The 57671-nt window shown below is 37.1% G+C and carries 57 protein-coding genes, 5 pseudogenes, 1 riboswitch and 1 other annotated feature (2 of these 64 cut by a window edge); of the genes and pseudogenes, 32 read left to right on the top strand and 30 right to left on the bottom strand.

Annotated features, from left to right (window positions below; translation table 11 throughout):
* On the bottom strand, nucleotides 1-581 hold the 5' portion of the coding sequence (locus C564_RS0104755; protein WP_018764595.1) for an ABC transporter substrate-binding protein. It extends 424 nt beyond the left edge of the window; the window shows 581 of its 1005 coding nt (coding positions 1-581); its start codon is at nucleotides 579-581; the stop codon falls past the left edge of the window.
* A 120-nt stretch (nucleotides 582-701) separates the two neighbouring features.
* On the opposite strand from C564_RS0104755, the gene C564_RS0104750 reads away from it, so the two are divergent.
* The 7 genes and pseudogenes from C564_RS0104750 to C564_RS0104725 all read left to right on the top strand — a co-directional run bounded on the left by C564_RS0104750 (nucleotide 702) and on the right by C564_RS0104725 (nucleotide 7827).
* The gene (locus C564_RS0104750) at nucleotides 702-998 is read left to right on the top strand and encodes a DUF3986 family protein (protein WP_018764594.1); all 297 of its coding nucleotides are present in this window, start codon (nucleotides 702-704) and stop codon (nucleotides 996-998) included.
* A gap of 1 nt (nucleotide 999) precedes the next feature.
* Nucleotides 1000-1233: a hypothetical protein gene (locus C564_RS37290; protein WP_018764593.1), complete on the top strand. Its 234-nt coding sequence runs from the start codon at nucleotides 1000-1002 to the stop codon at nucleotides 1231-1233.
* 222 nt (nucleotides 1234-1455) lie between these two features.
* The gene (locus C564_RS0104740; RefSeq protein ID WP_018764592.1) at nucleotides 1456-2418 is read left to right on the top strand and encodes a metallophosphoesterase; all 963 of its coding nucleotides are present in this window, start codon (nucleotides 1456-1458) and stop codon (nucleotides 2416-2418) included.
* Between the two features lie 116 nt (nucleotides 2419-2534).
* Nucleotides 2535-2621: pseudogene (locus C564_RS36090) on the top strand (DUF2196 domain-containing protein); the annotation flags it as partial.
* Nucleotides 2622-2887: 266 nt separating this feature from the next.
* Nucleotides 2888-4705 (top strand): acyltransferase family protein, encoded by a 1818-nt coding sequence (locus C564_RS0104735; protein ID WP_026008466.1) that lies wholly within the window; start codon nucleotides 2888-2890, stop codon nucleotides 4703-4705.
* A 363-nt stretch (nucleotides 4706-5068) separates the two neighbouring features.
* On the top strand, nucleotides 5069-6268 hold the full coding sequence (locus C564_RS0104730; protein ID WP_018764590.1) for an ATP-binding protein: 1200 nt from the start codon (nucleotides 5069-5071) through the stop codon (nucleotides 6266-6268).
* 338 nt (nucleotides 6269-6606) lie between these two features.
* Complete coding sequence (locus C564_RS0104725) at nucleotides 6607-7827, top strand: ATP-binding protein (protein ID WP_018764589.1); 1221 nt, start codon at nucleotides 6607-6609, stop codon at nucleotides 7825-7827.
* Nucleotides 7828-7949: 122 nt separating this feature from the next.
* Here C564_RS0104725 and C564_RS0104720 read toward each other — a convergent pair whose 3' ends face one another.
* Both C564_RS0104720 and C564_RS0104715 read right to left on the bottom strand, forming a co-directional pair.
* Entirely contained in the window at nucleotides 7950-8282 is a 333-nt protein-coding gene (locus C564_RS0104720) for a hypothetical protein (protein ID WP_006096286.1), read from the bottom strand.
* Nucleotides 8283-9200 (bottom strand): Nif3-like dinuclear metal center hexameric protein, encoded by a 918-nt coding sequence (locus tag C564_RS0104715; RefSeq protein WP_018764588.1) that lies wholly within the window; start codon nucleotides 9198-9200, stop codon nucleotides 8283-8285.
* Nucleotides 9201-9326: 126 nt separating this feature from the next.
* Between C564_RS0104715 and C564_RS0104710 the strand changes: the two genes are divergently transcribed.
* Entirely contained in the window at nucleotides 9327-9650 is a 324-nt protein-coding gene (locus C564_RS0104710) for an iron-sulfur cluster biosynthesis family protein (protein ID WP_018764587.1), read from the top strand.
* A 114-nt stretch (nucleotides 9651-9764) separates the two neighbouring features.
* Entirely contained in the window at nucleotides 9765-10670 is a 906-nt protein-coding gene (locus C564_RS0104705) for a DMT family transporter (protein WP_018764586.1), read from the top strand.
* A 28-nt stretch (nucleotides 10671-10698) separates the two neighbouring features.
* On the opposite strand, the gene C564_RS0104700 is transcribed toward C564_RS0104705, so the two are convergent.
* Nucleotides 10699-10920, bottom strand: a complete 222-nt coding sequence (locus tag C564_RS0104700; RefSeq protein WP_018764585.1) for a hypothetical protein — start codon at nucleotides 10918-10920, stop codon at nucleotides 10699-10701.
* Nucleotides 10921-11422: 502 nt separating this feature from the next.
* On the opposite strand from C564_RS0104700, the gene C564_RS0104695 reads away from it, so the two are divergent.
* Nucleotides 11423-11794 (top strand): ATP synthase subunit I, encoded by a 372-nt coding sequence (locus C564_RS0104695; protein WP_017153754.1) that lies wholly within the window; start codon nucleotides 11423-11425, stop codon nucleotides 11792-11794.
* Nucleotides 11795-12119: 325 nt separating this feature from the next.
* Here the strand turns inward: C564_RS0104695 and pckA are convergent, their stop codons facing one another.
* Nucleotides 12120-13706 (bottom strand): phosphoenolpyruvate carboxykinase (ATP), encoded by a 1587-nt coding sequence (gene pckA, locus C564_RS0104690; protein WP_018764584.1) that lies wholly within the window; start codon nucleotides 13704-13706, stop codon nucleotides 12120-12122.
* Nucleotides 13707-13935: 229 nt separating this feature from the next.
* Nucleotides 13936-14058: riboswitch (SAM riboswitch) on the top strand.
* Nucleotides 14059-14222: 164 nt separating this feature from the next.
* Between pckA and metK the strand changes: the two genes are divergently transcribed.
* The gene (gene metK, locus C564_RS0104685; RefSeq protein WP_003201301.1) at nucleotides 14223-15422 is read left to right on the top strand and encodes a methionine adenosyltransferase; all 1200 of its coding nucleotides are present in this window, start codon (nucleotides 14223-14225) and stop codon (nucleotides 15420-15422) included.
* A 495-nt stretch (nucleotides 15423-15917) separates the two neighbouring features.
* Here the strand turns inward: metK and C564_RS0104680 are convergent, their stop codons facing one another.
* From C564_RS0104680 to C564_RS0104670, 3 genes are read right to left on the bottom strand one after another with little or no spacing between them, the layout of a single operon-like run.
* Nucleotides 15918-16442 (bottom strand): GNAT family N-acetyltransferase, encoded by a 525-nt coding sequence (locus tag C564_RS0104680; protein WP_018764583.1) that lies wholly within the window; start codon nucleotides 16440-16442, stop codon nucleotides 15918-15920.
* Between the two features lie 13 nt (nucleotides 16443-16455).
* The gene (locus C564_RS0104675; protein WP_018764582.1) at nucleotides 16456-16647 is read right to left on the bottom strand and encodes a hypothetical protein; all 192 of its coding nucleotides are present in this window, start codon (nucleotides 16645-16647) and stop codon (nucleotides 16456-16458) included.
* Nucleotides 16648-16653: 6 nt separating this feature from the next.
* Nucleotides 16654-16833 carry a hypothetical protein gene (locus C564_RS0104670; RefSeq protein WP_003208786.1) on the bottom strand — a complete coding sequence of 60 codons (180 nt, stop codon included), beginning with the start codon at nucleotides 16831-16833 and terminating at the stop codon, nucleotides 16654-16656.
* A gap of 408 nt (nucleotides 16834-17241) precedes the next feature.
* On the opposite strand from C564_RS0104670, the gene C564_RS0104665 reads away from it, so the two are divergent.
* Together C564_RS0104665 and C564_RS0104660 are read left to right on the top strand one after the other, a co-directional pair.
* Nucleotides 17242-17751, top strand: a complete 510-nt coding sequence (locus C564_RS0104665) for a MogA/MoaB family molybdenum cofactor biosynthesis protein (protein ID WP_003201309.1) — start codon at nucleotides 17242-17244, stop codon at nucleotides 17749-17751.
* Entirely contained in the window at nucleotides 17748-18356 is a 609-nt protein-coding gene (locus tag C564_RS0104660; RefSeq protein WP_018764581.1) for a molybdenum cofactor guanylyltransferase, read from the top strand. Before C564_RS0104665 ends, C564_RS0104660 begins: the two co-directional genes overlap by 4 nt.
* 82 nt (nucleotides 18357-18438) lie before the next feature.
* Here the strand turns inward: C564_RS0104660 and C564_RS0104655 are convergent, their stop codons facing one another.
* From C564_RS0104655 to C564_RS0104645, 3 genes are all read right to left on the bottom strand, one after another.
* Nucleotides 18439-19581, bottom strand: coding sequence for a glycosyltransferase family 4 protein (locus C564_RS0104655; protein WP_018764580.1), 1143 nt, complete (start codon nucleotides 19579-19581; stop codon nucleotides 18439-18441).
* A gap of 12 nt (nucleotides 19582-19593) precedes the next feature.
* Nucleotides 19594-20136: a phosphatase PAP2 family protein gene (locus C564_RS0104650; RefSeq protein WP_018764579.1), complete on the bottom strand. Its 543-nt coding sequence runs from the start codon at nucleotides 20134-20136 to the stop codon at nucleotides 19594-19596.
* A 145-nt stretch (nucleotides 20137-20281) separates the two neighbouring features.
* Nucleotides 20282-20794: a gamma carbonic anhydrase gene (locus tag C564_RS0104645; protein ID WP_018764578.1), complete on the bottom strand. Its 513-nt coding sequence runs from the start codon at nucleotides 20792-20794 to the stop codon at nucleotides 20282-20284.
* Nucleotides 20795-20868: 74 nt separating this feature from the next.
* On the opposite strand from C564_RS0104645, the gene C564_RS0104640 reads away from it, so the two are divergent.
* The gene (locus C564_RS0104640) at nucleotides 20869-21672 is read left to right on the top strand and encodes an alpha/beta hydrolase (RefSeq protein WP_018764577.1); all 804 of its coding nucleotides are present in this window, start codon (nucleotides 20869-20871) and stop codon (nucleotides 21670-21672) included.
* A 36-nt stretch (nucleotides 21673-21708) separates the two neighbouring features.
* Nucleotides 21709-22770 carry a tetraprenyl-beta-curcumene synthase family protein gene (locus tag C564_RS0104635; protein ID WP_018764576.1) on the top strand — a complete coding sequence of 354 codons (1062 nt, stop codon included), beginning with the start codon at nucleotides 21709-21711 and terminating at the stop codon, nucleotides 22768-22770.
* Between the two features lie 145 nt (nucleotides 22771-22915).
* Here the strand turns inward: C564_RS0104635 and C564_RS0104630 are convergent, their stop codons facing one another.
* From C564_RS0104630 to C564_RS0104605, 7 genes and pseudogenes are all read right to left on the bottom strand, one after another.
* Nucleotides 22916-24226 (bottom strand): PepSY-associated TM helix domain-containing protein, encoded by a 1311-nt coding sequence (locus C564_RS0104630; protein WP_018764575.1) that lies wholly within the window; start codon nucleotides 24224-24226, stop codon nucleotides 22916-22918.
* Nucleotides 24227-24400: 174 nt separating this feature from the next.
* Nucleotides 24401-24942 (bottom strand): annotated as a pseudogene (locus C564_RS33295) (hypothetical protein).
* Between the two features lie 12 nt (nucleotides 24943-24954).
* On the bottom strand, nucleotides 24955-25638 hold the full coding sequence (locus tag C564_RS0104620; RefSeq protein ID WP_018764573.1) for an aspartate/glutamate racemase family protein: 684 nt from the start codon (nucleotides 25636-25638) through the stop codon (nucleotides 24955-24957).
* 53 nt (nucleotides 25639-25691) lie between these two features.
* A pseudogene (locus C564_RS38170) lies at nucleotides 25692-25901 on the bottom strand (ATP-binding cassette domain-containing protein); the annotation flags it as partial.
* Nucleotides 25884-26030 (bottom strand): annotated as a pseudogene (locus tag C564_RS37285) (ATP-binding cassette domain-containing protein); the annotation flags it as partial. The pseudogenes C564_RS38170 and C564_RS37285, both read right to left, overlap by 18 nt.
* Before the next feature lie 127 nt (nucleotides 26031-26157).
* Nucleotides 26158-26730, bottom strand: a complete 573-nt coding sequence (locus C564_RS0104610) for a class I SAM-dependent methyltransferase (RefSeq protein WP_018764571.1) — start codon at nucleotides 26728-26730, stop codon at nucleotides 26158-26160.
* Complete coding sequence (locus C564_RS0104605; RefSeq protein ID WP_018764570.1) at nucleotides 26727-27686, bottom strand: TIGR01212 family radical SAM protein; 960 nt, start codon at nucleotides 27684-27686, stop codon at nucleotides 26727-26729. The genes C564_RS0104610 and C564_RS0104605 overlap by 4 nt, the downstream gene beginning before the upstream one ends.
* Nucleotides 27687-27796: 110 nt before the next feature.
* Between C564_RS0104605 and C564_RS0104600 the strand changes: the two genes are divergently transcribed.
* From C564_RS0104600 to C564_RS0104565, 9 genes and pseudogenes are all read left to right on the top strand, one after another.
* Entirely contained in the window at nucleotides 27797-28060 is a 264-nt protein-coding gene (locus C564_RS0104600) for a YtzC family protein (RefSeq protein ID WP_003208776.1), read from the top strand.
* Nucleotides 28061-28075: 15 nt separating this feature from the next.
* Nucleotides 28076-28225 (top strand): hypothetical protein, encoded by a 150-nt coding sequence (locus tag C564_RS0104595; protein WP_003208774.1) that lies wholly within the window; start codon nucleotides 28076-28078, stop codon nucleotides 28223-28225.
* A gap of 4 nt (nucleotides 28226-28229) precedes the next feature.
* Nucleotides 28230-28361 (top strand): annotated as a pseudogene (locus tag C564_RS36085) (DUF418 domain-containing protein); the annotation flags it as partial.
* 138 nt (nucleotides 28362-28499) lie between these two features.
* Nucleotides 28500-28862, top strand: a complete 363-nt coding sequence (locus tag C564_RS0104590) for a VOC family protein (protein WP_003201337.1) — start codon at nucleotides 28500-28502, stop codon at nucleotides 28860-28862.
* Between the two features lie 449 nt (nucleotides 28863-29311).
* The gene (locus C564_RS0104585) at nucleotides 29312-30073 is read left to right on the top strand and encodes an ABC transporter ATP-binding protein (protein ID WP_018764569.1); all 762 of its coding nucleotides are present in this window, start codon (nucleotides 29312-29314) and stop codon (nucleotides 30071-30073) included.
* A gap of 16 nt (nucleotides 30074-30089) precedes the next feature.
* On the top strand, nucleotides 30090-31943 hold the full coding sequence (locus C564_RS0104580; protein WP_018764568.1) for an FtsX-like permease family protein: 1854 nt from the start codon (nucleotides 30090-30092) through the stop codon (nucleotides 31941-31943).
* A gap of 163 nt (nucleotides 31944-32106) precedes the next feature.
* A complete protein-coding gene (locus tag C564_RS0104575) occupies nucleotides 32107-33300 on the top strand; it encodes an MDR family MFS transporter (RefSeq protein ID WP_018764567.1) in 1194 nt (397 codons plus the stop codon).
* A gap of 52 nt (nucleotides 33301-33352) precedes the next feature.
* Nucleotides 33353-33640, top strand: a binding site (T-box leader).
* A 66-nt stretch (nucleotides 33641-33706) separates the two neighbouring features.
* Nucleotides 33707-36115, top strand: coding sequence for a leucine--tRNA ligase (gene leuS / locus C564_RS0104570; RefSeq protein WP_018764566.1), 2409 nt, complete (start codon nucleotides 33707-33709; stop codon nucleotides 36113-36115).
* 146 nt (nucleotides 36116-36261) lie between these two features.
* On the top strand, nucleotides 36262-37119 hold the full coding sequence (locus tag C564_RS0104565; protein WP_018764565.1) for a hypothetical protein: 858 nt from the start codon (nucleotides 36262-36264) through the stop codon (nucleotides 37117-37119).
* Nucleotides 37120-37450: 331 nt separating this feature from the next.
* Here the strand turns inward: C564_RS0104565 and C564_RS0104555 are convergent, their stop codons facing one another.
* The 5 genes from C564_RS0104555 to C564_RS0104535 all read right to left on the bottom strand — a co-directional run bounded on the left by C564_RS0104555 (nucleotide 37451) and on the right by C564_RS0104535 (nucleotide 42414).
* Nucleotides 37451-37879: a haloacid dehalogenase gene (locus tag C564_RS0104555; RefSeq protein WP_003201351.1), complete on the bottom strand. Its 429-nt coding sequence runs from the start codon at nucleotides 37877-37879 to the stop codon at nucleotides 37451-37453.
* Nucleotides 37880-37975: 96 nt separating this feature from the next.
* Nucleotides 37976-38161 (bottom strand): hypothetical protein, encoded by a 186-nt coding sequence (locus C564_RS0104550; RefSeq protein ID WP_003201353.1) that lies wholly within the window; start codon nucleotides 38159-38161, stop codon nucleotides 37976-37978.
* Nucleotides 38162-38286: 125 nt separating this feature from the next.
* Entirely contained in the window at nucleotides 38287-39366 is a 1080-nt protein-coding gene (locus C564_RS0104545; protein WP_018764564.1) for a Ger(x)C family spore germination protein, read from the bottom strand.
* The gene (locus C564_RS0104540) at nucleotides 39342-40436 is read right to left on the bottom strand and encodes a spore germination protein (protein WP_003201357.1); all 1095 of its coding nucleotides are present in this window, start codon (nucleotides 40434-40436) and stop codon (nucleotides 39342-39344) included. The genes C564_RS0104545 and C564_RS0104540 overlap by 25 nt, the downstream gene beginning before the upstream one ends.
* A gap of 16 nt (nucleotides 40437-40452) precedes the next feature.
* The gene (locus tag C564_RS0104535) at nucleotides 40453-42414 is read right to left on the bottom strand and encodes a spore germination protein (protein ID WP_018764563.1); all 1962 of its coding nucleotides are present in this window, start codon (nucleotides 42412-42414) and stop codon (nucleotides 40453-40455) included.
* Between the two features lie 202 nt (nucleotides 42415-42616).
* Here C564_RS0104535 and C564_RS0104530 point away from each other — a divergent pair, with 202 nt between their 5' ends.
* The 5 genes from C564_RS0104530 (at nucleotide 42617) to C564_RS0104505 (ending at nucleotide 46640) form a co-directional block, all read left to right on the top strand.
* Nucleotides 42617-43735, top strand: a complete 1119-nt coding sequence (locus C564_RS0104530) for an alpha/beta fold hydrolase (RefSeq protein ID WP_018764562.1) — start codon at nucleotides 42617-42619, stop codon at nucleotides 43733-43735.
* A 708-nt stretch (nucleotides 43736-44443) separates the two neighbouring features.
* Nucleotides 44444-44749 (top strand): rhodanese-like domain-containing protein, encoded by a 306-nt coding sequence (locus tag C564_RS0104520; RefSeq protein WP_003201171.1) that lies wholly within the window; start codon nucleotides 44444-44446, stop codon nucleotides 44747-44749.
* A 135-nt stretch (nucleotides 44750-44884) separates the two neighbouring features.
* Nucleotides 44885-45112 carry a spore germination protein gene (locus C564_RS0104515; RefSeq protein WP_033794772.1) on the top strand — a complete coding sequence of 76 codons (228 nt, stop codon included), beginning with the start codon at nucleotides 44885-44887 and terminating at the stop codon, nucleotides 45110-45112.
* Nucleotides 45113-45130: 18 nt separating this feature from the next.
* Nucleotides 45131-45451 (top strand): hypothetical protein, encoded by a 321-nt coding sequence (locus C564_RS0104510; protein WP_003201175.1) that lies wholly within the window; start codon nucleotides 45131-45133, stop codon nucleotides 45449-45451.
* A 403-nt stretch (nucleotides 45452-45854) separates the two neighbouring features.
* Nucleotides 45855-46640, top strand: a complete 786-nt coding sequence (locus C564_RS0104505) for a YHYH domain-containing protein (protein WP_018764560.1) — start codon at nucleotides 45855-45857, stop codon at nucleotides 46638-46640.
* 73 nt (nucleotides 46641-46713) lie between these two features.
* Here C564_RS0104505 and narI read toward each other — a convergent pair whose 3' ends face one another.
* From narI to C564_RS0104475, 6 genes are all read right to left on the bottom strand, one after another.
* Nucleotides 46714-47415 carry a respiratory nitrate reductase subunit gamma gene (gene narI, locus C564_RS0104500; protein WP_018764559.1) on the bottom strand — a complete coding sequence of 234 codons (702 nt, stop codon included), beginning with the start codon at nucleotides 47413-47415 and terminating at the stop codon, nucleotides 46714-46716.
* Nucleotides 47416-47432: 17 nt separating this feature from the next.
* On the bottom strand, nucleotides 47433-47963 hold the full coding sequence (gene narJ / locus C564_RS0104495) for a nitrate reductase molybdenum cofactor assembly chaperone (RefSeq protein WP_018764558.1): 531 nt from the start codon (nucleotides 47961-47963) through the stop codon (nucleotides 47433-47435).
* 18 nt (nucleotides 47964-47981) lie between these two features.
* The gene (gene narH / locus C564_RS0104490) at nucleotides 47982-49457 is read right to left on the bottom strand and encodes a nitrate reductase subunit beta (RefSeq protein ID WP_018764557.1); all 1476 of its coding nucleotides are present in this window, start codon (nucleotides 49455-49457) and stop codon (nucleotides 47982-47984) included.
* On the bottom strand, nucleotides 49447-53130 hold the full coding sequence (locus C564_RS0104485) for a nitrate reductase subunit alpha (RefSeq protein WP_018764556.1): 3684 nt from the start codon (nucleotides 53128-53130) through the stop codon (nucleotides 49447-49449). The genes narH and C564_RS0104485 overlap by 11 nt, the downstream gene beginning before the upstream one ends.
* A 216-nt stretch (nucleotides 53131-53346) precedes the next feature.
* A complete protein-coding gene (locus C564_RS0104480; RefSeq protein ID WP_016116713.1) occupies nucleotides 53347-54039 on the bottom strand; it encodes a Crp/Fnr family transcriptional regulator in 693 nt (230 codons plus the stop codon).
* Between the two features lie 172 nt (nucleotides 54040-54211).
* Nucleotides 54212-54883: an NAD(P)H-dependent oxidoreductase gene (locus C564_RS0104475; protein ID WP_018764555.1), complete on the bottom strand. Its 672-nt coding sequence runs from the start codon at nucleotides 54881-54883 to the stop codon at nucleotides 54212-54214.
* A 140-nt stretch (nucleotides 54884-55023) separates the two neighbouring features.
* On the opposite strand from C564_RS0104475, the gene C564_RS0104470 reads away from it, so the two are divergent.
* The 3 genes from C564_RS0104470 (at nucleotide 55024) to C564_RS0104460 (ending at nucleotide 57619) form a co-directional block, all read left to right on the top strand.
* Nucleotides 55024-55350, top strand: a complete 327-nt coding sequence (locus C564_RS0104470; protein ID WP_018764554.1) for a winged helix-turn-helix transcriptional regulator — start codon at nucleotides 55024-55026, stop codon at nucleotides 55348-55350.
* A 225-nt stretch (nucleotides 55351-55575) separates the two neighbouring features.
* Nucleotides 55576-56589 carry a GTP 3',8-cyclase MoaA gene (moaA, locus tag C564_RS0104465; protein ID WP_018764553.1) on the top strand — a complete coding sequence of 338 codons (1014 nt, stop codon included), beginning with the start codon at nucleotides 55576-55578 and terminating at the stop codon, nucleotides 56587-56589.
* A 16-nt stretch (nucleotides 56590-56605) separates the two neighbouring features.
* Complete coding sequence (locus tag C564_RS0104460) at nucleotides 56606-57619, top strand: molybdopterin-synthase adenylyltransferase MoeB (RefSeq protein ID WP_018764552.1); 1014 nt, start codon at nucleotides 56606-56608, stop codon at nucleotides 57617-57619.
* 35 nt (nucleotides 57620-57654) lie between these two features.
* On the opposite strand, the gene moaC is transcribed toward C564_RS0104460, so the two are convergent.
* A protein-coding gene (gene moaC / locus C564_RS0104455) for a cyclic pyranopterin monophosphate synthase MoaC (RefSeq protein WP_018764551.1) crosses the window boundary here: on the bottom strand, nucleotides 57655-57671 show its end. Its footprint extends 475 nt past the window's final position; only the last 17 of its 492 coding nucleotides appear in the window; its start codon lies beyond the right edge, outside the window — the gene reads right to left on this strand; the stop codon is at nucleotides 57655-57657.

Below are 57671 nucleotides of genomic sequence, written 5' to 3'. Positions count from 1 at the left end.
TCAAACAACTGGACAAATTCGCCTGTACCAGACGCGAAGGCATTAGCGATATTAGCAAACTCAACATTTTGAATTAAATTTGTATCTTTGTGTGGATCAATGCCATTTTTCTTCAAAACGTATTCCCCAACCATTTGCGGCATACCACCTTTACGTTGACCAAGGAAAGTAACACCCTTCACATCGTTCCAATTAAAGGAGTCTAATTTTTTGCGAGAAACTAAAAATGTACCATCAGTTTGCGTGAGCTGAGCAAAGTTAATAACCGGGTCTTTTGCTCCTTGCTGGTGAACATAAATGGATGTTTCAGAGCCGACAAGTGCAATGTCAATTCCACCAGATAACAGCGCAGTCATTGTTTTATCGCCACCAGCTGTCGTTTGTAGGTCGATATCTAATCCTTCTTCTTTAAAGAATCCTTTTTCAATCCCAACATATAACGGTGCGTAGAAGAGGGAATGTGTAACTTCACCAATGCGAATCTTTTGCACTTGTTGCTTCGTATCGTCTTTTTTACTACAAGCCACAAACGTAAAAACAGTAAGTACAAGTATACAAAAAACAGCTATAAATTTTTTCAAAATGTGACACCTCCTAGAAATGAATCTACTGCCATAATATGTAGGTAAGTGCCTAGATGTGAGTGGATGTAGAAGGAATTTTTTGGATGATAAAGAAGTACAAATATAAGGGGTGATAAAATGAAATATGAATATGATGATAGCATGCATTTACATCTTGATTATTTTGGAGATGAATTTGATGTGGAATCGATCGCTTATAAAAGAAAACATGAAGATGTGTGGGATGTATTTTTTAACTTTGCTTTTTATGAGATTCCGCTAGTACAGGTACAGGAAGACGAATTTATGGATGACTATTCCGGGTATCGCGTTTTTTCTGTACATGCAAATGACTTAAGCTGGGAATTTGGAAGCGCTAAGTTTGAAGAATGGCTTTTGGAACATCGTATATTAGAGAAATCAGTGCAGAAATAGAGTGATTGACTTTCTCGTTTTGTTACTTATAGTTGTAGCAGAATTTATGATATTGCAGCTTCTTGTTTATCGATTTGCAAAGAAGAATGTCTATAAATATAAGGGAATGAAACTTATGCATATTTGGTTGGATATGCATGTAAAGAAAGGGTCTAAATTAGATTTTGGTGATTATACATTTATATTAATTGTATGCATCATATGGGAAATTTGGCTACTTCCTCTCATAAGGTAAAATCTTATAAAATCATCCAAACTGCTTCTAATAGTAGAAGTAAATATCCTATCATTTTTCCCCTTAATAGAAGGACCACATGCTGCATCAAATCTTAATTTTGGTTTAATTAGTTTGCTCATGTTCACCTCAATTTTCAAAAGACATACGTTTGTAACATAGAAATGCTACAACATTATTTAAATCGTATCTTTTTATGAAGATGAATTTAGAGGTGGACACATGAAAGCGAATTTAGAACACGCCAAAACAAATAGAATGAATTTGAACGAAGAAATACCTTCTTTGGAACAAGCCAAAGAAGGTACTTCCTTATTGCGGTTTAGAAGAATATGTATCATTTCCCTCATACTATTCATTCTTCCAATAACAATTTATGTATATGCTTTTCATTTGGAAACAAAATCATTTTCAGTTACATGGAACGATATTGAAAATCCAAATATTCCAGAAGGTTTTCATGGTGTGAAAATCTTACAATTTTCAGATACACATTTTGGACCAAACTTTCCTCATAAACAGCAGCAAATATTAGTGGATAAAATCAATAAGCTAAAGCCTGACATTGTGGTTTTTACAGGTGATTTAATTGATAAATTTGGAGAATATGTTGTGGAAAGAGAGTACTCACAAACGATTTTGAAACAAATTCGCGCTCCTCTTGGAAAATATGCTGTGTTTGGCAATCATGATCGAGGAGGTGGCGGGGGACACTTATACGAACAGTATATGGAGAAGGCTGGCTTTACTGTTTTGAATAATGAAATGAAGAGGATTAAAGTTGCCAATGGCGATTACATTACCATTTCTGGTCTAGATGATTTTTTACTTGGAAAACCAAAAGTTAAACCTACTCTTCAGCACCTTCGAACAGAGGATTTTAATCTCCTGTTAGTACATGAACCAGATGCTGTTGATCAAATATCTGAATATCCAGTGGACCTTCAACTATCTGGTCATAGTCATGGTGGACAAGTACAGCTTCCATTCATAGGTTCTATCATTACTACTTCACTAGCAAATAAATATGTAGAAGGACTTTATTCATTGGAAGGAAAGAGTAAGCCATTACAGTTGTATGTGAATCGTGGTATTGGTACTACTAGAATGCCGGTACGGTTTTTAAGTAAGCCGGAACTTTCTGTTTTTTCCTTAAAGAGAACAAGCAGTTATGAGAAAAGATAGCGTGTTTATTGTTTGCGAAGTTATTAAAAAACAAACAATTGGATGCGATTGAGTGAAAATTAGATAAATTACAACAAATCTATACCCTTATATCTGTTATCTTAAATAAGTTCGTTATTTTAACAAACACGGAGACGCATACATACGGTATTAAAGTACGATTACAAGATAGGAAAGTTGGTAGAGTTCAGAGTATCGGTTAATAAAAAAGGAGGTTATCCTAAAAATAGAATTTTTAGGATAACCTCCTTTTTTACATGAAAGTTCATAAATGAGACTATTTCATGTTAATACATAACATGGTAAAATTTTAGTTACTGTGCATGCAATCATAAAAATTGAGTGTGTTTGTTAATAGGTTTTGTAATATTTTGATTCGGTTCATATTTTTTAGAGGTAATACATATTGATAGAGTTTTATATTGTAAATATTCACGTAATTTTAGAGAAATACGGGGGTGACTGGCGGATGCCCGAACCATTAAAGAAAAGTAGTCGCTATATGGTTGGATTGGACAGTCTAAGGGGCCTAGCTATACTAGGCGTCATTTTATATCATATTAATTTTAATTGGATGCCTGGAGGATTCCTAGGTGTTACTGTATTTTTTGTACTTTCGGGTTATTTAATTACAGATATTCTAGCTATAGAATGGAAGAGAAATAAGAGGATTGACTTGAAGAAATTCTGGCTCAGTAGGGTAAGGAGATTACTTCCTGGAATGCTTGTCATGCTTGTAATTGTTTTAGCATGGATTACAATTTTTCATAGTTCTTTGCTAGGAAAGATGCGTGGGGATTCGCTAGCAGCTTTATTATATTTCAGTAACTGGTGGTATATTTATCATAAATTATCGTACTTTGATAGTTTTAGCCAACTTTCTCCACTGAATCATTTTTGGTCGTTAGCTGTTGAAGAACAGTTCTATGTAATTTGGCCATTTATTATTAGCCTGGCGTTTCGTTACATAAAAAAGAAATCACATATCATTTTATTCATTGTTTTAGGGGCAGCTGCTTCTGCATTGGCAATGGCGTTTCTGTATGAACCAGGAGCTGATCCAAGCAGAATTTATTACGGTACTGATACAAGGGCCTTTTCCTTATTGATTGGAGCGGCACTTGCCTTAATTTGGCCAAGCAGTAGGCTTGCAAATAAAATTATTCCACAAGCACGTCTCATTCTTGACGTAGTTGGAGGAATTGCTCTTATTATTATCCTCGTTATGTTTTGGAAGACAAATCAATATGATCCGTTTCTATATCGCGGAGGAATGGTCATTTTATCAATTGCTACTGCTTTATTAGTGGCGAACCTTGCTCACCCAGCTAGCCGAATTGCTCAATTTTTAAGGTTTAGACCACTGCGTTGGATGGGAGTACGATCGTATGGGATATATCTTTGGCATTATCCGATTATCACGTTAACGACTCCGAAGGTAAATGCTGGAGAGTTTTCGCTTACAAGAGCAATTCTTCAATTTTTACTTATTATAGTAGCTGCACAAATTTCATGGAAGTTTATTGAAAATCCAATCCGACAAGGGGCATTGAAGAATATTCGCTCTAGGAATTGGGGAATAAAAAACTTAGCATTAAGTGGTAAGCTAGCCTTAGTATGCGCACTATTCGTTTCTACGATCGCTGTTTTTGGATTATCAACAGCTAGTAAAGCGAAGGATAATCCTCAAAAAGATAAGGTGGAAGCAGTACAAACGGAACAAAAAGAAAAACCGAAACATCCAGTGGCAGTTAGGGAAAAACCAGCTGATGAGCCACCTCGAAATAAAGAAAAACAAGAAGCTGCTGCGCAGCCTAAAGGTCCTCAAACAGTTACAGCTGTAGGTGATTCTATTATGATTGACGTCGCCCCGTATTTGAAAAATTCATTTCCTAATATTAGGATTGATGCAAAAATTGGTCGCCAACTGTCTAAAGCAATTCCTGTGGTGGAACAGCTAAAAAATGAGGGGAATTTAGGGAATCATGTCATTATTGGATTAGGTACAAATGGTGCTTTTACAAAGGATCAACTCGTATCATTAATAAAAGTGATTGGGAATGAACGTAAAATTATATTCATCAATACGAGGGTACCACGTCCGTGGGAATCATTAGTGAATGAGAAATTAAAAGAAGTAGCATCTGAGTACCAAAATGTGACGTTAGTCGATTGGTATTCAGCAAGTGCTGATAATAAGGCGTATTTTGAGCCGGATGGCGTACATTTAACGAAAACAGGTGCAGAAGCATATGCTGCGCTTGTAGCAAAAGCGATGAATCAATAATTTGATTTGCATCACACTTTGACATAACTTCAAAGTGTGATGCAATAGATTGATTGAAATCAAAAAAGAACTTGTAGATACGCTACAAGTTCTTTTTGACTTATATTTAATAACGGGGTAGGCTCAAACACAAAGAACGGGGAGTTCTCTTTACAGTTAACCTGACAAGTTCAGTATATAACAAATAATAGCGTTTTTTAGTACATATTATTGAAATTTATGTGACTTATCAAATTGATAAGTCGGGGTAAACTTTTCTACATTATTTGATATTATTTTGTTCAAACACTATTGTCGTTTATTATAATAATGAGTGTTAGTAATAATATAGCGAAAGTATATAGCTTTTGAGGAAGTGTTAAAGTGAAAGAAAATTTTATCTCATTTCAAGAAGAAAAGAAAAATGCTCGACTCTTTTTATGGGTATTGAATATTGTATGGGTTATATATGAAACAGTTTATTCTGTTATGCTAGGAGATTCTGAAACACTAATAAGATTAGAGGTTCAAGTTCCAACGTTTTTGTATGGAGCCTGCTTAATAGCATGTAGTATGTATATAATGAAAAGGGAACAGGCATATCGTGTTAAGTATATATATTTAATAGCTTATATGTGTTCAGAAATTTTAAACTTATATTGGTATGCACTTCACAATAAAGTAGCATTTGATGATGGGCATACAATTGAATTTGTTTTTATTTTATTTGTACCAATTTTTATGAGTAAACGATATTTGTTGTGTTTATTTTTAATTATTATGGGAAAATATAGTATATTTTTGGTCTTAGGAGAAAAAAAGGCATTTATGCCATTGATTATGTATAGTCTTTTATTATTTGTAACGTATCTCCTATTGAATCGATTTTTACAGTACCTTTCTACTGTAAATAATGTAATGATAGAAAAGCGAGAGTCTGAAAAGCTCGTAGTTATTGGAAAAATGGCAGCATCTGTTGGACATGAAATTAAAAATCCACTTTCATCGTTAAGGGGATTTACACAATTGCAGAAAGAGAAATATGTAGATGATAAAGTGTATGAACATATGATTGATGAAATTGAGCATATAAACAATATGATAAGTGAGCTTATGGTAATGGCAACTTGTAAACCTTCTACCTACAGTAGTTATTTAATAGAAGAAATTGTATCAAATGCGTTGAAAGAAATGAGTGCAGAAATCAACAGGAAACAGCTGTATCTCATTTATGATGTTGCACCTGATCAAATAAAAATAGATTGTGATCATCGTAAATTAAAAGGAGTATTTCTATACATAATAAAGAACGCAATTGAAGCGATGGAACATGGCGGAACACTTCAAATATATATAAACAAAAGAAATGAAGATGGTGTAATAGTAAGTATTGTAGATAATGGGTGCGGTGTGCAGGAAGAGAATTTACAGCGTATAACAGAAGCCTTTTATACGACAAAGAAAAATGGCATCGGTTTAGGGCTTACTGTTGCTTGCAAGATTATTGAAGAACATGATGGGAAAATACACATTACGAGTAAAAGAAACGTAGGAACGAAAGTAGACATTATTTTACCTATATAAGAAAATTGAAAAACCGACATAAAACCTTTCTTTTTAGGTGGGAGAGAGCATCCGGCCATGGATAGAAGCGGTCAGATCCTTTTCCAGCCCCATGCCAAGTGAAAACAAAGAGAGAAAACGAGTGCAGGTCACCTTTTATTTTTCATAGCAGCTTATATGTGAAAAATCAAAAAAGGAGTTATCCCGCAAAAGCTCGACGGGTGATGGAAGTTTCACTTTATATAAATACAAATTGAAAAATCGACAGAAAACCTAATTTATGTTGAAAAAATCAAAATGGGTTTATATAGAAGGCAAGATTCGCGAAGTATGTGTATTGTGAATAGAGGAGTTACTACATGGACAGTGTTTATAAATTAACAAGGGAAGAGATTCGAACGTTAAAGCTGTTTTTAAGTTTATTCTTTACAACTTTTTTTATTTATGATGTTGCATATTATTATATTATGCCTAAGCTAGAAGGGGGAGGAGATGGGGGGCCAATTCTAGAAATGGGTTTAGGGATATGGTTGTATATTCTCATGGTTATATTGGTGTTTGTGGGAATATATGTGGCGAAGCGACAGAATCCATATGCTGTGAAATATATTATTTTCATAGGATATAATATATTAGATTTCATTCATAATTTTATCATTTACTATGGAACAGATTTAGAGTTTGATGCAGGGAATATAGTGGAAGGGTTTTTCTTTCTTTTCGCACCATTATTTGTAAATAAACGCTATTTTTGGTTGGTAACGGGAGGGACAATAATAAAGTATGTTTTAATGGGATTCATTGTGAATTCTTTTATTGTTCTCATTCCTATTGTTCTTTGTAGCTTGTTTTCCATTATAGGATGGATTATTTTATTGAGATTCCAATCTTATATACACAAAATTGAAATGACACATAAGGAATTGCAACAATCGGAGAAGATGGCTGTAATTGGAAGGGTGGCAACAGTTATCGGTTTTAAAATGCGTAATCCATTGATGCTGTTGAACGGTTTTGTTAGAGGACAAAAAGAAAAGTATCCTGAGGATAAAGCCTATTGTGATATTATGGAGCAAGAAATCGAAAGAATCGATACAATTGCCACCGAACTGGTGGAGCTTGGAAATTCTAAGCCAATGGAATGCGGGAATCATAATATAAAAGACATTCTTGCATACGTGGTAAGAATTATGGGACAGCCTGCTTCGGAACGAGGAATTAAAATACATACCATTTATAAAGGTGAGTTACCAAGTATAATATGTAATGAAAAACGTTTAAAACAAGTGTTTTTAAATTTAATAAAAAATGCGATTGAATCTATGCAAGATGGTGGAATAATTATCATTGAGGTTACATTAAAAGATGCAATGATAATTCGAATCAAGGATGAGGGATGTGGCATACCGAAAGACAAAATGCCTAAACTGAGCGAAGCTTTTTATACAACGAAGGATGATGGAACTGGTTTAGGATTAATGGTTACATATAAGATTATTGAAGAACATCAAGGCAAGATACAGTTTGAGAGTGAAGTTGGAGTAGGGACTACAGTTGAAATTACGTTGCCAATTCACTGATGAATGGGAAAGAGAGGGAAGCAGATCCTCTCTTTTTATTTAAACTGATCGTTACATATACCTTATTAGATTTATTATCTATTCCTGATAACTAAAAGATCCGCAGTATTAGCGAATCTTTTTTAATCTCGTAGGCCAAATCCAATTACTTTCTTTGTTTTCATATCAACAAATGCATCTACATTTCCAAGTTTGTAAGAACGATCAGATGGGAATGAAATACGATAAACCTCTTTTCCTATATAAGAGGAATCTTTGACCGAAGATATTCCGGCTTGCAATGTTTCAGTTGTAATTGTAGCATGCTTCCAGCCATCACTTAGTTCTTCTTTCGTATGTTCAGATAATTGATCCCACACTGTTTTTCTTAATTCGTCTTCAGGGTTATTTTTACATGCACCTAATAAAAAACAGGTAAGAAAGAGAAATATGAAAAAAATTTTTCGAATGCGCATTTAATACCACCATTTCTTTTGCGGAAGTAAAAAAACATCCACATCAAAGTTTTCTATAAACCAATCACGCATTAATGTTTTCTTCACTAAGTATTCAGAAGCAGAGTGTGACACACCGATAAGTGACATATTCGTTTCTTTCACATAGTCCATAATTAATGAATACTTATGTTTGCCGTATTCGTTATCAATATGGCAATGAATTTCACCTGTAATATACGCCTCAGCGCTCTTTTCTTCTGCTTCTTTAAGAAGATCTATTTTATCACCGCATCCAGCGATAATTGCAATTTTTGTGATAAATTCATGTCGTTTGCCTTCAAAGTCTATATATGGAATGTGAAAGAGTTCTTTTAGTTGGTTTTCGAGTTTTCTTGTTGTTGTTTCAGGAATTTTGCAAATGAGTCCACATGGTATATCTTTACCATCATAAGCAAAACCATCTACTATATCGGCCTCTAGAGCTTTTGCAATCGCAATGCTTGTTCCGTATGTTTGATGATGATCCATTGGAACATGGCATGTATAAATAGAAAGGTCTTTATCTTTGATTCCTTGTAAATAGTGAGCTGGAATCGGTAAAAAGCCTCGTCCGGATTTTCCAAGAGGATCACCGCATTCCATCACAAGAGGATGATGCATAAAAAGTAAATCACCTGGTTTCGATTGTAAGATGAACTTTTCAAGAACATCATCTGTTGGGAAGACTGCTAAAAAGACGCTATTTACAGTTGCAGCCCCTTTTATCATAAGTCCGTTAAAGGTATTTACAAAGTCTGTTTCAAAAAAATGTTGCCAAGGAAAATCAATTGGATCGTATACAGCTGGAATAAAGCGGCTGAAGGCACCGTCTTTTCCGTATTTTTTAATTTGAAATAAATGATCAAGTGCTTGTTGTATTTCTTGTAAAGCTGGCATAATTCACCCTCCTTTATCACATACATTTTATATTAGTCTTAATTTTCTGTATACAATAAATGGATAGAATTCATAAAAAGAATGGTACAATATAAGAATTATGTACTGAGGTAGGAGGGACAATATATGTACGTTACTGTAACAGATGCAGCATATAAAAAGATTATGGATACGATTCCAAGTGAAACGAAGTTTATAAAATTATTTTATGATAATGAAGGATGCGGCTGTGTGATGAGTGGAATTATTGATTTGGTGGCTGTATCAGAGAAAGATGAACGTGATGTAGATATTGATTCAAATAAACTACAGTTTATTGCGGATCGCACAAAGCTTGTTTTTATGGATGATAAATTGGCTGTTGATTTACATGAATCAGGTGGATATTTTCAATTGAAGAGTCCGAATCAGTTTTATAATCCGAATATGAAACTCCATATTCGAGTATAACTTATGAAAAAAGGAGCAAACTGTACGCTCCTTTTTCTTATGAAATTCTTCAGTTCATAAAATGTACATTTAATTAAATTTTCTGTATAATCATCTGTGCGGAGGGGATTACGCATGAGAAGATGGGGGATTGAATTATTACTTTTAAATGTTGTTATCATTTGGGGGATAAATTATACGATCGGGAAATACGGACTTGAGGAGTTTTCAGCAGTTGAGTTTACTGCGCTCCGTATGATTGCAGCAGCACCGTTATTATTACTACTTACATTTTATATTGAAAAGTCATTGTATATGGAGAGAAGGGACATACTAAGGCTCATTGTTGTGAGTATTGTCGGTATCGTATTGTATCAAACGTTATTTATGGAAACTATTAAATATACATCCGCTACGAACGCTTCTTTACTCATTTCTATTTCACCTATTTTTACAACGATGTTTGCAATCTTGTTTAAGCAAGAGAAGTTTTCCCAGCGAAAATTAGTTGGTTCTATCATAGCGTGCAGCGGTGCAGCGCTTGTGTTATTAGCTGGACATTCGCTTGTTGGGTCTTTTTACGGAAATGGAATTGGACTGATTACATCAATGTGCTGGGGGCTATATCCAGTGTTAGCAGGACCACTTATTAAAAAATATTCAGCGCTTCGTGTGACTGCATGGTCAGCAGTTGTTGGAGCGATTCCTCTTGTTATACTAAGCGGATGGCATATTTTTTCGATGCCGTTTCAAATTGAACAAGGAATGACATGGTTTGCACTATTATATTCTATTTTCTTTGTAACGGTATTCGGTTTAGTTATGTGGTATATTGGTGTTCAAAAAATTGGAGCTTCTCATACGATGGTATATATGTATATTACACCGCTTGTTGCGGTTGTATTTGCAGCGGTATGGGCGAAGGAACAGATTTCATTACAACAAATAATTGGCGGGTGTGTTATTTTTCTCGGTTTATGGTTTGTGAAATCCGAAAAACCTGGGACGCAGCCTGTCGCGTCAGAACATATATCAAAATAGGAAAACAGATCAGTCATGATCTGCTTTCCTATTTTTTTATTTTGGGTAGAAATATGAGGAACAAAATGGCAGTAATAAGTGGGATTAAGTTGAGAAAAGGTATGCGGAACAGTGCAATGAGAATAACTCCGGAGAGAAGAACACCGAGGACAGCATAGAAGATACTATGTTTTTTTGTGTACCAATATAATGAGAGTCCTATAAGTGCAGGGATAATGAGGTGAATGAGAGCCATTAAAAAATAAATCATTATACGCCCCCTTTTTTGTGTACTTACTACATGCATGTAAATTGAAAAACTGACGTAAAATCTTTCTTTTTAGGTGGGAGAGAGAATCCGGCTATGCGTAGTAGCGGTCAGAGTCCTTTCCTGCCCCATGTCAAGTTAGAACAGAGCGGAAAAGAGTGCAGGTAACTTTTGGAGCTTCGTGGCAGCGATTTTATATGTTGGAAAATGAAAGCGGATATATATACATCATATCCATATTCTTATAGATTGATATCACTTTTTTATAAATCTATGAAAAAATGTTTGCAAAAACGTCACAAAATGATCCTACTTCCAAGCTAGAAATCTTGTATAATATTATTTCTGAAAAATATTTTAACAACATAAGTGTAGTGGTTATGTTGTTTTTCTTTGAATGTAACAGATAAAGTGAAACTTTAATCAGTGGGGGACTTCCTGCCCGTTAAGGCGGGATAAAGTCTGATGATATGTAAATAAGATGATAATGATAAAGGAGAATTGCATGATTAGTATGTCACTAAGGTCATTTAAAATCCAAATGTATTATTTGCTGGGCGCGATGCTATTAGGTTGGGCGATGACACCTTTTTCTGCTCACTTTTTAGGTGTGGGGATTGGTTTACTCGTTAGTATGTATTGTGTTTGGATTTTAGGAAGACGTATTGAAAAGCTTGGAGATAGTATTGTAAAAAAGAGTAAGGCACCAACACTTGGTATGATTAATCGCTTTGCAGCAGCGATACTTGGTGCGATTATTATGTATGAGATTGAACACCATATGGTCATGTGGGCATTTGCTGTTGGAATTATGGGTGGTTATTTTTTAATCGTTATTAATTTAGGGTATTACAGTATGAAGGATGCGAAGAAATAAATACAAAAACCTTTTCTTTTAGGTAGAAGAGAGGCCCCGTCCATGGATAGAAGCGGTCAGTGCCTTTTTTCACCTCATGCCGCGTGAAAACAAAAGGAGAAAGTGAGTGGGGAATCTGTTTTTGTTTTCGAAGCCGCGATTTATATGTTGGGAAATCAAAATATATATAGAAAGAAGCTTACGTTTTTATCGTAAGCTTCTTTTTTATTGTAAGTATGTGTAACCTATTAAGCCGCATGGGTTTTGTCGGTGAGTACGCGCACTTTTTAGGCTACAACATACTTATTCATATGAGTAAAGGGGTATTCAAACAGTAAAGGTTAAATTAAGCGATTGGACCGCCTAATTTGATCATGTTTTCAGAAACGTTCTCGAACTTCTTGAAGTTTTCTTTGAATTTACCTGCAAGTTCGATTGCTTTTGCTTTGTAAGCAGATTTATCAGCCCATGTTTGTTCAGGCATTAATACTTCATCAGGTACACCTGGTACATGAAGTGGTACTTCAAGACCGAAGATGTCATGTTTCACTGTTTCAGCGTTATCAAGCTCGCCGTTTAATGCGGCTTGCACCATTGCACGAGTGTAACCTAAGTTCATACGTTTTCCAACGCCGTATTCGCCACCAGTCCAGCCAGTGTTTACTAGGAATACTTTTGCATCATGTTTCTCGATCTTCTCACCAAGCATTTCAGCATAGCGAGATGCATCAAGTGGTAAGAATGGAGAACCGAAGCAAGTTGAGAATGTCGCTTGCGGAGATGTTACGCCGCGCTCTGTTCCAGCTAGTTTGCTAGTGTAACCGCTTAAGAAATGGTACATAGCTTGCTCTTTATTTAATTTACTGATTGGAGGTAATACCCCAGATGCATCAGCAGTTAAGAAAATAATTGTATTTGGATGTCCAGCAACACTTGGTACGACGATATTATCAATCGCATCAATTGGGTATGCAGCACGTGTATTTTCTGTTAATGTAGTATCATTGTAATCTGCAACGCGTGTTTGATCATCAATTACAACGTTCTCAAGTACAGATCCGAATGTAATGGCATCAAAAATTTGCGGCTCTTTTTCATGAGAAAGGTTAATACATTTTGCGTAGCAACCGCCTTCAATATTGAATACACCGTTATCAGACCAACCGTGCTCATCATCACCAATTAATTTACGGTGTGGGTCAGCAGATAATGTTGTTTTACCTGTTCCAGATAAACCGAAGAATAAAGCGACATCGCCTTCTTCACCTACGTTTGCAGAGCAGTGCATAGATAAAATATCTTGTTCTGGAAGTAAGAAGTTCATAATAGAGAAGATTGACTTTTTCATTTCTCCAGCGTATTCCGTACCACCGATTAATACGATGCGTTTTTCAAATGAAACCATGATGAATGCTTCAGAGTTTGTACCGTCGATCTCTGGATCTGCTTTAAAGCTTGGTGCAGAAACAATTGTGAACTCAGCTTCATGATTTGTTAATTCTTCTTCAGTTGGACGAATAAATAATTGATGTACAAATAAATTGTGCCATGCATATTCGTTAACAACTTGTAATGGAAGACGATAGTTACGATCAGCACCAGCGAATCCTTTAAATACGAATAATTCTTCTTTTTCCTTTAAGTATTCTAATACTTTTGTATATAATTTATTAAAATGTTCTTCAGAAATCGGTTGATTTACAGGTCCCCAAGCAATCTTATCGGCAACCGACGCTTCTTTCACAATAAATTTATCTTTAGGAGAACGTCCTGTATATTTTCCTGTAGAAGCAGAGACGGCACCAGTAGAAGTTAATTTTCCTTCATTTCTCATTAGTACTTTTTCCACTAATTGTGGAACGCTTAATTGAACCTGTGCATTGCTTCCGTTCAGTAATTCGTGTAATCCAATTTGGACATTCACAGTACTCATATTTATATACCATCCTTTTCATTTTAATGAAATATTTCTCGTAATCCCCATCAAGAGTATAACACAATCATATAAATAATGTATACTATTTATTTATTTTTGTTTGTGCGAATGTATTATTTTCCTATTTATATTTCGTCCAACAAATAATGCGAAAAACTTGTAGGAATATGTGAATATTAATTGACAAATGAATATCATTTCTTTAGTATAGGTTGGGACGGATACTCTCTTATCCCGAGCTGGCGGAGGGACAGGCCCGATGAAGCCCAGCAACCTCACTTGTAACGGTAATAAACAAGTGAATAGGTGCTAAAACCTGTGCGAGGCGAACGGTCTCGAACGATAAGAGCGAAGGGCAAAAAGCAGTATGCAAGTAGCAAATCAAACCTTTCCTCTATATAGGAAAGGTTTTTCTTTATACTTGTGTGGGAGAATAAATGAATGTCGCAGTTTGTGGCAAATTAAGGATGAGTTCCGTACAATATATACGATTACTGTAGGGAGGTTTACCACATGACAAAACAACGTCATCTGTTCACATCTGAGTCTGTAACTGAAGGACATCCAGATAAAATTTGTGACCAAATTTCTGATTCAATTTTAGACGCGATCTTAGCAAAAGACGCAAATGCACGTGTAGCTTGTGAAACAACAGTAACAACTGGTTTAGTATTGGTAGCGGGGGAAATTACGACTTCTACTTATGTAGATATTCCAAAAATCGTTCGTGAAACAATTCAAGGTATCGGTTACACTCGTGCAAAATACGGATTCGATGCAGAAACTTGTGCAGTTTTAACATCTATCGATGAGCAATCTGCTGACATCGCTATGGGTGTTGACCAAGCGTTAGAAGCACGTGAAGGTCAAATGACTGACGCTGAGATTGAGGCAATTGGTGCAGGGGACCAAGGTTTAATGTTTGGTTTCGCATGTAATGAAACAAAAGAATTAATGCCACTTCCAATCTCGCTTGCTCACAAATTAGCTCGTCGTTTAACGGAAGTTCGTAAAGATGAAACATTAGAATATTTACGTCCAGACGGTAAAACGCAAGTTACAGTTGAGTATGATGAAAATGGTAAACCAGTACGCATCGATACAATTGTAATCTCTACACAGCATCATCCAGAAGCTACATGGGAACAAATCGATCGCGACTTAAAAGAGCATGTAATCAAAGCTGTAGTACCAGCAGAATTAATGGATGAGGAAACGAAATTCTTCATTAACCCAACAGGCCGCTTCGTAATCGGTGGACCACAAGGGGATGCTGGTTTAACAGGACGCAAAATTATCGTTGATACTTACGGCGGATACGCTCGTCACGGCGGCGGTGCATTCTCTGGTAAAGATGCAACAAAAGTTGACCGTTCTGCAGCATACGCAGCTCGTTATGTTGCGAAAAACATCGTAGCAGCTGGTCTTGCTGAAAAAGCAGAAGTACAACTTGCATACGCAATCGGCGTGGCACAACCAGTATCAATTTCAGTTGATACATTCGGCACTGGTAAAGTATCTGAAGAAGTACTAGTAGAACTAGTTCGTAACAACTTCGATCTTCGCCCAGCTGGTATCATCAAAATGTTAGACTTACGTCGCCCGATTTACAAACAAACAGCAGCTTACGGCCACTTCGGACGTACTGATGTAGAGCTTTCATGGGAACGTACAGACAAAGCAGCAACTTTAAAAGAGCAAGCTGGTCTATAATATAAGAAGAAAAAAGCTTTGCGCGAAGGCGCGAAGCTTTTTTTTAGGCATGTTAACACACATTTGGGTAAAGTTAATCTTGAACTTTATTCAAATATATATTGGCTAATTTGATTGCACATAATTGTGGAATCAAATTTAGGAAGTTAACTACTGTAAATAATTGGATGGGTGTTAATGGTTTAAAATATCCCCCAAAATATTCATCACTTGTTACATGGATAAAATAATATGAGATTATTGCAGATAATATATTGCCTATTATAAAAGTGGCTGTAGTATTCAAGCATTTACAACAAAAAGCAAGTAGTGAAGTTACAAGCAACATAATGAAATAACCAATCATAGAACGATCAGTGAAATCTTTATACATGGAAAAATATACGAACGGAAAGCAGTATACACAGATGATTAGTATAGTAAGGATTACTTTTTTATTTATTTACCACCTTAAAAAGTAGTTGTTTTACATTCTTCACTGATGGAAATTTCACATTACTTGTAGTTGTTCTGCAGCAAGGCAAACATTTCAATATCATGCCATTTCCCATTTCGGAATACAGCTTCTTTACAGGTACCTTCATGTTGAAAGCCGAGCTTTTTATAGAGAGAAATGGCTTTATCATTAAATGAAAATACACGTAAGGATACACGATGTAAGTTCAATTCTAAAAAGGCATAATTTAATAACACTGTTAAGGCTTCTTTCCCGTATCCTTGTCCCCAGCAATTCTTTTTACCGATATCAATAATACATTCCGCATTCTTATTGTGTGGATCGATGTTAATTAAAGAAGTGAGACCAATGGGAAGATGACTATCTTTTTGTTCAATGATATAACTTTTAGAAGTGGGAGAGTGGATGATTTGTTTGCAAAACGCTTCTGTTTCTTGAACAGAATGGACATCAAGATTAAGGATAGTGGTATTCATAACTTCTATATCGTTCCGCCAAAGATGATAGATGGGAATATCGTCTTCTGAAAACTTTCGTAAGCGAATTCGATTTGATTCGAACAATTCGGTATACCTCCTATTTCACCTCATTATTTTGTTTTGTGAATACTCCAACACACGAACCACAATATACTTCTCCATCAAGCTCAATATATTTTTTCATATTCGTCATCCCGCTTGGAGGGAACGGCATATGAATCCATGCTTTTTCATATGTTTGAATCTCTTTTTCGCATGATCTGCAAATTGTAGGTTTTTTGCGAAACAATGGTCATCATCCTTTCTTTTGACGCGCTTTTCCAGCACAAAATGCACTGCATAGTAAAAAGAGTGTCGCAAATCCCCAGCCGCCAATTGCTGAATATGGAACAGCATCCTTTAATGCCATCCCAGCACTGATGGAAGCGACAAATAGAAGGATAAATACCGTTGTGAGTTTTTGATAAAGTTCCATGAATGAACCTCCTAATTATGAAAATTTATTTAGTATGTATCTGGTTATTTCGTGCGATTTCTAAGCCATTGAAATAAAATAAAGCAAGAGGAACCACGGTTCTCGATAATAGCGAATAGAGTCGTCTAGCATGAATATGTATCATTTTAGAAAATTGATATCTAATCTATAGGTAATGAATTGGAAGGGAATTAGGATTATAAGAAAAGGAATTCATGGGACAGATTGTTTAAGATTATAAAGAGATATAGATAAACTCCCTTTTTATGGTTATATATACTTATATTGTATCATGATGTTTTGGTTATGTAATAGATAATTGTGGATATGTGATGTATTTCATATGTAATAAAGTTTCTATACGATATGATAAAATTATGAGTAGTTCATAAGAAGGAGCGAATAAAAATGAGCGTAATAGAACATAAAAAACAAGCACCCACAGAGGTTCGTTGTAAAATTATTACAATCTCTGATACACGTACAGAAGAGACGGATAAGAGTGGTAAGTTGTTAAAAGAATTATTATTAGAAGCGGGTCATATAGTAACCGCTTATAAAATTGTAAAAGATGATAAAGAAAGTATTAGGCAAGCTGTATTAAGTGGATATCATCAAGAAGATGTTGATGTTGTCTTAACAAATGGAGGAACTGGTATTACAAAGCGTGATGTTACGATTGAGGCGGTTTCGGCATTATTAGATAAAGAAATTGTTGGATTTGGTGAATTGTTTCGGATGATTAGTTATTTAGAAGATATCGGCAGCGCTGCAATGCTAAGTAGAGCAATTGGCGGAACAATTGGAAGAAAAGTTGTCTTTTCAATGCCAGGTTCTAGCGGGGCAGTTCGCCTTGCGATGAATAAATTAATTTTACCAGAGTTAGGACACATTACATTTGAGCTGCATCGTCAATGAAAAAGCTCGCTGGGATTGTATTAGCTGGTGGTATGTCGAGACGATTTGGTGAGCCGAAAGCATTGGCAAGCTGGCAAGGACATACTTTTATCGAACAGATTGTTCAAATGATGCGGGATACTATACAAGATGTAGTTGTGATTAGTCATCCTGATATAAAAGAAAGAATTGTTACCTTAGTAGACGTTCCTGTTATAGAAGATATTCCTCCCTATAAAGGAGATGGACCGCTTGCTGGAATTGTATCGGGGATGGAGCATATAGAGACGGAGTGGTATATCGTTTCGCCTTGTGATGCACCGAACCTTTCAAATGAGTGGATTACAGCATTAGTAGGACAAATAAGTGGTGAATATGAGGCAATTGTTCCGGTTATTGATGGAAGAAAGCAGCCGTTATTAGCAGCGTATCATTATCGTGTAAAAGAAAAAATATGCGTATTACTAAATGAAGAAAAACGAAGTATGGGACAACTTTTATCACAGTGCAACGTAAAATATGTGATGGAAGAGGAATGGAATGTAGCGAAAGAATTATTTGTGAATGTAAATACAAAAGAGGAATATGCGCGGTTACTGAATGAGAAAAAGAACAAAAAGGTATGACGTTATAGAGTCATACCTTTTTGCTCTTTATGAATACGATGGATGAGTTCATTGCTATATGTTTTGAGGTCAATTTTTTTTATTACGCAAGTAGTTCGGTATTGTTTTGGTGAAGCACCTCTTCATATTGCATGTATAAACCATGAAAAATTTCATCCCAGCTTTGTGTAGTGGCGTAGAATCTAGCGGCTATGCCCATCTGTTTACGCATTTCTTCGTTATTTAACAACTGATAAATAGATGATAAAAATGAGTTCGAATTTTTGGGCTCGCAAAGAAAACCTGTTTTTCCATCTGTAATAATATTTTTTACCCCCCCAGAATTCGCACCAACGACTGGTGTACCACATGCGAGCGATTCAAGAACGACATTGCCAAACGTTTCTGTGGCCGATGGAAATACCATGAGATCGGAGCATGCATAAGCTTCTGCTAAATTTTCTTCTTGTAAATATCCAGTAAACGTAACGTTTGCTGGTAAAGTTTCACGTAATTCTTCAGCAAGGGGACCATCTCCTGCAATGAGCCAATGAATATTATCTTTTTGCTCTTTTATTGTTGTGTGAATCAGTGTACGCAGTGTTTCGATATCTTTTTCAGGGGCAATGCGTCCGATATAGGAAAGAATGTATGGAGCAGTAATATTATATTTTTTTCGGAATAGGTCTTTATTGTAAGCCTGATGGAAGAGGGAACAATCTACGCCGCGCCCCCATATATATAAATTTCGAAATCCCTTTTGAGTTAATTGCTGTAATGTTTCAGGAGAAGGGACAAAGTTTTTTTGCATACTACTGTGAAACCACTTTAAATAATTCCATAACATATTGGAGAAAAATTCAATTTTATAATATTGCAAGTAGGAATCAAAGTCAGTGTGATAAGAACCGACAAGAGGGATATTTAATTTTTTCGCGTAATACATGCCGCATAGCCCCATGTTAAAAGGAGTAGCGACATGAATGATATCCGGCTGAAAGTTAAGAAGTTCCCGCTTAATACGCGGAGTTGGAAAAGCGAATCGACATTCTGGATACAGTATTTTTAGCGGAATACTTCTCATTTTATTCACATTGGCTACGAAATCATCTTCTGCTGTATGCTGCGGTGCGAATACGGAGTAAGCAATATTTTGTTTTTGAAAATAAAGGGTCAAACGATCTAGTGTTTTTGCCACGCCATTTACTTGCGGTGTAAATGTATCAGTAAATATGGCGACTCTCATCCAATCTCTCCTTTACATGAAAAATGGAATGAATTGATAAAAAGAGATGATGCCAGAACATGTGCCAAGGCACATACCTACAAATACATCTGTTGGATAATGAAGCCCGAGATAGATGCGGGAAATTCCTACAATAATTGCTAATAGAAGTAAAACGACTAATAAGTTTGGATCATAACAAATAAATGGAACAACTACCGAAAAAATAGCTGTTGTATGACCTGACGGAAAAGAATGATCTTTTAATGGGTGCGATGGATATTTTGCATCTTGAATTGTTAAATAAGGCCGTTTGCGTGGATACCACCTTTTTAATATTTGCACAGGAATATGACTAATTGTTAATGAAAGAGCTGCTGCAATTGCTGCATCGTGCAGAGGACCCTGTGAAAATATAAGAAAGCATAACGTGAGCGAGATGGAAAAGATTGCACCACCGATATGTGTAATGGTACGGAAAAAGATATTTAATGTTTTTTGATCAAAGTAACGGTTAATTCCTTTAAAAATGTAACATTCTATTTTATATAAGGAGCTGCCGGATTTAGCTTTCATGAAATCTCTCCCCCTCATTTACATATATATTGAGATTATATCTTCTATTTTAATAAGATTTTATTGAGGGAATAATAAGATTTTGTAAAGAAAACGTTAGAGTTTTAACGAAAAAAGCTGCCATCGTGGTGGCAGCAAGTAGAGACTATTTTTGCAGTGACTTATAGTACTGTCCTTTTTCAACATATTGTTTGCGAATGCGTGCCATATCTTTGTGATCTTCATCTGTTAATTCGCGAATGACTTTTGCCGGACGACCGAAAGCCAGTGTATTAGGTGGAATTTTCTTTCCTTGTGAAACTAAACTACCAGCACCGATGAATGCACCTTCACCAATTTCAGCACCGTCTAAAATAATAGATCCCATCCCGATTAAAGAGTCTTTTTTTAAGGTACAGCTATGTAAAATAACTTGATGCCCAACTGTTACATCATCTTCTAAAAGAAGAGGGTACTGTGGACTTTGATGAAGTGTACATTGATCTTGTACATTTACGCGGTCTCCAATTATTACCTTAGACACATCACCACGAATGACTGTATTAAACCAAATGCTTGATTCTTCACCAATTGTGACATCGCCTGTAATCGTAACATAGTCAGCGATAAAAGCACTACTCGCAATTTTTGGATTTTTATCTTTATAGGGATATATCATGTAAAGCCTTCCTTTCCTAGAAACTAGTTTTAGTGTATCAAATTAAGGAAAAGAGTGAAATGGAGGAGTTTCGTATGTGGAATTATGAAGCGGAAGCAGCCAAAGCGGTAATCGTGATGGTGCACGGTGCGATGGAATATCACGGACGTTATGAGGCGCTAGCAGAAATGTGGAATCATTTCGGGTATCATGTTGTCATGGGAGACCTTCCAGCTCATGGAACAACTTCAAGAAATAGAGGACATATTGACTCATTTGATGAATACATAGAAGAAATAAAATTATGGGTGAAAGAAGCAAGAAAGTATCGGCTACCTATTTTTTTATTTGGACATAGTATGGGCGGTCTTATTGTCATTCGAATGATGGAAGAAACGAAGAGAGACGATATAGATGGAATTATATTAAGCTCGCCATGCTTAGGTGTATTAGCTGTACCTGCTGCTCCGCTTAGAGCTGTTTCAAAGGTGTTAAATATTCTCACGCCAAAACTTCAATTTCCCACCAAACTTACAGTAAACATGTCAACGAGAAATAAAGAAGTTCGCGATGCGATGGAAAATGATTCATTGTTCTTGCGCAAGGTATCGGTTCGTTGGTATAGTGAATTGATAAAATCTATTGAGATTGCTCATGACAAAATAGATGAGTTTCCAGACGTTCCGCTCTTGCTAATGCAGGCATGTGAGGATAAAATTGTAGATAAAACACGTGTCCGTAAATGGTTTGATAACTTAAATATTAGTGATAAGGCATATAAAGAATGGTCAAATTGTTACCATGAGCTATTAAATGAGTATGAGCAAGATGAGATTTTGAACTATATCAAGTCATTTACTGAAATACATGTAAATAACATAATAGAAACAAATAAATAATTATTTGTACATTTAATAGAGGAGATGAAGGAAGAAGTGAACGTACCGAGTAATCCCATAACGCTCATGGCGAAAGTATACCGTGATGTGTTTCCGGTTGTACACCATGAGCTAGCGATGTGGAAAGAGCGTGCCTACCATATTCCAAATGACGAACTTCATAGTCAAGCGATTGCAAGTATTGAGCATAAAACATTTCATTGTGAAGGCGGTGGTATTTTAGCGCTGCTCGCAAATGAACAACGCGAGGAATGTATTCGTTTTATTGTGGCGTATCAGACGATTAGTGATTACTTAGATAATTTATGTGATCGTAGTACATCGCTTGATCCGAATGATTTTGCTGCACTGCATGAATCAATGCTGACTGCATTAACACCAGAGAGTGAAGGAAGCAATTACTATCGTTATCGAGATGATCAAGATGATGGTGGTTATTTAGATGAGCTTGTTGCAACATGCCAAGATGTTTTAAAGAAAACGAAGCACTATGATAAAATCGCTCCGATTCTTCACGAACTTGCTTGTTATTATTGTGATTTACAAATTCATAAGCATGTGAAACTAGAAGAAAGGGAACCGCGCTTACAAACATGGTTTGAGGCTCATAAGGAAAATGTACCGCCAATGAGCTGGTTTGAATTTTCGGCATGTGCAGGATCAACACTTGGAATCTTTTGTCTCGTGGCGTATGCGTTTCATGATGAATTACTTGATGAAGATATTGCAAAGATTAAGCAAGGTTATTTCCCGTACGTACAAGGGCTCCATATTTTGCTTGATTACTTTATTGATCAAGAAGAAGACCGACTTGGCGGGGACTTAAATTTCTGTAGTTATTATGAAAATGAACAAGTCGTATTAGAGCGAATGAAGCATTTTGTGGAAGAAGCAGAAAGAAATATTGGTGGCTTACCACATGCGAAGTTTCATCGCCTTATTAGCCGTGGTCTCCTTGGGATTTATTTATCTGATCAAAAGGTATCAGAGCAAAAGAATATGCAGCAAATGGCACGGCGCATCGTGAAATATGGTGGATTCACTTCACGATTCTTCTATTGGAACGGGAAGATGTACCGAAAGAAAATGGCACAGTGATAGAAATAGAAAAAGATGTGCATTTGGTGCACGTCTTTTTCTATGTTGATTATTGGTGATGTTTTTTTAAAATTCGTGAGAGAAAGAAAAAATTGGTCATAAATAAAAAGCATTTGTACAAGATGAACTGTACAAATGCTTTTTTCTATACTTTTTTTACCCGTATTTTAGAGAATAGATATAGTAAAAACTCAACTACAAAAATAATAAGAACAGATAAACCGAATAAAGGCATGACAATTCCTAATAAAATCATAATAAGTATAAAGGCAAATATGCTTTTTTTATCCTTTTGTTTTGATGGTGCTCCTACCTTACCTTGTGGCTTTCTTGCTAGCCACATTTTAACACCGAAATAAATGAGGAATAGTAAGGACAAGGTTGTAAGTAAGCATAGTATTTTGTTTGGCCATCCAAATAAATGTCCTTCATGAAGGGGGATACCATAAGAAAACCACTGTGCAAATAAGCCATAATCACGATAGTCAATTTTTGAAATGAGAGTGCCGCTATATTGATCAAAATAAGCAGTAATCTCTTCATTTGGTGATACGTGCATTCCTGTAATACCAGAACCGCTAGATTTTGAAATAGTGAATACTCCTTTTGGTTCATTTGGTAATGAAATGACATATGGTTTTTCAATTTGAATCGATTTCTCTAACTCATCAATTGAAAGAGCTGTCTGTTCGTTTGAATCTGATTGTGGCGGTGTTTCTTGTCTAGTCGCCCACGGTAACTCTTTAAACTTAGACTCTGGAGGAGCCATATATAATTTCGGATATCCTAGTGATTCATTGGAAGTTGCTATGCTATAAATTTGTTTTCCCATGAAAGCAGACCAAGGTAATCCTGTTAGTACTAAGAGAACGAGTGGAATTGTAAATACAATACCGATTATGCTATGAAGTCGTTTGGATCTCTCTCTAGCGTTTGATACTGGGGGTTTCTTGAAGCGTTTTATACTCATATATAAACCAGTAACAATTAAAAAAATCGTCCAGCAAGCGGCTAGTTCGACTAAGTAGTTTACAACGGTACCGCCTACTAGAAGAGAGCTATGTAATTCTCGCATAATATTTGCAAACGTTGCATCAGCATTTTGATCCCCAACAATTTGGTTATGTTTATCTAAGTAAACATACTTCTGATCACCCGTATATTCATTTGCCATTGTGAGTCTTGTATTATGATCATCTTTAAAATAGCTAATTTTCGTCACGTTATAGTGAGGATATTTCTTTTCTGTTGTTGAAATGGATTCAGACATAGAAAGAGATTCTGTTTGCCTACTATTTCCAAAATATAAATCTTTATAGATGAAATTCTCAACTTCCTCTCGAAACAAATAACCAATGCCACTGAGTGATAAAGTAATGAGTAGCGGTGCTATGAAGAGACCGGCGTAAAAATGCCACCTCCAGAAAATATAATGAAGCGATCGATTCTTTTTCATATTTTAAATCCCCCGTCCAACCTTTTATAAAATGAATGCTCATTTAATATATCGAGATAAAGTGTGATTACTTTGAAAGAATTGTGAAAAATGTTAAAAGTTTTAGGGGCATATAAAAAAGACGTGCAGCATGCGCACGTCTTTTTAGCGATTTCTGTCGAGGGATTGATATATTTATAGGCGCGAAGAACAATGTTGGATACATAGTTCTGTCGAGCGAATAAGTTCTTCATTTCCTTTTTTCATTCGAATTTGGAGTGCTTTTTGAAAGTAAGGTAAAGCTACATTCAGATCTCCTTCATCTAGTTTACTTTTTCCGTAATGTTGATAGAGAAAATCTTCGTAATTTGTTAAATCATTTTGGTGCAACATATGAAAGAGTTCAGCAAAGATTTCATTTGCTTTTTCAAAGTCACTTTCCCAATGATATACATGAGCAAGGCGAAGTTTGTTAATAAAAATTCCTTGCGTATGTTGTAAGGCTTCATATCTTTCTATGGCCTTTTGTAAGTAGTATTTGCTCTCAGAAAGGTTTCCTACGATTCGGTCGTAAACACCAATTAAACCGCATTGCTTCGCATATGATATATCTGAATGAGCTAAATTTGTTTTAAAAATGTAATCCCTTGCTTCATTTCAGCAAGGGATAGTGGTTTTTCGCGGAGATTTTCATCGAATGTATAGCCCATTTCAAAAGGGATGTTTTCTATTTGCATGGAATTCTCCTTCTATACTTTTTTGTTGGACAAGTATTCATTCACCACTGCCTTCGCAAGGCAAGCTGATGAATCCACTAAATAAAGGCTGTGTGCTCCGGTGTTTAATACAACGTTTAAATCTGTACAAGCTATAATAACTCCATCTACCGTTTCAGCTAATTCTATGCAAAGTGTACGCCATGATTTAGTTGCGTCAGGCAAGTCTCCTATTTTTATGTTTGAGATAATTTGAGTGATAGCCGTTTGCCAGCTATTTTTATGTATATAGTCCATACCACGTTTTGCAATCCCATCTTGATATATACCGGATTGAACAGTCGCATCGGTTGCTAAGAGAGCTACTTTCCTTACGTGATCGGGTATTTTTTTTATCGTCTCATCCACCATATTTAAAATGGGAACTGAAATTAAATTTTGTAATTCATAAAAATATAAGTGCGCTGTATTACAAGGCATGGCAATAAAATCGACACCTGTGTTTTCAAGTTTTTGTGCGCCATTTATAATAGCATTTTCCATAGCTTTATGATCGATAGGTTTATCCATATAAAAAGGTGTTGGACAGGAATAAATCATCATATGAGGAAAATCCATATCATGTTTCGCACCGTATACTTTTTGGCATTGCTCAACTACTGTATCAACGAAGGGGCCTGTGGATTTCGGCCCCATTCCTGCTAGTATTCCAATCATTGTTGTATATCCTCCTGATTTCATAATCTAAATTTAGAAATTCTTGTTTTCGTCTACATGGTCCTTCTTTTTCGTACAAGATAAAGAAACAAACTCATTAAAACAAATGAATATGCAAGTGCTCATGCAGTAAGCCAAAGCACGTGAACAAGCAAATGATGTTCATATTGTCCAAACATCAGAAAACTATTGATAGGCGGAAAAACCCATAATAGTTCCGGCATTTCTTTTTTGAGACGAATGGAAGCAATCATTTTGAGTAAAGTACTTTTTCCAGTACCATTGCCACCGATAATGGCAACCGCCTGTCCTTTTGGAATAGATAAATGAATGTCTTTTAGTAGCAGTTGTTTGCCATAGGTCTTTTGTATTTCCTTTCGTTCTAATAACAAAATGATTGCCTCCTTCTTTATAGATTTCGCACATCCATTATATGGTATATTTTATTCTCGGAACAATAAAAAAACGTGCAGCACATGCACGTTTTTTATAACGATTCTTGTTGAATCGCCGATATATTTAGCGTTTCTCAATCGCCACAATAAATGGCGGGTTATTTTGTTGGTTGATGAAGCCGTAACGAAGTACGTGAGCTTGTTTTTGATCTAGCTCTTCGGCGAATTGCAGGACAGTATCGCGCTCGACTTGTCCTTCTGGATGTCCATGATAAATGACTAGGACGATGATGCCTTCTGGTGCCATGACTTCTAATAATTGTTCGATAGCAGCTATCGTTGAATTTGGTTTTGTAACGATATGCTTGTCACCGCCAGGAAGGTAACCTAAGTTGAAAATGGCTCCGGTTACTTTGCCTTTTGCTTCTTCTGGTAATACAGATAACAAAGTATCGTGGCTATCATGAACGAGAACAGTTCGTTCTTCAAGTCCTCTTTCTTTTAGGTGAGTAGCCGAACTTTCAATTGCTTTACGCTGAATATCAAATCCGAATACTTTCCCGTGTTCTCCAACAATCTCCGCTAAAAAACAAGTATCGTGACCGTTGCCAAGTGTTGCGTCTACAGCATAATCACCTTCTTTGACAGCTGTTTGCAAAAGCGTGCGTGCAAACGGTAATACACGTTCTAATTTCATACGGGTTTCACCTCATTTGCATATTTTCCTTGCCAGCTTCCGCGGCGTATAAATTCCGCATCGATGGAATTTAATACTTCCCATTTATTTAAGCTCCACATTGGACCAATCATTAAGTCAGGTGGACCGTCACCTGTGATGCGGTGCACAATGACATCTGCTGGAATGATTTCAAGTTGGTCCACAACAAGACTGACATAATCTTCAAGAGAAAGGAATTCTAACTGTCCTTTTTCATATTGCTTCACCATTGGTGTTCCTTTTAATAAATGAAGTAAGTGAATTTTAATACCTTGTACATCAAGTGTTGCGACTTCACGTGCAGTTTCCATCATCATGTTGTAGTCTTCAAGCGGAAGCCCATTAATAATATGGGAGCATACTTTAATGCCATGCTTACGAAGTTTGTTTACACCTTCTACATATGATGGATAATCATGAGCACGGTTAATGAGGTTCGCAGTGCGCTCATGAACGGTTTGCAGTCCAAGTTCAACCCAAAGATACGTGCGTTTATTTAAATCAGCTAAATATTCAACGACATCGTCAGGTAAACAGTCGGGACGAGTTGCGATTGAAAGACCAACAACATCTTTTTCTGCCAACAGCGGTTCGAATTTTTCTTTTAGCATTTCTAATGGAGCATGCGTATTGGTGTATGCTTGGAAATAAGCGATACACTTTCCATCTTTCCATTTCGAGTGCATTTTTTCTTTCATTTCATGATACTGCGTTACAACATCATCGCGGCGATCGCCAGCAAAGTCACCAGAACCAGCAGCGCTGCAAAATGTGCATCCGCCGTATGCGACTGTGCCATCACGGTTTGGGCAATCAAATCCAGCGTCTAATGAAACTTTAAAGATTTTTTCGCCGAACTCTTTTCGTAAGTGATAATTCCACGTATGGTAACGTTTATTGTCATTTGTATATGGAAAAGGGTTTTGAACCTTCATTACATATCCCTCCTAAAGCCTAAAATGAAACAAAATCCATTATAACATACTCATAAGGTCGATATGGAAGGGACACACTAAGGGAGAATTAAAGGCAAGGAGGCTACATCATGGCAGAGCGTCAATCACTTGAAGAATACATTACGCAAGCAGAGCAAGCTATAGAATATGCAAAAGAGCAATTAGATATCGGAAGTAGACAAGAGCATTACAATACAATGGAGTATTCTGATGCACAATTACAATTAGAACAAGCTTATAACGATTTACAAATTATGCAGCAACATGCGAATGATGAACAACGTGAGCAATTAAATCGTGCACGTATGGCAGTTCGTCAATTACAGCACCAAATGATTATTACACCGCACTAATAAGGAGTGAATGTAATGGCAAAGCGCTCAGATCAAAATAACCCAGAGCAAAAAACGCAAAATGGACATAACGCTGAGTTCTCAAATGAACTCGATCCAGTGGTACAAGCAAAACAGCGTAATCGTAAAAAAGGACAACCACAAAAATCAAAGCAATCAGAGTAAGCCAGGTCGCTTGTTTAATTTTACAGGAAACCTGACGTATATGCAGACTCTATATGTATGTATCGCAATTTATACAATCTAAATTATTTTCAGTGTCATCTAGATGAAGTTTTTCAAGATGGGGCCATTCGAATAAATTTGGCGTGTGATTACGTATTGGACAGTTACGCCTTTAAAAAAATAATGTTGGAGAAAAAACTGCTTCAGAAATGGAGCAGCTTTTTGTATTTTTGAGTCTCTCCGTTATAATTAAGATTCAAGTAAGGAATAAACAATGATTGCACATATCGGTACAGTAGCAGTTTACGTAGATGATCAACAAAAGGCGCTCGAGTTTTGGACAGAGAAAGCGGGATTTGAAGTATATCGTAACGATCCAATGGGACCAAACGCAAGCTGGATTGAAGTAGGACCAAAAGGCACACGTTCGCACTTAGTCATTTATCCCAAAACAATGATGCCAAATGCAAATGAGCTAAAAGCATCAATCGTGTTCGTAACAGAAAATATGACAGAAACGTATGAAACAATGAAGAAGAACGGGGTAGAATTTACACAAGAGCCAAATAAAATGCCTTGGGGTACATTCTCTATATTTAACGATAATGAAGGGAATGAATTCGTTTTAAAAGGTTAAAACAATAAAAGGAAAAGCTGAGCTTACATGGGCTCAGCTTTTTGTGTGACATTATAATCCGAATTGTCGAATATTCCGAATTTTTTTATCGTTATGTATGGTAATATGTGGTATATTAATAGGTGGACATTTGAATTTTTGGATGTATTGCTTTGTTTATAAAAAGCATGATAAGGAAAATGTGAAGGGGAAGGGATATAGATGAATAATACTGTGAAAATAAAGAATGTCGATGTATATCCGAATGTAAATGTTAGCAAGGTAACACGTTTTTAATGTGATTTTTTCTATGAAATTGAATGGAATGAATCTATTGATATGGTTCTAAAAAAATAAAAAATAAGCATTTATATTACAAAAGTGTAAGGTAAATGTAATGTTAAACAATGGTAGATGATGCAGAAATGGTACAAACTAGGAAATGGAAAAACAATTGTAGGAGGATATATATGAACAAACCAGTTGTAGACGTAAAAAACGTTCAAAAAGTGTACGGTAAAAAAGGTGAGAGTCAATCACATGCGTTAAAAGGTGTATCATTCTCTATTCAAGAGGGTGAATTTGTTGGAATTATGGGGCCATCTGGTTCAGGGAAAACAACTTTGCTAAATGTAATTTCAACACTGGATAAAGCAACGGGCGGCGTTGTTGAAATTGCAGGTACAGATATTACAAAAATGAAGCAAGGAGAACTATCTGATTTTCGCTCACAAAAGTTAGGATTCATCTTCCAAGACTTTAACTTATTAGAAAACTTATCAATCTATGAAAATATTGCTCTGCCACTTTCTTTGCAAGGCGTTCCATCACGTAAGATTGGACCGAAAGTAGAAAAGGTAGCTGAAATGTTAGGAATTTCAGAAATACTTCAAAAGTACCCATCTGAAGTATCTGGTGGACAAAAACAGCGTTCAGCAGCAGCGCGTGCGCTTGTACATGAGCCAGCGATCATTTTAGGAGACGAGCCAACAGGAGCGCTTGATTCTAAAAATGCAACGAGCCTTTTAGATGCAATGACAAACTTAAATGAAGAACAAGGTGTATCGATTATGATGGTTACCCACGATCCATATAGCGCAAGTTACTGTCAGCGTATTTTATTCATTCAAGACGGCGAGTTATACAAAGAAATTCACCGCGGTGGTACGCGCGAAGCGTTCTATAAAGAAATTTTAGATGTGCTTGCAGACTTAGGCACACAAAAAGCATAAGAAAGGAGGTTCAGACATGTTATTTAAGCTTTCTATGTCAGGACTGAAAAGTAAGCTGAAAGATTACATTGTCTTACTTGTTGGTCTTGTAATGTCAATTTCGATCTTTTACATGTTCCAAACGTTAGCATTGAATAAAGCGTTTATTGAGGCGAATTCTGTAATCAGTAGTATTCAATTCGTCTTCCATGCTGGTGCGGTACTATTAGCTATCATTACATTCTTCTATATTTTATATGCTAATTCTTTCTTGCTATCACTTCGTCAAAAAGAATTTGGTATGTATATGATGTTAGGAGCCAAAAAGCATAAGGTGACACTGCTTATGTTTATTGAAACAATTGTATTAGGAGCAGCATCTCTTGTAGTTGGTATTGCAGTCGGTGTAGGGCTCGCGCAAGGAATTGGTAAACTACTTATGCAACAGCTTGAATTTACTGCAGGTGGCTATCATGCATTTTATGTTCCATCTATGCTTGTTACATGTATTTTCTTCTTAGTACTATTTGTTTTATCAGCAATTATGAATAGTATCAAATTATCACGTATTACGGTTCTACAACTGGTTCATGCTGATTCTAAAACGGATCGTGTTTCTAAAGCAGGAGTAAAGACTGTTATAGCTGCATTCGTTGGAATTATTCTATTAGCAATCGGCTATGCTTCTATGATTTACATGGGTAAGTTGGCGCAAATGGGGGTTATTATTGCATTAATCACTGTAACGTCCGGAACTTACATGTTATTTGGAACATTCCTTCCGCTTATTATTAAAAAGCTAAAGAGTAATAAAAAGCGTACTGAAAAAGGACTTAATGCTTTTACATTTGCACAGTTAAATTTCCGCATCAATAGCTTAACAAAAGTACTAGCTACAGTAGCGATGTTAGTGGCGCTTGGAGCGGGTGCGATTTCAGGCGGTATGGCGTTCAAAAATAACGTTATGCTTACTGTCGATGGTTTGGCAATTTATGATGTTGCGATTCATAATCCAACAGCCGAAGAGAAGAAAATTTTAGATGGTATTACATTTAAAGAGAAAAGTGAATATCGTTACAAAACAGACGATAAATATGTCTATTATTTAAAAGAAGATTTAGAGAAAAATCGTCCTTTAATACAAGATTTAAAAGATTTTAAAGGAATGAAAGATATTGGTAAAGTGAAACGAGTTTCTGAAGAACTGCCAGTAGGTGCGATTTCGAGTTCCGGTCAAGAAAAATCTGATAATGTGATTCCAAAGGAGTGGGATCAGGCATTAAGCACGATTCATCCAATTTATGTATCCCCTAATCAAACAATTAAAATTGTAGACCAAAAAATATATGATGGTTTGCAAGGTAAAGAGGGCGTTGCATTACTTGGAAAAGTAGATGATTTCTTAACATATAAAAAAGAGTGGAAAAAAATTGACGAGTTGCAGCTAGTTAAATATAAAAATGTAAAAGAAAATTCCTTGCAAAGTAAGAACCAGTTTTATACTGGATTTTACGGCATCGCTAGTGGAACAGTATTTATGGGGCTCTTCCTAGGAATTGCTTTCTTAGCAATGATGGCAAGTTGTTTAATGTTTAAAATTCTATCGGGTGCATCAAGCGATATTACACGTTACCAAATGCTTCGTAAAATCGGTGTTCGCCGTGAATTATTAACGAAGTCTATCTATAAAGAATTATTCTTAGTATTCTTATTCCCAGCGATTGTGGGTATTGCTCACGTGTTAGTTGGTATGAATATTTTCGGATTTATCTTAATTGACCCGTATTTCCGTATTTGGTTACCAATTGTAATTTTCGTGGTCATTTACACAATTTACTACTTCATTACAGTTCAATTGTATAAAGGAATTGTTCTTCCGAAAGAGGACTAAGAGTTAGAAAATACCGAGCAGAGGGTGCTCGGTATTTTTTCTTTTTCATTTAAATATCATTATCTGAATTTCACCAACTATTAATCAGTTGCCTTCCTATTTAAAAACGACTACAATTTTACTGTTATGTATAGAACGAAAAAACAGAATAGGAGGGGAAACTATGCCAAGGAAAGTATGGCTATTAGTAGCTGGGATGATTATTAATGTCACGGGTGCTTCTTTTTTATGGCCATTTAATACAATTTATTTACATGATCATTTAGGAAAATCGTTATCTGTGGCCGGAATGGTATTAATGATTAACTCGTTAACAGGAGTAATTGGTAACTTACTCGGCGGTGTTTTATTTGATAAATGGGGCGGATATAAGTCGATTTTAGTAGGAATTGTGATTACACTATTAGCGATTTTAGGTCTTGTATTCTTCCATGGTTGGCCATTATATGTTGTGTGGCTTGCGTTAATTGGATTCGGTTCTGGTATGGTCTTTCCATCGATGTATGCGATGGTTGGTACGATTTGGCCAGAAGGCGGACGGAGAGCATTTAATGCGATGTATGTTGGACAAAACGTTGGAATCGCTGTTGGTACAGCGTGCGGTGGTTTAGTTGCTTCTTATCGTTTTGATTATATTTTCTTAGCGAACTTTATTTTATACTTTATTTTCTTCTTAATTGCTTTTATCGGATTCCGTGGTATGGAAGATCAGAAAGATAAGAGTGTAGAAGTAAAAGAAGGAAAGAAAAAAGGTTGGTCACTTACACCAGGATTCAAGGCACTTCTTATTGTATGTGTAGCATATGCTTTATGCTGGGTTACATATGTACAATGGCAAGGTGCGATTGCGACACATATGCAGGAATTAAATATTAGCCTTCGTCATTACAGCCTGTTATGGACGATAAACGGGGCGATGATTGTTTGTGCGCAGCCATTAGTAAGTACGATTATTCGTGCGATGAAGCGTTCTTTGAAACAACAAATTATGATCGGAATCGGCATTTTTGCAGTGTCATTTATTGTACTTAGTCAAGCACAGCAATTTACCATGTTCCTTGTCGCGATGGTGACATTAACAATTGGTGAATTATTTGTTTGGCCAGCTGTTCCAACGATTGCGAATATCCTTGCACCAAATGATAAGCTCGGTTTTTATCAAGGTGTTGTAAATAGCGCAGCGACTGTTGGGAAAATGTTTGGCCCAGTTGTTGGCGGAGCAATTGTTGACTTATACAATATGGAAGTATTGTTTATAGCAATCATGGTAATGCTTGTAGTAGCGCTTATCGCAACGAGCATTTATGATAAACGAGTGAAAGTGGAAGAAACAGTAGAAGAAAAAATTGCAGTTTAGTTTGACGGAACATGTAACATGTTTTAGAATATATTTAAATTAACTCATACTTGTAATAACAGTGAGAAGGAGTAGTAGTAATAGAAGCTGGTTTAGAGAGTTGACGGTTGGTGCAAGTCAATCCACGTTTCGTTATGAACTCGCCTTTGAGTTGCAGTTGTGAACCAAAGTAGCAATTGCCGTCTATCCACGTTACGGATCTAAGCGAATGTATATATTAGTGCTTGTTCAAAAGGAAGATAAAGAAATGCGGCAGCTATCTTTACCGAACGTTTTGAACATCCTTTATTACATTAATTTAGGGTGGTACCGCGGGAATCTATAACCTCTCGTCCCTTTCTAGGGATGAGAGGTTTTTTGTATTTTAGGCGGTGAAAATAAATACAATTTGAATGGAGGATATCTCATGAGCTTTAATCATCAAGAAATTGAGAAGAAGTGGCAAGCGTATTGGGAAGAGAATAAAACATTCCGCACGCCAGATGAGACAGAAAAACCAAAATTTTATGCACTAGATATGTTCCCATATCCATCAGGAGCTGGGCTACACGTAGGACATCCAGAAGGATATACAGCAACGGATATTTTATCTCGTATGAAACGTATGCAAGGATATAACGTTCTTCATCCAATGGGATGGGATGCATTCGGTCTTCCAGCAGAGCAATATGCACTTGATACTGGAAATAGCCCAGCAGAATTTACAGAGAAAAACATTAACACGTTCCGTAACCAAATTAAAGCACTTGGCTTCTCTTATGATTGGGACCGTGAAGTAAATACAACAGATCCAAACTACTACAAATGGACACAATGGATCTTCTTACAGCTATTTGAAAAAGGATTAGCTTACGTAGATGAAATACCTGTAAACTGGTGCCCAGCACTTGGTACAGTACTTGCGAACGAAGAAGTTATCGACGGTAAGAGTGAGCGCGGTGGACATCCTGTTGAGCGTCGTCCGATGAAACAATGGATGTTAAAAATCACTGCATATGCAGATCGTCTACTTGAAGATTTAGATGATCTTGATTGGCCGGAAAGCTTAAAAGATATGCAACGTAACTGGATCGGTCGTTCTGAAGGTGCAGAAGTACACTTTAACATCGATGGTACAGATGAGAAGTTTACAGTCTTCACAACGCGTCCTGATACACTATTTGGTGCAACTTACTGTGTACTTGCTCCAGAGCATGCGCTTGTTACAGAAATTACAACTGCGGATCAAAAAGAAGCAGTAGAAGCGTACATTGATTCTGTAAAAGCGAAAAGTGATTTAGAGCGTACAGAACTTGCGAAAGAAAAAACAGGCGTATTCACTGGTGCTTATGCAATTAACCCAGTAAACGGTGAGAAATTACCAATATGGATTGCTGACTATGTACTTGCAACTTACGGAACAGGTGCTGTAATGGCAGTTCCAGCTCACGATGAGCGTGATTATGAGTTTGCACAAGTATTTAGCCTTCCAATGAAAGAAGTTGTAAAAGGCGGAGACATCACGAAAGAAGTATATACAGGTGATGGTCCACACGTAAACTCAGCATTTCTTGATGGTCTAAATAAAGAAGAAGCAATTGCAAAAATGATTGAATGGCTTGAAGTAACAAGTGCAGGAAATCAAAAAGTAACATACCGTCTTCGTGACTGGTTATTCAGTCGTCAACGTTACTGGGGTGAGCCAATTCCAGTTATCCATTGGGAAGATGGCACAATGACAGCTGTGAAAGAAGAAGAATTACCATTAGTTCTTCCAAAAACAGAAAACATTCGTCCATCTGGTACAGGTGAATCACCACTTGCAAACATCGAAGAGTGGGTAAATGTTGTCGATCCTGAGACTGGTAAAAAAGGTCGTCGTGAAACAAATACAATGCCGCAATGGGCTGGTAGCTGCTGGTACTACCTACGTTACATCGATCCAAACAACAGCGAAGCACTTGTAGATCCTGAAAAAGTAAAACAATGGCTTCCAGTTGATATTTATATCGGCGGTGCAGAGCACGCTGTACTTCACTTACTATATGCTCGTTTCTGGCATAAAGTATTATATGATATCGGTGTGGTTCCAACGAAAGAGCCATTCCAACAATTATTTAACCAAGGTATGATTCTAGGTGAAAATAACGAGAAAATGAGTAAATCAAAAGGGAATGTTGTAAACCCTGATGATATTGTAGCAAGCCATGGTGCAGATACACTTCGTCTTTACGAAATGTTCATGGGACCATTAGATGCTTCAATTGCTTGGTCTGAAAATGGTCTTGACGGAGCTCGTCGTTTCTTAGATCGTGTATGGCGTCTATTTGTTCAAGATAACGGTGAACTAAGTGAGAAAATCACAGATGCCTCTAATCAAGAACTTGAGAAAGCATACCATCAAACAGTGAAGAAAGTTACAGAAGACTATGCAGAGCTTCGCTTTAACACTGCAATTTCTCAAATGATGATGTTCATTAACGATGCATATAAAACAGAAGTACTTCCGAAAGAATATGTAGAAGGTTTCGTAAAAATGATTGCACCAGTTGCACCGCACGTTGCGGAAGAACTTTGGAGCAAGCTTGGACACAGTGAAACAATCTCATATGCAAGCTGGCCAACATTTGATGAGTCTAAACTTGTAGAAGATGAAGTTGAAATCGTTGTTCAAGTTATGGGTAAAGTTCGTGCGAAACTGAAAACGAAAAAAGACGCATCAAAAGAAGAAGTGGAACAACTTGCTATCGAAGCAGTGAAAGAACAAATTGAAGGGAAAACAGTTCGTAAAGTAATTGTTGTTCCTGGAAAACTTGTTAATATCGTTGCAAATTAATAGGAAAGAGCAGTCCTTATGAGAGGGCTGCTCTTTTTTTGAGACAACTGAAAAATGAGTGGAATTCCCTTATAGACAAACACCTATTCTTGTATGAGAAATATGATAACAAAGGCAGGTTAAATTGAGAGAAAGAGGTGAAAGAAATGAAAGGGATGGATAATAACGCATCGCACGGCTTTATGATAGGTGAGGATGGCTATGCACAAATGCTAATGGGAGGAGCTGGACAACAAGGATATGGCGGGAACCCAACATGGATGGGCGGATCATCAGAAGGAGTTCCTACATCTGTAGCTGGAGCGCAAACCGGAATGCCAACATTCGTGGGAGGAGCGCATGGTGGAGTTCCTATAGGAGTACCAACTACATTTCCGGCATTTGTAGGAGGAGCGCAAGGTGGAGTTTCTGTAGGAGCGCCAACTACATTTCCGGCATTTGTAGGAGGAGCACAAGGTGGAGTTCCTGTAGGGGCACCAACTACATTTCCAACATTTGTAGGCGGGGCACAATCTGGCTTCCCTGCAGCAGTTGGTCCGCAACCAGGATTTGGTGGTGTTGCTCCTATTCTAGTAGGAGGAGTAGGTCCACAAATGATTCATGGTCATCACGTCCATCACGGTCACCACCAACATCACGGTCACCACCAACATCACGGTTACCACCAATATCATGGTCACCACCAACATCACGGTCACCACCAACATCATGGTCACCACCAGCAACACGGTCATCATCAGCAACAAGTACATCATCATGGTCACCATCAAATTCATCCACAGGCTGTTTTATATCAAACACAACACCATGGTCAGCATCAACACCATGGTCAGCATCAACACCATGGTCAGCATCAACACCATGGTCAGCATCAACACCATGGCCAGCATCAACACCATGGTCAACAACATCAACAACAGCAAACATGGTATGGCGGAGCGGGAAGTGCAGGAAGTACTGCAGGAACAGCGGGCGCGGCAGGGCATGCTGGACACGGACACTAATAGAGTAAATAAAAAACATAAAAAAATTCTCTTGTGCGCAAGGGGATTTTTTATTTTGGGAATAGTAAGGAGGAGAGGAGGTGCATTACATATGGGAAAAGGTAGAAGTAATAATGCTGGTAAAAAGCAACCGAATTTCGATGATTCATCTAATTTTGCTAAACAAAGTCAACCGACAGAAAAGAAGAAAAAATAAACAAAAAGGAGCTCTCTTCATAAAGAGAGCTCCTTTTTCAGATATATCGGCGTTTCGACACGACATATCGTTCGCTCGAAAAAATAAGACATAAGTGCGGGTCTTAACTTCTCGCGAATAGTAGCCTATTCAATCTTATTTCCCTGCTTTTGCTAATGCTTCTTGGCGTTGACGCTCAATTTCAGCACGTAACTGTGGTTCTGGTGCTTGCCAGCCTTCTGGTTTTAAAATTTTGCCATCGCCTTCGCGGAAACGTGGTTTTCCGTCAGGGAATAGTTTTGCCATATTTGCATTGTTTACAATTTCAAAGCCTTTATCGGGACGAACTCCCATTTCTGCAAATGTTCCAAATGCGAAATAGATAAGGTCAATTAACGCATCATATTGATCTTCTACAGTATTAGCTTCTAAAAATTCCTCTAACTCTTCTTGCATAAAGCTTGCACGAATTTTTGCGCGTTCTTCTGTTAATTTTGTTGGTACATCTGTAACAGGGTGTCCAAATACCTCGTGCATTTTTGCAACAAGTTCATATCCTTTATCTAAACCTTTTTCGTTAGCCATGTTGTTTCATCCTTTCTCGTTTTGTGCCGAGTTTCATTGTAACATAAGGAGATTGTTTAATAAAAAAAACACCTTATAAAATAAGATGTTCTTTCCCTACTCTTCTTTCTTTATTAAAAATGATAAAGCGAGATCAATTCCGAACATCCCAACAAGTAGCGTCGGTACGACAACAAGTAAATAACGTGTAAATGAAACATTTTTTAAGTATGTATGAGCAAATAAAAAGACGCCGAGAAACAGAATACCATTTAAAATAGGTTTTACTAACTTTTTAGACATAAGCTCCCCCGTAAATATCTTTTTTCTTTATGTAAGTATTATCAACAAACTCCTCTCTCCGTTGTATCATGCCCGGAAGAGGAGTTCAATCATTATCTGACATTTTGAGGAAACTATATTTCATATTATTCGATTACACCTGAATTTGTAATATCAACCTCATACTTTACTGTGATAGGAACATCTTTATACATTTTTTTCCATTCATCTAATTTAAATGGTCGATACCTTTGTCTAAATTTAGCTCCAAGCCCAAGAGGATCAACATCTAGAGATTTGAATTTTTTGATGAGTTTTGTGGCTTTAGTATTTAAGCGTTTTTCAACTTCTCGTGATATTTTCTTTGTGTTCTTTTTATTTTCTAGGTTTACTTGTTTCGAAAGTTCTAGAATGCGTGCATCTATTTTCACTTTAATTAAAAAGGAAGGCTTTCCAGTTTTTACATTTACAATATATGTTGGTTTGGAACGAATATTATTAATCATTACATATCCATTATTAATTTTAAACTCGTGTGAATCTAACCGATGTTTTTCCAATAACCCCTTAAATACGAACATATCTTGTTGATCAATTTTTCCAACATACTTATCCTTTTTTAAAAGTCCAATGCCAGTGATTTTGATTTTGTCTTTACTCTTTTTTAGGATAGGCATATAAGAATCTTGGCCTTCACGATAATAACGAAATGCACCTAAATATAAATTATCAGTTGGTAAGGGGCCTGTTTGCATGTTATGCTCTAGCATTTTTTTTATATAGATAGCCACATTAGATGAAGTTGAATATTTTCCTTTTAACAGCTCAAGTCCGTTTCCTTCTAATAATCCAACATACACTGAGTTTCCGATGCTGACATCGCGAATTAGTGTATCAAAGGAGGTCGACAATCCTTTTTTAGCAATTCTTGTAGTAAATAAAGCAACGCGCATTTGTCCGCTTGCAAATGGTTGAGATGATTCCAAAGAAGTATCAGCTTTTACTTGTTTAACGGCATTTGCTATTCCTTCATAGACCTGTACTTTATTTCCTTTTCGCTGCACCGGACAAACTGATGTCACCTTTATTTTATTATTTTTTGCTGCATCAAAAACAATCCCTTGAATTAACTGAACATCATCAACAATATTTTTTTGCAAACAGCCTGTTATGGTGAATAAACAAATACATGAAAGAAGAATTAGTTTTCTCTTGATTTTTTCCATTTTCTTTTCACCCACACGATAAGAAATAAGATTGGGATGTAAACATATATAAGCCAAAGACTAACTTTGGAAGTATAACTAATAAAATCGTTGATATCATGCCTGTTTGTTAAAAGTTGTGACACAATAATTGTAATGAACATGAAAGAAAGTAAAATGTATTTTTGCTTTACATGAAAGATTTCATGCGTTCCTCTTGTAGCAGCCCATAATGGAAGAATAAAACTTGTAAGAATTACAAGTGCATAGCCGGAGATGGCAATGTATTCTAGTCGTTCGATAAAGGGTAATTGAATAACTTGTGTCATGGAAAGCTGAGACCAAATCATTTTTGATAACTGTTTTTCGCTAAAAAAAGCGAATGCCAAAATCGTGCTAAATAAATATAAAATGTTAGAGAATAATACACCATATTGTGCAAATTTATGAGATTTCTCGGGATTCTTCACAAATGGGTATGCCATAAGAAAAATTTCAAAGCCCGTCATAGTATAAATTGACAATTGAGATGCTTTTAAAATACGTCCAAAAGAATGCGTAAAAACAGGAAGTAAATTTTCCCAATGCGCGTACTTTAACATAAACAGGCTAAGAAAAATATAACCTAGTGTCCCACTAATTGAAACGACACAGATACCAGTGATGATGCGGAATCCTGATGAGATGATGTAGTAACTTAATAAACATAAAAAGGCGGTGAACATCCAAGTGGACCCGGTAGGAAACATCCATACTTGAACAATCTCGACATACGTTCGAACAACGGATATACTCGCAACCAAAAAATACAGCATGAATACAATATTAATGCCATTACCGAGCCACTTTCCAAAGGTTTGGTGATGAAGATCTATTAGGTTGCCTTCTGTATTTTTTAATAAGTAATACATCATCCAAACGAGAAGGTGAATGATGATTCCGGTTATAACAACTCCTATCCAGGCATCATATCCAGCCGCTTTTGCGATAATGCGTGCAAATCCGAGAACTCCAGCGCCGAACTGTGCACTATGAATCAAGAAGAAAACAAAGATAGGAGATATTTGATATTTTGTTTTGACTTTACTCATATGTGCACCTCGTTTCTTATTCATCAAAATCAGATGTATGTTTTGTTGAAATCCCATGTGCTGATTTTTTTACGTGTTGCGGCCTTGCTTGAATATCTCGTGTATCAATCATAGATAATGGAAACCGAATCCAAGAGTCTTTTAGTGATTGTCGCCTTGCTGGATAAAAGAGCGCGAATGGTTTCTGTAAAGAAGAAAGCCTGAATAGATGAGTAAATAAAAAGATAAAACCTAGTGAAATTCCGAATAGTCCACCTAATTCTGCAAATAAAAGGAATGGGAATCGTAGTAAGCGAACTGCGTTCCCCATCTTATAAATCGGTGTGATAAAGGAAGCTAACGCGGATAAGGCGACAATGATTAACAAAATATTACTTGTTAGTCCTGCTTGTACAGATGCTTGTCCGATTACGATACCGCCTACAATACCGAGTGTTTGGCCTACTTTCATTGGTAGTCTAGCCCCAGCCTCTCTAAGTAAATCAATAACCAGTTCTAGAAAGAGTGCTTCTATTAAAGGTGGGAAAGGAACTTGTGCTCTTGATAAAATTAATGTTTCGAGTAAATCGCTTGGAATTAATTCGTAATGATAACTTAAAATGGCAACATATAATGGTGCTGCGCAGATGGAAAACAGAACAGCAATGAGTCGTAAAAATCTTGAAAACGTAGCGTAAAGCCAAGATACGTTGTAATCCTCTGGTGAAACAAAAAAATCAAAGTATGAAACAGGAGTGAGTAAGACGCTCGGTGAACCATCTACAAAAATAGCGATTTTTCCATCAATTAATGCGGTCGTTACTCGGTCTGTACGTTCTGTATTAATAAATAGTGGGAAGATTGATTTTTCTCCCATCAATTCTTGAATATAGGAACTGTCGTTGATTTGATCGTATTCAATTGTACGAAGTGACTCTTCTAAATAATCAACACTGTCTTTTTCAGCAAGGTTCTCTAAATACATCATGACAACTTTTGTTTTAGAGAATGTCCCAATGATAACCTCTTTTGTTTGTAGTGCTAACACTGGAAGGCGTTTACGTACTAAGTTAAGATTCGTATCAATATCCTCTACAAATCCCTCTTGTGGACCAATAACTGTAGATTCATTTAATGGAATAGATGGCGCCCGATAATTATCAATTGTGATATTTGCTAAGATACATTTTTGATCTTGTTCATGTAACTGTACGATAGCGTGCCCTTTTAAAACCATATCTTCGATTTTTTGAAGATCATTTGTGATCGTAATTCCGCTCATTGGAATATGCTCTTTTAATTCTTCTAATGTAGAACACGTATGCTCTAATAAAGCTGGCATTAAATACTTTTGTAATTTTTCACCATCAAGCGATGGCCGGTAATAAGAAATCCAATACGGCATTGTTTCATCATCTGATGTGTGATAACTTACAAAATCACTAGATGTTTTTAGGTTTTCTAATAAATCTTGAAGAGAGTGAACCTTTTCTTTCTCGGGTTTACTGAAATCATAAATGCTATTGCTACTATTATTTTGCTGCTTGCCTTGTATTTGCTGGTCCTGTTTAGTAGCTTGGGCAGATTGATGTTGTTTGTTTTGTGTTTGCGCGTCTTGTTTAGTGGCTTGAGCAGATTGATGTTGTTTGTTTTGTGTTTGCTGGTCTTGTGTAGTAGCTTGGGCAAATTGATGTTGTTTGTTTTGTGTTTGCTGGTCTTGTGTAGTAGCTTGGGCAGATTGATGTTGTTTGTTTTGTGTTTGCGCGTCTTGTTTAGTACCTTGAGCAGATTGATGTTGTTTGTTTTGTGTTTGCGTGTCTTGTTTAGTACCTTGAGCAGATTGATGTTGTTTGTTTTGTGTCTGCGCGTCTTGTTTAGTACCTTGAGCAGATTGATGTTGTTTGTTTTGTGTTTGCGCGTCTTGTTTAGTAGTTTGATTTTGCTCTTTTGAATCTGTTTTACTTGATTTTTTTTTCTTTCGAAACCATTTCCATATCATACGTATTCCCTCTTTAACTCATGTAAGATAATGTTAGTTTATGGCGTATTTTGTATATTATGCACATGTTTATGGGGAATCAAAAATCCTTTTTGTTAAAAGAAGGGTTTCTTTTGGAAACGTAAAAGTGTTTTGGTAAACGGGATAGATTTGTTATGGAGGATTGATATATAATGACGTATTTACAATGGAGTAGAAATTTATGATGTATGTAAAAAAAGAAAGCTTTCATTTAAAAAAGTTTACATTTGAAAATGGCATAAAGATCCCTGTTCAGATTGGATATGAGACGTACGGTAAATTAAACCGGGAAAAATCAAATGCGATTTTAGTCTGTCATTATTTTAGTGCAACAAGCCATGCGGCAGGAAAATATACGGAGCAAGATCTCATTCCTGGTTGGTGGGACGGACTGATTGGACCGGGTAAAGCAATTGATACCGATCGCTATTTTGTGATATGTACCGATAATCTTTGTAATGTACAAGTGAAAAATCCTTACGTGATTACAACGGGACCAAAGTCAGTTAATCCAATAACGGGATCTGAATATGGGATGGGTTTTCCGGTATTTACATTTTTAGATGTAGCACGTGTGCAATATGAATTAGTGAATGCAATGGGAATTACAAGGTTACATACGGTAATCGGACCATCAGCTGGTGGAATGATTGCGCAGCAATGGGCTGTTCGTTATCCCCATATGGTAGAGCAAATGATTGGTGTAATTACGAATCCGCAAAATCCGGTTGTGACATCGGTTAATGTTCTGCAAAATGCAATTGAAGCTATTCAGTTAGATCCAAAATGGAATGATGGAAATTATGGGGATGAACAGCCGACGAAAGGGCTGCATTTAGCAGGGAAAATGATGTTTATAAATGGGTTTGATGCTCACTATTATGAAACGACATTTCTGCGTAATAGTACGGAAACGCTACCTTATGAGAATTTCTCAGCACGGACTTCATTTGAACAAAATATAAATGCATTGACACTTCAAAATATTACTTTTGTGGATGCAAATTCATGGATGTATACAGCGAAAGCAACGTTATTACATGATCTTGCACACGGTTTTTCCTCTTTAGAAGAGGCACTTTCTCAAATAGAGGCAGATGTGCTTATGATTCCGTGTAAACAAGATTTACTGCAACCTTCTCGTTATAATTATGAAATGGTAGAGCTGCTCCAGAAACAAGGGAAATACGCAGAGGTTTATGAGATTGAAAGTATTAATGGCCATATGGCTGGTGTATTTGATGTTCATTTATTTGAAAAGAAAGTGGATGAGTTTTTAAAGAGAAGAGTGTTTGTATAAGTGCAAATTGAAAAAAACACATAAAACCTAATCTTTAGGTGGAAGAGAGCATCTGGCTATGCATAGAAGCGATTAGCCCCTTTTCCTTTTCCTGCCCCGTGCCAAGTGAAAACAAAGAGAGAAAACAAGTAGCGGTCACTTTTGGTTCTTCGGAGCCGCGACTTATACGCTTGAAAAATTGAAATGAATATATAGCAATGTGTGAAAAAAGGTGCGAGCCGTTAAGCGAGCACCTTCTTTTTAGATGATTTTTAAACGGAAGACGTATGTAGCAATGCATAATCCAAGGCAAGCGATACTAAGTAATAAATAAAAGAATGCTCGTTCTTGAGAGGATCGTGTGGGTCTTCTTTTGTTAAATATACCGAGTGAAATGATAGCGAGAATTAAAAAAATGAGACCTATAATGAAAAGAAAAAGTGTCATGTCGATCGACTCCTTTCGTAAAACAAGTATATTGAGGATACAATGTGAGAGGTAGATTTGTAAATGTAATAAATTTACAAATTAGTTGAGGAATAATGCAAATGATGGAAGTTTCACTTCTTTGCGTTCGTAATTTTCCATGCTAAAATTGGTGATGAATAGATGAGTAGAGAAAAAATTTACTACGTCAACTATCCTTCACTTAAATACGAACGCGTTTTGAAGTGGGGACTTCTTTCGGAAATACGTTAAAGTTTTAATTATATTAAGGAGGAACGACATATGACAGAAGTAAAAACAATTACAACAGAAGAAGTGCAAGAGCGCTTAGAAAACGGGGAAACGTTATTTTTAGTAGATGTACGTGAAGATGAGGAAGTAGCACAAGGGAAAATTCCAGAAGCTGTACATATTAAAATGGGTGATATTCCAAATAAAGTGGAATTCTTTGATAAAGAAAATGAGTATATTTTTATTTGTCGATCAGGAATGCGCAGTGAAAATGTATGTCATTATTTAAATGAACAAGGGTTTAAAACAGTGAATATGGTCGGCGGTATGCTGCAATATGAAGGTGAAATTCAATAATTCATTTTTAAAACTTGAAACGCGTCTGTTTCAAGTTTTTTTCTTTTGCATACAGTGTATACAAGAATTGTTTTTCGCATATGAGTGAGCAACAATTCCTGCGATTATAATCGATTTATATAGAAAGGAGGGAGGATGGTGAGTGCGCGAATTCGTAAAATAAAGATTGTTAATAACACAGGAGCTGTTAATGTAGGTGATTGTTATACTATTGAACCATTTGCTGCTTCGAAAATATATGCTGGTTCTGGTGGATCGAGCATCGCTACTTTTTTGAATGGAAAACGGATGCCGCCAGTTACTCCTAGGACGCCAGAATTCCTTCCACCACTAGAAACAAGTGAATTAACATTAGGTTCATAACAGAAAGGTTGACTGGTCATGCCGGCAAATATTAAAGAGTTTGTGATTGTAAATAACTATGGGAATTTATTTACGGGGGATAACTTGCGGGATACTTCATTTGTTGCATCAAAGACATATAGTGGAGCAACAGGGCCAACTTGTATTGATGTTGTGACTGTAATAGGAACGGCAACAAATCTTTGCTTGAACCCAGGGGATGTAGTGACAACGACGTATACGAAAGGTTCAGCGATTGGAACAAGTATGAGCACGAATACCGCTCCAAGTGCCAACACGTCAGGTACTATGCAAGCTGTTCCGAATGCGGATAGCTTGGATTCTGTACCAGGTTTATAGAAAGAGTCCTCTACTAAAAGTAGGGGATTTTCTTATTTTTTCATTGTTTACGTCTTTTTCGTACATATGGTTGTCAAGGAGAACAAGGAGAGGGAAAAGGTGGGGGCTTGCTGCCTGCAAATAGCGGGATAAATTGGATGTTCAATACCTTTGTTGTAATAGAAACAAGAGGTTCACCTAGTAATAATATAAAGTCACTATTTATTTGGGTTAGTGCCAGATACTGCCCTAGTAAAACGATTTATAAAAGGAAACGCATTATTTTAATAGATAGAGAATATTAGAAGTCTGGGAATTTATATTTTTATAATATGCAAAAACACAATTCTTTATTAATATCATTCGGTTATCATATAATAATGCTTGGTAGATAAATAGATAAAGAGAAGGGGAAAGTGAATCTATGAAAAAGAATATGAAAGTTTTAGCGATGGCAGTTGGTCTAACAATTATGGGATCGACGACAGCTGCTTATGCAAGCCCTGGTGGATTGGATAAAAACGGTGGACATACTTGCCGAACAAACTGTGGAAAATATGGGCTTGAAACAGGAGAATACCATTATCATAACAATTGGAAACAAGATAATGGAAAGTGGTATTTCTATGATCAAAATGGAACGAAAGCGAAAGGTTGGAAGGAAATTAAGGGTACATGGTACTATTTTTATGGTAATGGCCAAATGGCAGCTAATACAACGATTGACGGTTACAGACTTGGTGCTAACGGTGCGATGCAACAAGGTCAAACAGTGCAAACAGGTTGGAAACAAAATGGATCTGTATGGAATTACTACAATACAAACGGCGTGAAGCAAACGGGTTGGCAACAAGTAGGAGGCGTATGGTACTACTTTAACGGAAATGGAGCAATGCAAACAGGCTGGCAACAAGTAGGTACGACATGGTATTACTTCAACGGAAGCGGAGCAATGCAAACAGGCTGGCAAGCAATTAGCGGCACATGGTACTACTTCAACGGAAGCGGAGCAATGCAAACAGGCTGGCAAGCAATTAGCGGCACATGGTACTACTTCAACGGAAGCGGGGCAATGCAAACAGGTTGGCAAGCAATTGATGGAAAATGGTACTACTTCAACGGAAGTGGGGCAATGCAAACAGGTGGGCAACTCATTAAAGGAGTAAAGTACTATTTCGAAAGTAATGGTGCTTGGAATCCGAATAAATAGTAAAATGAACATGGAAGATTAACGGAAAAATAAAATAGCACCTATCTTATTTTTATAGGATAGGTGCTATTTTTTATTGGATTTTTGCTTTTTCAGATTCAATAGGTTGTCTTTTTCGATAAATAACATAGCTACGGCGTAAATATTTCACTGGAACGCTAAAGACATGTACAAGTCTTGTAAATGGCCATGTTGCAAAGAGCCCCATCGCTGCAATGATATGGATTTTAAACCAAATAGGTACTTCTGCCATATATTCTGCTTTCGGCTGGAAAACAAAGAGGCTGCGGAACCATGGGCCAATTGTTGTTCGATAATCAAATCCTTTTGCATCAATATTGAAAAATGTAGAGGATAGACCTGCTAACATTACAATGAACAAGAGGACGAGGGCGACATAATCTCCTTTTGTACTTGTTGCGATAATGCGTTTTACTGTAAAGCGACGATACATTAAAATCACTAAACCAACAATTGAAGCAATTCCTGCAGGAAGACCAAAGCCGATAGCGACTATATGATACATATGCTCAGAAATGCCGAAAGAGGTATATATAGATTCTGGTATTAATATTCCCATGATGTGTCCACCGATTACGAACATAATGCCAAAGTGAAAGAGTAAACTTCCGATTCGGAGCATTTTCTTCTCTAATAGTTCGCTAGATTTTGATGTCCAGCCAAATTGATCATAGTTGTATCTGAAAATGTGTCCACCGATAAAGATTGCGAAAATGATATAGGGGAACAGCACCCATAAAAATTGATCCATCATTTTGACGACACTCCTTTCTAATTCGCTTGTACTCCCCAGGCATCGATGGCGAGGAGAATGGCAGCAAGAATTGGTTCGTACATACAATTTGCTTCTTTTAACTGTCCGTGCAATGCTTGTATGTCTTTCGTGTATCTACTCATAATTGGTTCGCTATCTTCTTTATTTGCGTTTGCGAGAAACTCAAGTAGAAGCGGTAGATAATCAGGTAGTTCTTTATCTGTTACCGCAAAGCCAGCTTTTTGATAGTGTTGTTTTAGCTCTAATAATTCAATTCCACGCTCTCTTTGTTCACCTGTGTTCATGTAAGTGAGATACATATTTGTTTTCTTTCCAAAGTCGAATGTATATACGTAAGAATCAATGAGTTGATCGTTTGTTTTTTCTTGAGCTTGTTTGATGAAAGCTGTAAGCAACGTGTGAATTTCTTCATGTGTAATCGTATCAATTGTTTCTTGTAGTTCTGGTAAAGCTTCTCTCCATCCTGTTTCAGGATAGGAGAGAAGGAAGGAAGCACAAGAAAAAGCAGTTTGTAAACCTTGTTTCATAGCTATTACCTCCTTAGTTTAAGAGAGTGTCATACAAGAACCTGGGCCGCCTGTGAAGGAAAGGCCGCAGCTTCCTTGTTCACTATATAAATCTGCAACTTGTTCACGGTGAGATGTAGGGATAACGAAACGGTCTTTATATTTTGCAATCGCAAGAAGACGATACATATCCTCTACATCTTCTTTCGTTAAACCGAGTTCTTTTAATACAGCTTCATCTGGTTCTTTATTAATTTGCAGTGCTCTCATATGAGTTCGCATAACAGCCATTTTTTTCAATGTAAGACGAATATGTGATTCATCTCCTGCAGTAAGTAAGTTAGCTAAATATTGAATTGGAATACGCATATTATCAATAGCAGGGAAAATTTCTTCTGCTTGCCAGTTGCTTCCTTTCCCTTCCACCATATTCATAATCGGGCTAAGCGGTGGAATATACCAAACCATCGGCATTGTCCGGTACTCTGGGTGAAGAGGAAGGGCGATTTTCCAATCAATAATCATTTTATAAATTGGTGACTCTTGAGCCGCTTTAATCCATTCTTCAGGAATACCTTGTTTTTTTGCTTCCGCAGCTACTTCTGGATCATTTGGATCTAAGAAGACAGTAAGCTGAGATTCATATAAATCTTTTTCGTTTGGTGCAGAAGCGGCTTCCTTTACTTTGTCAGCGTCATATAACATTACCCCAATATAACGAATACGTCCTACGCATGTTTCAGAGCAAATCGTTGGCATACCAGCTTCGATACGCGGGAAGCACATTGTACATTTTTCTGCTTTATTTGTTTGCCAGTTAAAATATACTTTTTTATATGGACAAGAAGAAACGCAGAATCGCCAAGCGCGGCATGCATTTTGATCAACAAGGACAATCCCGTCTTCTTCACGTTTATACATCGCTCCAGATGGGCAAGAAGAAACGCAAGATGGATTCATACAATGTTCGCAAATGCGAGGCAGATACATCATAAAGACATTCTCGAAATCTGTTTTAATATCTTCTTCCATTTTCTTGACGTTCGGATCTTGCAAGCCTGTTATATGTCCGCCTGCTAAATCGTCTTCCCAGTTTGGGCCCCATTCAATTTTGTCGATAAACTCTCCAGTAATTGCTGATTTTGGGCGAGCTACCGGTTGATGTTTTCGCTGCGGACTATTTGTTAATGTTTCATAATCATAGTTCCAAGGTTCAAAGTAATCATCGATTGTAGGTTGATCTGGATTATGAAAAATGTTCATGAGACGTTTCATTTTTGAACCGGATTTTAGCTGGATTTCACCGTTTTTTAATTCCCAGCCGCCTTTATATTTTTCTTGATCTTCCCACTGTTTTGGATAACCAATCCCAGGTTTTGTTTCCACGTTGTTGAAATACATATATTCAGCACCTGGACGATTCGTCCAGGTGTTTTTGCACGTTACGCTACAAGTATGGCAGCCGATGCATTTATCTAGGTTCATTACCATTCCGACTTGCGCTTTAATCTTCAAGCCAATCTACCTCCTTCAGTTTGCGGATCACGACGTTTAAGTCACGCTGGTTACCAGTTGGACCGTAGTAGTTAAATCCATAGCTTAATTGACCGTATCCACCAATCATATGTGTTGGTTTTACATGAATGCGGGTTGGGCTATTATGCGTTCCTCCGCGGTTGCTCGTTAATTTTGTACCAGGCACGTTAATATGACGGTCTTGTGCGTGGTGCATAAAGGCCATTCCTCTTGGTATGCGGTGCGTTACAACGGCACGTGCTACGACAACGCCGTTACGGTTAAAGCATTCGATCCAGTCATTATCACTAACACCAGCTTCGGCGGCGTCATCTTTGTTCATCCAAACAGTTGGACCACCACGGAACAGCGTTAACATCGGTAAGGAATCGAAGTACATACTATGAATCGACCACTTATTATGCGGTGTTAAATAGTTTAGTGTAATTTCTTTTCCTTCTACCTCAGGGCGTGATTTACGGAACGGTTTATGTTGCAAGATTGGCTTGAATGTTGCCATTGTTTCACCGAATTCCTTCATCATATCGTGATCTAAGTAGAACGATTGTCGTCCAGTTATCGTTCTCCAAGGGATAAGGCGCTCAACATTTGTTGTAAATGGTGAGTAACGGCGTCCCCCTTTTTCAGAACCAGTAAAGGCAGGGGAAGTAATCACCGTTTTTGGCTGCGCAGTAATTTGTTCGAATGTAAAGCATTCTTCTTCGCGTTCTTCTGCTAAATCACGCAGATGTAAATCTGTTTGTTTTTCAAGAGCTTCCCATGCTTTTACAGCCATATGACCGTTCGTTGTAGAAGAAAGGGTTAACACCGCTTCAGCAGCATTGATTGCTTCTGTTATATCAGGGCATCCTTTGGCGATAGAGTCAGTGCGAATAACGCCTAATCGACTCTTTAATTGTTCATATTCTTTTTCTGCAGACCAAGAAATCCCTTTCGTACCAATTGGCTGCTTCCCAGTGTTTGGTCCAAGCGCTGTCATCTTGTCATAAATTGTTTTATAATCTCGTTCTACAACATGAATTTGCGGCATTGTCTTTCCTGGTATTGGTTCACACTCACCTTTGCTCCAATCTTTAATCTTGCCAAGCGGCTGTGCCAATTCTTGCGGTGTATCATGAAGAAGTGGTGTTGCCACAACTTCTTTCATCGGATCAAGATCAAGTTCTGTTGCTAAATCAGAGACTGCTTTAGAAAGGGAACAGAAAATATCCCAGTCAGAGCGTGCTTCCCACGGTGAACCGATTGCCGGATTAAATGGATGTACGAACGGGTGCATATCTGTACTACTTAAATCGTGTTTTTCATACCAAGTTGAGGCAGGAAGGACGATATCAGAATAAAGTGCTGTTCCAGCCATACGGAAATCTAAGTTAATCAGTAGATCAAGCTTTCCTTCAGGTGCTTCTTCATGCCACTTTATTTCTTCTGGTCGTAATGAATCGCTATCGTCATTCATTAATCCGTTTGTTGTACCTAATAAATGTTTTAAGAAATACTCGTGCCCTTTACCAGAACTTGAGATTAAGTTTGCGCGCCATACGAATAAATTGCGCGGGAAGTTATTTTTGTTATCTGGGTCTTCAATTGCAAATTTAAGTTCTTTTTCTTTTAGCTTTTGCGCAACATATTTTCCGATTTCTTCCCCCGTTGTTGCGCCACTAGCGACAGCTTCTTTATATAGTTCAATTCCATTCTTCTCGAATGTTGGATAAGAAGGTAACCAACCAAGACGAGCAGCTAACACATTGTAATCACCGTGATGTTGATAGCGTGAGTTGCCGACAACTGGCGATGCTAAATGGCCAACCGGTGTATCTTCATAGCGCCACTGATCTGTTACAAAATAGAAGAAGGATGTACCGTTTTGTAATTTCGGCGGACCTTGCCAGTCTTTTGCCATTGCAATTGTTTGCCAGCCTTCTGCCGGACGTAATTTTTCTTGCCCAACATAATGCGCCCAACCGCCACCGTTTACACCTTGTGCACCAACGAAAAGAACAAGATTTAGAACCGCGCGATAAATCGTATCAGAGTTAAACCAATGGTTAATACCAGCGCCGACAATAATCATCGAGCGTCCATTTGTATCAACAGCATTTTGAGCAAACTCACGAGCGATTTGAATAATCAGTTCTCGTTTTACTCCGGTCACTTTTTCTTGCCATGCTGGTGTAAATGGAACATCATCATTGAAGTCTTTCGGTTCTTGCCCGCCAAGTCCGCGGTTGACACCGTAGTTTGCTAACGTTAAGTCGTACACAGTTGTAACGAAAATGTCGCCTTTTTCTGTTGCAATTTTTTTCACTGGAATTGTTCGCTCTAATATTTTGTTTCCGTCATCGGAGAAGTATGGAATTTGTACAGTTTCAACTGCATCTTCCATGCCAAGTAAAGAAAGGCGTGGATCAATTTTTTCACCTGTTTGCTCGTCTTCTAAACGTAAGTTCCATTTCTTTTCGTTATCCCAGCGTGACCCCATTGTGCCATGAGGCGTTGCAAAATTATTGGTGTTTTCGTTCCAAAGAACAGGTTTCCATTCGCCAAGCTTTGTTTCACGACCAATATCATTCGCGTTTAAGAAACGATCTGCAACAAATTGGTCTCCTTGTTGTTTTAATGTGACAAAGAACGGAAAATCAGTATATTGTTTTGCATAATTTGTGAAGTATTCCACTTGGTTGTCTACGTAAAACTCTTGTAAGATGACGTGTCCCATTGCCATCGCAAGCGCACCGTCTGTACCTTGTTTTACGCTAATCCAATCATCAGCAAATTTTGTGGATTCAGCAAAGTCAGGACTTACGGAAACGACTTTCGTTCCTTTATAACGTACCTCCGCTAAGAAATGGGCATCTGGTGTTCTTGTCATTGGTACGTTTGAACCCCATGTCATAATGTAACCAGAGTTGTACCAATCACTACTTTCAGGTACATCTGTTTGATCACCCCAAATTTGCGGAGAAGCTGGTGGTAAGTCAGCGTACCAATCGTAGAAGCTGAGCATAGGGCCACCCATGAGCTGCATAAAGCGGCTACCAGCAGCGTGACTTAACATCGACATAGCTGGAATTGGTGAGAAACCAACATTTCGGTCTGGACCATATTTGATCACTGTGTATAGTAAGGAAGCAGCGACTAGTTGTAATACTTCATCCCAACTAGCACGAATGAAGCCGCCTTTACCACGCGCTTCTTTATAAGTACGTGCTTTTTCAGGGTTTTCCACAATGCTTTTCCAAGCGTCTAGCGGTGATTTGTGATTTTGAAGTTCCTCTTGCCACATATTCCAAAGGACACCACGTACATATGGATATTTCACGCGAAGTGGACTATAAATGTACCAAGAAAAACTTGCCCCACGCGGACATCCACGCGGTTCAAAATCTGGCATATCAGGGCCGGTAGAAGGATAGTTCAGTTCTTGACCTTCCCAAGTTACAATTCCATCTTTCACATAAATATTCCAGCTGCAAGAACCAGTGCAGTTAACACCGTGTGTAGAACGGATTACTTTATCGTGTTGCCATCGTTTTCTATACACGTTTTCCCATTCACGGTCTTCATATGTTTCTTGTGTATGATTGTCGTTATAGCGATCTATCGGAGAAAAATATTTTAAACGTTTCATTAATGCTGAAGGTTTCTTTTTCATACTGTTCACTCCTTTATTGCGTCTCTCTTGCTTATTTTCACTATAAGAGAGCATGCAAAATAGAGATGTGATATCTATCACAGTTCAACAGATTGTCAAAAATCAGATTGATATTAAAAAAATTCTGAAAGGTTGTGACATTTTGCACAGTACAGAGAGAGTTTTTTATGTAGAGTAAAGGAGAAAGAAAAAAGAGTAGCATCTCAAATAGAGAGGCTACTCAATGCTACAAATAGAGGTAGGGCAATCTTCACAAGCAATTTCACATTTTAAAAATTGTAAATTATGAATGGTAATCTTTCCTTTATGGATAGAAATAATTCCTTGTTTTTTTAAATCGTTTAACATACGGTTTACACTTTCACGTGAGGTTGCACAGAAATTCGCAAGCTCTTGATTTGTTAAAGGTAGATCGATAAGAATACCATTCTCTTTTAATATGCCATAACTGTTTGTCATGCGAATGAGCGTGGAATAAAGAGCTCCTTTTTTTCCATGTAACACTAAATCACGGAATTTTGTTTGCATTCTTCGTAAATGTTCACTAATCCATTTCATAAATTCAAATGCAAGAGCAGGTTTTTCAAGCAATGCCTTTTCTAAAGCATCTCGTTTAATGACTCCAACTTCAACATCTTCCAGGCATTTCGAATTTAATAAATATTTTGCATTGTCCGTAAATAATGTTAACTCCCCGATAATATCGTGTTTTGAACAAATGCGAAGTGTTAACTCTTGTCCGTCAGCACTAATTTTACTAATCTGTACTTTTCCAGAGCGGACGATATAGAGTTCTTTTGCCTCCACACCTTCTTGGAAAATATAACTTCCTTTATTAATCTGCATTTTATATTCAACAGATGCAAGTAATTCCTTTAAGTCTTCCGATAATGCCGTACGGTTTGTCACAGCAATCACCTTTCTTTTTAAAGCAGTCTATTTCTTATTTTGGATGTAAATATGGTGAAAATGCAAGAAATATCTTTTTATTATAAGTAATAAGTTTATTTTTAGCAGTGAACAAGTGCACTTTTCACAATGAAAAAAAGAGTGTCCTTTGTAGACACTCTTTTCTTTTACATTACTTAATCCATTCAACAACCATATCCATTGTTTGACGAGTTTTATCACGTTTTGGTTCTTCCGCTCGATAACCAAAAGCAACTAAAACAGACACACCAAATGTATCACCTGAAACAATTCCCTCTTCTTTTAAAATCGCTTCTACTTTTTCTTGATGGAACCCTTCAATTGGGCAAGAATCAATGCCGATTTGGGCAGCTGCAGTCATCATATTACCAAGAGCGATGTATGTTTGTTTAGAAGCCCAATCAAACATGGCACGGTCGCTTTCTAATAATTGAAAATCAGTTTCTTGAAACGCCTTATAAAAACCACGCTTCATCGTTACGACTTCCTCGGGAAGCTGCTGAATATTTTTCATGAAGTTAGAAATATAGGAAGAGTCATAAATCATATCTTCTTTTTTACGAGCTAATATAACGACAAAATGGCTCGCTGTTGGTAATTGTTTTTGAGCTCCCCAAGCCACAGGGAGAAGTTTGTTGCGAATATCTTGATTTTGAATCACAACAAATTTCCAAGGTTCAAAACCAAATGAACTTGGAGAAAGTCGACCAGTTTCTAAAATAAAATGAAAATCTTCATCAGAGACTTTTTTATTTACATCAAATTCTTTACATGCATGTCTAAATTGATAAGCTTTTAAAATTTCTTCTTTTGTATGTTCCATTTAAATAACCACCTTTTAATTATTTACTTTTTTATAGTAAGTTGATTACAAAATCGATTCTACAATAGTACAATGAATGATATAAGTACGCACATTTTTAGCATATAGTATCAATTTGTATACTAATGGAGAGTGATAAAATGGAACAAAAAGATATAAATCGTTGTTCAGTGGAAGTAACGTTAGATGTAATCGGTGGAAAATGGAAAGGAGTTATCTTATTTCATTTAATGAATACCAAAGAGATTCGCTTTAATCAATTTTTGCGATTGATGCCTGGCATTACGCAGCGTATGTTAACAAGGCAGTTAAGAGAACTTGAGGCCGCTGGAGTAATCCACCGGGAAGTATATAAAGAAGTTCCGCCAAAAGTGGAGTATTCTTTAACGAAATTCGGAAAATCTCTTACACCAATTATTACACTTATGCGTGAGTGGGGAGAGGAATATCGGACACAAATAAAGTAATTTTAACTGAAATGTGAACAAAATTCGAACGGATTTGTGAAGAATTTTTGAATGGCAGGTACGATGTGAGAAATATCACAACGTATATCCTGCTTCTTTTTTATGATGGAGGCAAATAAAAAACATGGAAAATCAATAAAGAGCTCGAGCAAAAACATCGCAGTTTAAAAATATATTATAATAGAATGAAGACAGATAGAATTTAGCAGAAAAGGAGGGGTGACGATGCGCGAGAAGATTAGAGATTCTTTAGGGCGTCCGCTTCAAGATTTACGCATCTCTGTTATTGATCGTTGTAACTTTCGGTGCACATATTGTATGCCGGCAGAAGTATTCGGGCCTGATTATGCATTTTTACAAGAAGAATTTTTGCTTACATTTGATGAAATTGAAAGATTAGCAAAATTGTTTGTAGGTATGGGTGTAAAAAAAATTAGGCTTACAGGCGGTGAACCATTACTACGTAAAGAGTTGCCAAAGCTTATTGAACGGCTTGCAAAGCTGGATGGCTTAACAGATATTGGACTAACGACAAATGGCATTCACTTAACGAAGCAAGCAAAGGCGTTAAAAGAAGCAGGGTTACACCGAGTGAATGTTAGTTTAGATGCGATAGAGGACGATGTGTTTCGCAAAATTAATGGCCGGAATATTAGTACAAAACCTGTGCTAAAAGGGATTACGGCAGCAAAAGAAGCTGGACTTGATGTGAAAGTGAATATGGTTGTGAAAAAAGGGATGAATGATAGTCAAATTCTTCCGATGGCTGCTTATTTCAAAGAACAGGAAATTCCGCTTCGTTTTATCGAGTTTATGGACGTCGGCAGTACGAACGGATGGAATTTTGAACAAGTAATTACGAAGCAAGAATTGATTGAGAAGATTAGCGGGGTATATTCGATTGAGCCTGTAGATCCTCATTATTTTGGAGAGGTTGCTAAGCGTTATCGTTACGTGGGCAGTGATGCGGAAGTTGGATTTATCACTTCAGTTTCTGAATCTTTCTGTTCTTCTTGTACAAGAGCACGGATTTCGGCAGATGGTAAATTTTATACGTGTTTGTTTGCGACGAAAGGAACGGATTTACGGAAGCTCCTTCGAGAAGGTATTTCTGATCCCGATTTATTAAAGGTAGTGCAAGATGTATGGGAATATCGAGAAGACCGGTATTCTGATGAGCGGACTGAAGAAAGTACAAATAACCGTCCGAAAATTGAAATGTCTTATATCGGAGGGTAAGAAGGGGGGATGTCGCGTGCAGGAGCGTTATTCAAGACAAATGTTATTTTCCGGGATTAGCGAAGCAGGCCAAAGGAAAATAAGAGAAAAGCATGTACTCATTATAGGTGCCGGTGCACTAGGAGCAGCAAGTGCAGAGGCGATTGTCAGAGCGGGAATTGGAAAACTGACGATTGCTGACCGTGATTATGTCGAGTGGAGTAACTTACAGCGGCAGCAGTTATATACAGAAGAAGATGCAAAGCAGTATAAGCCGAAAGCAGTCGCAGCATTCGAGCGTTTAAGGCAGATTAATTCTGAAGTAGAAATTGTACCAGTTGTAACAGATGTAGCGGTGCAAGAAATGGAAGAGTTAATTAAGAATGTGGATTTAATATTAGATGCGACTGACAATTTTGAAGCGCGTCTTCTTATTAATGACATTTCGCAAAAATACAATATTCCTTGGATATATGGAGGATGTGTTGGAAGCTATGGCGTCACATATACAATTCTTCCGGGAAAAACACCATGTTTTCGCTGTTTGATGGAGCATCCATCTAGTGGTGCAACGTGTGATACGGCAGGAATTATACAGCCAGCCGTACAATTGGTCGTTGCGCATCAAGTGACAGAAGCACTTAAAATATTGGTAGAAGATTTTGGAGCGCTTCGTGAAACGATGTTGTCATTTGATCTTTGGAACAATCAGCACATGGCGTTTAAAGTGAATAGGCAGAAAAAAGACAAATGTCCATCTTGCGGAAAACTGCGCACGTACCCAAGTTTAGCGTTTGAATCACAGATGAAAACAGAGGTTCTATGTGGGCGAAATACAGTTCAAATCCGTCCAGGGGCGCCGCAACTTCTTAATTTAGAAGAAATTAAAAAGCGCTTACAAAAAAGTGTGGATGTGCAAACGACACCATATTTACTATCGTTTCGTGTTGATGAATATCGTTTCGTGTTATTTACAGATGGCAGGGCATTTATTCATGGGACAAATGATATGAAAGTGGCGAAGCGATTATATGCAAGATATATAGGCTGAACCTAAAGGTTGTCCTTTAGGTTCAGGGGACTAAATTAGGATTGTGAATTTC

Source organism: Bacillus sp. 105MF (genome assembly GCF_000374885.1).
GTDB lineage: Bacteria > Bacillota > Bacilli > Bacillales > Bacillaceae_G > Bacillus_A > Bacillus_A pseudomycoides.
Note: the sequence above shows the minus strand (reverse complement) of the source record. Positions and strands in the feature narration are given on the sequence as shown.

Bases quoted from the DNA above. Each gene is read 5' to 3' on its own strand.
- narJ (WP_018764558.1), bottom strand. From the start codon at position 47,963: ATGAAACAAGGTTTACAAACTGCTTTTTCTTGTGCTTCCTTCCTTCTC.
- C564_RS0104695 (WP_017153754.1), top strand. From the start codon at position 11,423: ATGATTAGTATGTCACTAAGGTCATTTAAAATCCAAATGTATTATTTG.
- C564_RS0104620 (WP_018764573.1), bottom strand. From the start codon at position 25,638: ATGATTGGAATACTAGCAGGAATGGGGCCGAAATCCACAGGCCCCTTC.
- C564_RS0104735 (WP_026008466.1), top strand. From the start codon at position 2,888: ATGCCCGAACCATTAAAGAAAAGTAGTCGCTATATGGTTGGATTGGAC.
- narI (WP_018764559.1), bottom strand. From the start codon at position 47,415: ATGATGGATCAATTTTTATGGGTGCTGTTCCCCTATATCATTTTCGCA.
- leuS (WP_018764566.1), top strand. From the start codon at position 33,707: ATGAGCTTTAATCATCAAGAAATTGAGAAGAAGTGGCAAGCGTATTGG.
- C564_RS0104605 (WP_018764570.1), bottom strand. From the start codon at position 27,686: ATGAAGGTTCAAAACCCTTTTCCATATACAAATGACAATAAACGTTAC.
- C564_RS0104590 (WP_003201337.1), top strand. From the start codon at position 28,500: ATGATTGCACATATCGGTACAGTAGCAGTTTACGTAGATGATCAACAA.
- C564_RS0104725 (WP_018764589.1), top strand. From the start codon at position 6,607: ATGGACAGTGTTTATAAATTAACAAGGGAAGAGATTCGAACGTTAAAG.
- C564_RS0104565 (WP_018764565.1), top strand. From the start codon at position 36,262: ATGAAAGGGATGGATAATAACGCATCGCACGGCTTTATGATAGGTGAG.
- C564_RS0104715 (WP_018764588.1), bottom strand. From the start codon at position 9,200: ATGCCAGCTTTACAAGAAATACAACAAGCACTTGATCATTTATTTCAA.
- metK (WP_003201301.1), top strand. From the start codon at position 14,223: ATGACAAAACAACGTCATCTGTTCACATCTGAGTCTGTAACTGAAGGA.
- C564_RS0104645 (WP_018764578.1), bottom strand. From the start codon at position 20,794: ATGATATATCCCTATAAAGATAAAAATCCAAAAATTGCGAGTAGTGCT.
- C564_RS0104580 (WP_018764568.1), top strand. From the start codon at position 30,090: ATGTTATTTAAGCTTTCTATGTCAGGACTGAAAAGTAAGCTGAAAGAT.
- pckA (WP_018764584.1), bottom strand. From the start codon at position 13,706: ATGAGTACTGTGAATGTCCAAATTGGATTACACGAATTACTGAACGGA.
- C564_RS0104485 (WP_018764556.1), bottom strand. From the start codon at position 53,130: ATGAAAAAGAAACCTTCAGCATTAATGAAACGTTTAAAATATTTTTCT.
- C564_RS0104610 (WP_018764571.1), bottom strand. From the start codon at position 26,730: ATGAAATTAGAACGTGTATTACCGTTTGCACGCACGCTTTTGCAAACA.
- C564_RS0104750 (WP_018764594.1), top strand. From the start codon at position 702: ATGAAATATGAATATGATGATAGCATGCATTTACATCTTGATTATTTT.
- C564_RS0104660 (WP_018764581.1), top strand. From the start codon at position 17,748: ATGAAAAAGCTCGCTGGGATTGTATTAGCTGGTGGTATGTCGAGACGA.
- C564_RS0104555 (WP_003201351.1), bottom strand. From the start codon at position 37,879: ATGGCTAACGAAAAAGGTTTAGATAAAGGATATGAACTTGTTGCAAAA.
- C564_RS0104515 (WP_033794772.1), top strand. From the start codon at position 44,885: ATGGTGAGTGCGCGAATTCGTAAAATAAAGATTGTTAATAACACAGGA.
- C564_RS0104710 (WP_018764587.1), top strand. From the start codon at position 9,327: ATGTACGTTACTGTAACAGATGCAGCATATAAAAAGATTATGGATACG.
- C564_RS0104640 (WP_018764577.1), top strand. From the start codon at position 20,869: ATGTGGAATTATGAAGCGGAAGCAGCCAAAGCGGTAATCGTGATGGTG.
- C564_RS0104475 (WP_018764555.1), bottom strand. From the start codon at position 54,883: ATGGAACATACAAAAGAAGAAATTTTAAAAGCTTATCAATTTAGACAT.
- C564_RS0104470 (WP_018764554.1), top strand. From the start codon at position 55,024: ATGGAACAAAAAGATATAAATCGTTGTTCAGTGGAAGTAACGTTAGAT.
- C564_RS0104630 (WP_018764575.1), bottom strand. From the start codon at position 24,226: ATGAAAAAGAATCGATCGCTTCATTATATTTTCTGGAGGTGGCATTTT.
- C564_RS0104540 (WP_003201357.1), bottom strand. From the start codon at position 40,436: ATGAGTAAAGTCAAAACAAAATATCAAATATCTCCTATCTTTGTTTTC.
- C564_RS0104595 (WP_003208774.1), top strand. From the start codon at position 28,076: ATGGCAAAGCGCTCAGATCAAAATAACCCAGAGCAAAAAACGCAAAAT.
- C564_RS0104510 (WP_003201175.1), top strand. From the start codon at position 45,131: ATGCCGGCAAATATTAAAGAGTTTGTGATTGTAAATAACTATGGGAAT.
- C564_RS0104535 (WP_018764563.1), bottom strand. From the start codon at position 42,414: ATGATATGGAAATGGTTTCGAAAGAAAAAAAAATCAAGTAAAACAGAT.
- C564_RS0104705 (WP_018764586.1), top strand. From the start codon at position 9,765: ATGAGAAGATGGGGGATTGAATTATTACTTTTAAATGTTGTTATCATT.
- C564_RS0104700 (WP_018764585.1), bottom strand. From the start codon at position 10,920: ATGATTTATTTTTTAATGGCTCTCATTCACCTCATTATCCCTGCACTT.
- C564_RS0104520 (WP_003201171.1), top strand. From the start codon at position 44,444: ATGACAGAAGTAAAAACAATTACAACAGAAGAAGTGCAAGAGCGCTTA.
- C564_RS0104530 (WP_018764562.1), top strand. From the start codon at position 42,617: ATGATGTATGTAAAAAAAGAAAGCTTTCATTTAAAAAAGTTTACATTT.
- C564_RS0104505 (WP_018764560.1), top strand. From the start codon at position 45,855: ATGAAAAAGAATATGAAAGTTTTAGCGATGGCAGTTGGTCTAACAATT.
- C564_RS0104575 (WP_018764567.1), top strand. From the start codon at position 32,107: ATGCCAAGGAAAGTATGGCTATTAGTAGCTGGGATGATTATTAATGTC.
- C564_RS0104600 (WP_003208776.1), top strand. From the start codon at position 27,797: ATGGCAGAGCGTCAATCACTTGAAGAATACATTACGCAAGCAGAGCAA.
- C564_RS0104585 (WP_018764569.1), top strand. From the start codon at position 29,312: ATGAACAAACCAGTTGTAGACGTAAAAAACGTTCAAAAAGTGTACGGT.
- C564_RS0104655 (WP_018764580.1), bottom strand. From the start codon at position 19,581: ATGAGAGTCGCCATATTTACTGATACATTTACACCGCAAGTAAATGGC.
- C564_RS0104720 (WP_006096286.1), bottom strand. From the start codon at position 8,282: ATGCGCATTCGAAAAATTTTTTTCATATTTCTCTTTCTTACCTGTTTT.
- C564_RS0104550 (WP_003201353.1), bottom strand. From the start codon at position 38,161: ATGTCTAAAAAGTTAGTAAAACCTATTTTAAATGGTATTCTGTTTCTC.
- C564_RS0104665 (WP_003201309.1), top strand. From the start codon at position 17,242: ATGAGCGTAATAGAACATAAAAAACAAGCACCCACAGAGGTTCGTTGT.
- C564_RS0104740 (WP_018764592.1), top strand. From the start codon at position 1,456: ATGAAAGCGAATTTAGAACACGCCAAAACAAATAGAATGAATTTGAAC.
- C564_RS0104670 (WP_003208786.1), bottom strand. From the start codon at position 16,833: ATGGAACTTTATCAAAAACTCACAACGGTATTTATCCTTCTATTTGTC.
- C564_RS0104545 (WP_018764564.1), bottom strand. From the start codon at position 39,366: ATGGAAAAAATCAAGAGAAAACTAATTCTTCTTTCATGTATTTGTTTA.
- C564_RS0104650 (WP_018764579.1), bottom strand. From the start codon at position 20,136: ATGAAAGCTAAATCCGGCAGCTCCTTATATAAAATAGAATGTTACATT.
- moaA (WP_018764553.1), top strand. From the start codon at position 55,576: ATGCGCGAGAAGATTAGAGATTCTTTAGGGCGTCCGCTTCAAGATTTA.